49 protein-coding genes (2 of these 49 running past the window's edge) are annotated in these 56,673 nt (G+C 62.4%); 10 read left to right on the top strand and 39 right to left on the bottom strand.

The window, feature by feature from the left end:
* The 7 genes from AC07OJ_RS05050 to AC07OJ_RS05020 all read right to left on the bottom strand — a co-directional run.
* A protein-coding gene (locus tag AC07OJ_RS05050) for an SDR family NAD(P)-dependent oxidoreductase (RefSeq protein ID WP_065908077.1) crosses the window boundary here: on the bottom strand, positions 1 to 165 show its beginning. 555 nt of this gene lie to the left of the window's left edge; the window shows 165 of its 720 coding nt (coding positions 1–165); the start codon lies at positions 163 to 165; its stop codon lies beyond the left edge, outside the window.
* A 42-nt stretch (positions 166 to 207) separates the two neighbouring features.
* Positions 208 to 828: a LysE family translocator gene (locus AC07OJ_RS05045; RefSeq protein ID WP_065908079.1), complete on the bottom strand. Its 621-nt coding sequence runs from the start codon at positions 826 to 828 to the stop codon at positions 208 to 210.
* Positions 829 to 915: 87 nt separating this feature from the next.
* Positions 916 to 1,425, bottom strand: a complete 510-nt coding sequence (locus AC07OJ_RS05040; protein WP_106803690.1) for a flavin reductase family protein — start codon at positions 1,423 to 1,425, stop codon at positions 916 to 918.
* Between the two features lie 157 nt (positions 1,426 to 1,582).
* Entirely contained in the window at positions 1,583 to 2,614 is a 1,032-nt protein-coding gene (locus tag AC07OJ_RS05035; protein WP_495094113.1) for a methionine synthase, read from the bottom strand.
* A gap of 25 nt (positions 2,615 to 2,639) precedes the next feature.
* Positions 2,640 to 3,623 (bottom strand): DUF1852 domain-containing protein, encoded by a 984-nt coding sequence (locus AC07OJ_RS05030; RefSeq protein WP_262135226.1) that lies wholly within the window; start codon positions 3,621 to 3,623, stop codon positions 2,640 to 2,642.
* A gap of 521 nt (positions 3,624 to 4,144) precedes the next feature.
* Positions 4,145 to 5,482 carry an MFS transporter gene (locus AC07OJ_RS05025; RefSeq protein ID WP_065908086.1) on the bottom strand — a complete coding sequence of 446 codons (1,338 nt, stop codon included), beginning with the start codon at positions 5,480 to 5,482 and terminating at the stop codon, positions 4,145 to 4,147.
* A 247-nt stretch (positions 5,483 to 5,729) separates the two neighbouring features.
* Positions 5,730 to 6,683: an EamA family transporter gene (locus tag AC07OJ_RS05020; protein WP_495094112.1), complete on the bottom strand. Its 954-nt coding sequence runs from the start codon at positions 6,681 to 6,683 to the stop codon at positions 5,730 to 5,732.
* A 183-nt stretch (positions 6,684 to 6,866) separates the two neighbouring features.
* On the opposite strand from AC07OJ_RS05020, the gene AC07OJ_RS05015 reads away from it, so the two are divergent.
* Entirely contained in the window at positions 6,867 to 7,415 is a 549-nt protein-coding gene (locus tag AC07OJ_RS05015) for a P-loop NTPase family protein (RefSeq protein ID WP_495005060.1), read from the top strand.
* Positions 7,416 to 7,601: 186 nt separating this feature from the next.
* On the opposite strand, the gene AC07OJ_RS05010 is transcribed toward AC07OJ_RS05015, so the two are convergent.
* The 5 genes from AC07OJ_RS05010 to AC07OJ_RS04990 all read right to left on the bottom strand — a co-directional run bounded on the left by AC07OJ_RS05010 (position 7,602) and on the right by AC07OJ_RS04990 (position 13,117).
* The gene (locus AC07OJ_RS05010) at positions 7,602 to 8,060 is read right to left on the bottom strand and encodes a hypothetical protein (RefSeq protein WP_495094111.1); all 459 of its coding nucleotides are present in this window, start codon (positions 8,058 to 8,060) and stop codon (positions 7,602 to 7,604) included.
* 61 nt (positions 8,061 to 8,121) lie between these two features.
* Positions 8,122 to 8,478: a VOC family protein gene (locus AC07OJ_RS05005; protein WP_065908096.1), complete on the bottom strand. Its 357-nt coding sequence runs from the start codon at positions 8,476 to 8,478 to the stop codon at positions 8,122 to 8,124.
* A 106-nt stretch (positions 8,479 to 8,584) separates the two neighbouring features.
* Entirely contained in the window at positions 8,585 to 10,078 is a 1,494-nt protein-coding gene (locus tag AC07OJ_RS05000; protein WP_495094110.1) for a methyl-accepting chemotaxis protein, read from the bottom strand.
* Positions 10,079 to 10,281: 203 nt separating this feature from the next.
* Entirely contained in the window at positions 10,282 to 12,441 is a 2,160-nt protein-coding gene (locus tag AC07OJ_RS04995; protein WP_495094109.1) for a TonB-dependent siderophore receptor, read from the bottom strand.
* 184 nt (positions 12,442 to 12,625) lie between these two features.
* The gene (locus tag AC07OJ_RS04990) at positions 12,626 to 13,117 is read right to left on the bottom strand and encodes an Lrp/AsnC family transcriptional regulator (protein ID WP_495094108.1); all 492 of its coding nucleotides are present in this window, start codon (positions 13,115 to 13,117) and stop codon (positions 12,626 to 12,628) included.
* Between the two features lie 121 nt (positions 13,118 to 13,238).
* Here AC07OJ_RS04990 and AC07OJ_RS04985 point away from each other — a divergent pair, with 121 nt between their 5' ends.
* From AC07OJ_RS04985 to AC07OJ_RS04975, 3 genes are all read left to right on the top strand, one after another.
* The gene (locus tag AC07OJ_RS04985; RefSeq protein ID WP_495094107.1) at positions 13,239 to 14,273 is read left to right on the top strand and encodes a histone deacetylase family protein; all 1,035 of its coding nucleotides are present in this window, start codon (positions 13,239 to 13,241) and stop codon (positions 14,271 to 14,273) included.
* Between the two features lie 66 nt (positions 14,274 to 14,339).
* Entirely contained in the window at positions 14,340 to 15,755 is a 1,416-nt protein-coding gene (locus tag AC07OJ_RS04980; protein WP_495094106.1) for an amino acid permease, read from the top strand.
* Positions 15,756 to 15,828: 73 nt separating this feature from the next.
* Entirely contained in the window at positions 15,829 to 16,257 is a 429-nt protein-coding gene (locus AC07OJ_RS04975) for a TOBE domain-containing protein (protein ID WP_495094105.1), read from the top strand.
* A gap of 20 nt (positions 16,258 to 16,277) precedes the next feature.
* Here the strand turns inward: AC07OJ_RS04975 and AC07OJ_RS04970 are convergent, their stop codons facing one another.
* The 24 genes from AC07OJ_RS04970 to AC07OJ_RS04855 form a co-directional block, all read right to left on the bottom strand.
* Positions 16,278 to 16,784, bottom strand: coding sequence for an HPP family protein (locus AC07OJ_RS04970; protein WP_495094104.1), 507 nt, complete (start codon positions 16,782 to 16,784; stop codon positions 16,278 to 16,280).
* Positions 16,781 to 17,980 carry an NAD-dependent formate dehydrogenase gene (locus AC07OJ_RS04965; RefSeq protein ID WP_495094103.1) on the bottom strand — a complete coding sequence of 400 codons (1,200 nt, stop codon included), beginning with the start codon at positions 17,978 to 17,980 and terminating at the stop codon, positions 16,781 to 16,783. Before AC07OJ_RS04965 ends, AC07OJ_RS04970 begins: the two co-directional genes overlap by 4 nt.
* Positions 17,981 to 18,096: 116 nt before the next feature.
* Positions 18,097 to 19,008 carry a LysR family transcriptional regulator gene (locus AC07OJ_RS04960; RefSeq protein WP_213554433.1) on the bottom strand — a complete coding sequence of 304 codons (912 nt, stop codon included), beginning with the start codon at positions 19,006 to 19,008 and terminating at the stop codon, positions 18,097 to 18,099.
* An 86-nt stretch (positions 19,009 to 19,094) separates the two neighbouring features.
* Positions 19,095 to 20,132, bottom strand: coding sequence for an alpha/beta fold hydrolase (locus tag AC07OJ_RS04955; RefSeq protein WP_495094102.1), 1,038 nt, complete (start codon positions 20,130 to 20,132; stop codon positions 19,095 to 19,097).
* Between the two features lie 132 nt (positions 20,133 to 20,264).
* The gene (locus AC07OJ_RS04950) at positions 20,265 to 22,802 is read right to left on the bottom strand and encodes an autotransporter family protein (protein ID WP_495094101.1); all 2,538 of its coding nucleotides are present in this window, start codon (positions 22,800 to 22,802) and stop codon (positions 20,265 to 20,267) included.
* 238 nt (positions 22,803 to 23,040) lie between these two features.
* Positions 23,041 to 23,811, bottom strand: a complete 771-nt coding sequence (locus AC07OJ_RS04945; protein WP_120448745.1) for a PIG-L deacetylase family protein — start codon at positions 23,809 to 23,811, stop codon at positions 23,041 to 23,043.
* 179 nt (positions 23,812 to 23,990) lie between these two features.
* Complete coding sequence (locus tag AC07OJ_RS04940; RefSeq protein ID WP_495005065.1) at positions 23,991 to 24,650, bottom strand: glycosyltransferase family 2 protein; 660 nt, start codon at positions 24,648 to 24,650, stop codon at positions 23,991 to 23,993.
* The gene (locus AC07OJ_RS04935; protein WP_106803703.1) at positions 24,647 to 25,246 is read right to left on the bottom strand and encodes an SAM-dependent methyltransferase; all 600 of its coding nucleotides are present in this window, start codon (positions 25,244 to 25,246) and stop codon (positions 24,647 to 24,649) included. Before AC07OJ_RS04935 ends, AC07OJ_RS04940 begins: the two co-directional genes overlap by 4 nt.
* Complete coding sequence (locus AC07OJ_RS04930; RefSeq protein WP_065908115.1) at positions 25,243 to 26,001, bottom strand: PIG-L deacetylase family protein; 759 nt, start codon at positions 25,999 to 26,001, stop codon at positions 25,243 to 25,245. The genes AC07OJ_RS04935 and AC07OJ_RS04930 overlap by 4 nt, the downstream gene beginning before the upstream one ends.
* Positions 25,998 to 26,996 carry an acyl-CoA dehydrogenase family protein gene (locus tag AC07OJ_RS04925; protein ID WP_065908117.1) on the bottom strand — a complete coding sequence of 333 codons (999 nt, stop codon included), beginning with the start codon at positions 26,994 to 26,996 and terminating at the stop codon, positions 25,998 to 26,000. The genes AC07OJ_RS04930 and AC07OJ_RS04925 overlap by 4 nt, the downstream gene beginning before the upstream one ends.
* A gap of 1 nt (position 26,997) precedes the next feature.
* Entirely contained in the window at positions 26,998 to 29,157 is a 2,160-nt protein-coding gene (gene glgX / locus AC07OJ_RS04920) for a glycogen debranching protein GlgX (RefSeq protein WP_065908119.1), read from the bottom strand.
* A 119-nt stretch (positions 29,158 to 29,276) separates the two neighbouring features.
* A complete protein-coding gene (locus AC07OJ_RS04915; RefSeq protein WP_065908120.1) occupies positions 29,277 to 29,546 on the bottom strand; it encodes a DUF2934 domain-containing protein in 270 nt (89 codons plus the stop codon).
* A gap of 24 nt (positions 29,547 to 29,570) precedes the next feature.
* On the bottom strand, positions 29,571 to 32,321 hold the full coding sequence (locus AC07OJ_RS04910) for a malto-oligosyltrehalose synthase (RefSeq protein ID WP_495094100.1): 2,751 nt from the start codon (positions 32,319 to 32,321) through the stop codon (positions 29,571 to 29,573).
* On the bottom strand, positions 32,318 to 34,402 hold the full coding sequence (gene malQ / locus AC07OJ_RS04905; protein WP_495094099.1) for a 4-alpha-glucanotransferase: 2,085 nt from the start codon (positions 34,400 to 34,402) through the stop codon (positions 32,318 to 32,320). Before malQ ends, AC07OJ_RS04910 begins: the two co-directional genes overlap by 4 nt.
* Positions 34,399 to 36,144: a malto-oligosyltrehalose trehalohydrolase gene (gene treZ / locus AC07OJ_RS04900; RefSeq protein WP_495094098.1), complete on the bottom strand. Its 1,746-nt coding sequence runs from the start codon at positions 36,142 to 36,144 to the stop codon at positions 34,399 to 34,401. Before treZ ends, malQ begins: the two co-directional genes overlap by 4 nt.
* 19 nt (positions 36,145 to 36,163) lie before the next feature.
* Complete coding sequence (glgA, locus tag AC07OJ_RS04895; RefSeq protein WP_065908128.1) at positions 36,164 to 37,717, bottom strand: glycogen synthase GlgA; 1,554 nt, start codon at positions 37,715 to 37,717, stop codon at positions 36,164 to 36,166.
* A gap of 592 nt (positions 37,718 to 38,309) precedes the next feature.
* Complete coding sequence (locus tag AC07OJ_RS04890; protein ID WP_495094097.1) at positions 38,310 to 39,263, bottom strand: D-2-hydroxyacid dehydrogenase family protein; 954 nt, start codon at positions 39,261 to 39,263, stop codon at positions 38,310 to 38,312.
* Between the two features lie 26 nt (positions 39,264 to 39,289).
* Positions 39,290 to 40,303, bottom strand: coding sequence for an alpha/beta fold hydrolase (locus AC07OJ_RS04885; protein ID WP_106803709.1), 1,014 nt, complete (start codon positions 40,301 to 40,303; stop codon positions 39,290 to 39,292).
* A gap of 45 nt (positions 40,304 to 40,348) precedes the next feature.
* Positions 40,349 to 40,792: a YqaA family protein gene (locus AC07OJ_RS04880; RefSeq protein ID WP_106803710.1), complete on the bottom strand. Its 444-nt coding sequence runs from the start codon at positions 40,790 to 40,792 to the stop codon at positions 40,349 to 40,351.
* A 3-nt stretch (positions 40,793 to 40,795) separates the two neighbouring features.
* Entirely contained in the window at positions 40,796 to 41,242 is a 447-nt protein-coding gene (locus tag AC07OJ_RS04875; protein WP_213553761.1) for a DUF411 domain-containing protein, read from the bottom strand.
* A gap of 111 nt (positions 41,243 to 41,353) precedes the next feature.
* On the bottom strand, positions 41,354 to 41,812 hold the full coding sequence (locus AC07OJ_RS04870; RefSeq protein WP_106803711.1) for an SRPBCC family protein: 459 nt from the start codon (positions 41,810 to 41,812) through the stop codon (positions 41,354 to 41,356).
* Positions 41,813 to 41,890: 78 nt separating this feature from the next.
* Entirely contained in the window at positions 41,891 to 43,885 is a 1,995-nt protein-coding gene (locus AC07OJ_RS04865) for a methyl-accepting chemotaxis protein (RefSeq protein ID WP_106803712.1), read from the bottom strand.
* A 173-nt stretch (positions 43,886 to 44,058) separates the two neighbouring features.
* Positions 44,059 to 45,618, bottom strand: coding sequence for a M91 family zinc metallopeptidase (locus AC07OJ_RS04860; protein WP_495094096.1), 1,560 nt, complete (start codon positions 45,616 to 45,618; stop codon positions 44,059 to 44,061).
* A 162-nt stretch (positions 45,619 to 45,780) separates the two neighbouring features.
* Positions 45,781 to 46,776 carry an aldo/keto reductase gene (locus AC07OJ_RS04855; RefSeq protein ID WP_495094095.1) on the bottom strand — a complete coding sequence of 332 codons (996 nt, stop codon included), beginning with the start codon at positions 46,774 to 46,776 and terminating at the stop codon, positions 45,781 to 45,783.
* A gap of 116 nt (positions 46,777 to 46,892) precedes the next feature.
* Between AC07OJ_RS04855 and AC07OJ_RS04850 the strand changes: the two genes are divergently transcribed.
* Positions 46,893 to 47,816 (top strand): LysR family transcriptional regulator, encoded by a 924-nt coding sequence (locus tag AC07OJ_RS04850; protein WP_495094094.1) that lies wholly within the window; start codon positions 46,893 to 46,895, stop codon positions 47,814 to 47,816.
* Here AC07OJ_RS04850 and AC07OJ_RS04845 read toward each other — a convergent pair.
* On the bottom strand, positions 47,809 to 49,335 hold the full coding sequence (locus AC07OJ_RS04845) for a M91 family zinc metallopeptidase (RefSeq protein WP_495094093.1): 1,527 nt from the start codon (positions 49,333 to 49,335) through the stop codon (positions 47,809 to 47,811). The genes AC07OJ_RS04850 and AC07OJ_RS04845 overlap by 8 nt on opposite strands.
* A gap of 111 nt (positions 49,336 to 49,446) precedes the next feature.
* The gene (locus AC07OJ_RS04840; RefSeq protein ID WP_065908148.1) at positions 49,447 to 50,355 is read right to left on the bottom strand and encodes an AraC family transcriptional regulator; all 909 of its coding nucleotides are present in this window, start codon (positions 50,353 to 50,355) and stop codon (positions 49,447 to 49,449) included.
* A 102-nt stretch (positions 50,356 to 50,457) separates the two neighbouring features.
* Between AC07OJ_RS04840 and AC07OJ_RS04835 the strand changes: the two genes are divergently transcribed.
* The 5 genes from AC07OJ_RS04835 to AC07OJ_RS04815 are packed head-to-tail and all read left to right on the top strand — an operon-like array spanning position 50,458 to position 54,864.
* Positions 50,458 to 51,018: a carboxymuconolactone decarboxylase family protein gene (locus tag AC07OJ_RS04835; RefSeq protein WP_065908152.1), complete on the top strand. Its 561-nt coding sequence runs from the start codon at positions 50,458 to 50,460 to the stop codon at positions 51,016 to 51,018.
* Between the two features lie 40 nt (positions 51,019 to 51,058).
* On the top strand, positions 51,059 to 52,120 hold the full coding sequence (locus AC07OJ_RS04830; protein WP_106803717.1) for an acyl-CoA dehydrogenase family protein: 1,062 nt from the start codon (positions 51,059 to 51,061) through the stop codon (positions 52,118 to 52,120).
* Complete coding sequence (locus tag AC07OJ_RS04825) at positions 52,117 to 52,920, top strand: ABC transporter ATP-binding protein (RefSeq protein WP_495094092.1); 804 nt, start codon at positions 52,117 to 52,119, stop codon at positions 52,918 to 52,920. Before AC07OJ_RS04830 ends, AC07OJ_RS04825 begins: the two co-directional genes overlap by 4 nt.
* On the top strand, positions 52,907 to 54,106 hold the full coding sequence (locus AC07OJ_RS04820) for an ABC transporter substrate-binding protein (protein WP_213553755.1): 1,200 nt from the start codon (positions 52,907 to 52,909) through the stop codon (positions 54,104 to 54,106). Before AC07OJ_RS04825 ends, AC07OJ_RS04820 begins: the two co-directional genes overlap by 14 nt.
* On the top strand, positions 54,103 to 54,864 hold the full coding sequence (locus AC07OJ_RS04815; RefSeq protein WP_282396043.1) for an ABC transporter permease: 762 nt from the start codon (positions 54,103 to 54,105) through the stop codon (positions 54,862 to 54,864). The genes AC07OJ_RS04820 and AC07OJ_RS04815 overlap by 4 nt, the downstream gene beginning before the upstream one ends.
* A gap of 63 nt (positions 54,865 to 54,927) precedes the next feature.
* On the opposite strand, the gene AC07OJ_RS04810 is transcribed toward AC07OJ_RS04815, so the two are convergent.
* Positions 54,928 to 56,673 carry the 3' end of a membrane-targeted effector domain-containing toxin gene (locus AC07OJ_RS04810; RefSeq protein WP_495094091.1) on the bottom strand. 1,839 nt of this gene lie beyond the right edge of the window, so only the last 1,746 of its 3,585 coding nucleotides appear in the window; its start codon lies beyond the right edge, outside the window; its stop codon occupies positions 54,928 to 54,930.

The following is a 56,673-nucleotide window of genomic DNA, read 5'->3' as shown; positions in this document are numbered from 1 at the left end:
CTCCGCGAGGTTGGCCTCGACCCAGCGCACCTGCACGCCGGCCCGTTGCTCCAGGTGTCCGGGATGGGAGCGGGACACGCCGATCAGCGTGTCCCCAGGCTCACCAAGCCCCTCGATCAGGGCCTTGCCCAACCCTTTGCTTGCACCGACCACCATGGTTTTCATTGAGTGTCTCCTTGACTGGGAAATCCGCTGAGGCGAGCAAGCTTACGCCCGACGCGCCATCAACAACACCGTCGCCGCTGCCGACAACAGCCCCGCGCAGCAACGATTGAAGATCCGTTTGCCGCGTGGCTCGGCGAACCAGCGCCGCATATGCAGGCCCATATAGGCGTAGGCGCTGATAGCAATCCATTCGAGCATCAGGAACAACGCACCCAGCAGCGCAAATTGCGGCGTGATCGGCTGCCCCGGCACCACGAACTGCGGGAGGAACGCGGTGAAGATCAAAATTGCCTTCGGATTACCGGCCGCGACCAGAAACTCCTGGCGCGCCAACGCCCACAATCCCACCTTGGCCGCGGTCGATTGCGCCTCTGCCTCGGGATTCGCCCGCCACAGCTGAAACGCCAGGTAGAACAGATACGCCGCGCCCACGATCTTGATCGCGTAGAACAACAACTCTGAGGTTTGCAGCACCACCGCAAGGCCGGCGGAGGCGAGGGCGATCATGCCGGCGAAGGCCAGCAAGCGGCCGATCCCCGCGAGGCACGAGGTGCGGTAGCCGTAGCGGGTGGAGTTGCTCACGGACAGCAGGTTGTTCGGGCCAGGCGCCATGTTCAGGGCGAAGCAGGCAGGGAGGAAAAGGGCGAGGGTGGCGAGGTCCATGGCGGCTCCGGTTCTCGGGTCTGGGGAGAAGGAGGATAACGGCAGTCGGTGCGGTTGAGCCAGCGCAAGGGCGGCCGTCGTAGAGACTCACACCTCGGTGTGCGTGGCGAGGTTGCAATATTGTCCTTTGAAATACAGCAATGGCTGCGTGGCAGCGGTCTCTTGCAGGTTCAACGCTTTCACTTCACCGATCACGATCAGGTGGTCACCTGCGGCGTATTCGGCATGAATTTCGCAATCAAGCCAGTGCAGGCTGCCGCCAAGAAGCGGATTGCCCAGCGGCGATGCCTGCCATTCGACGCCGTGCCATTTGTCGGTGCCGCGGCGAGCGAACTGGTTGGAAATCGTGACTTGTTCACCGGACAGGATATTCACGGCGAACCGGCCCGCCTGGCGGATTCTGGGGTAGCTGGCCGAACTCGACATCACGCTGAAAGACACCAGCGGTGGGCTCACCGACACGCTGTAGAACGACTGGCAAGTGAAGCCAATGGGCTCGCCATCCACGTGTGACGTAATCACGGTGATACCGGATGCGTAGTGCCCGAGCGCTTCGCGAAAGCTCAATGGCTCGATAGCCATGTTGGCGAGTGACATGGTAGGTCCTGGATAAGGGCGGCAGCTTGATCGTGGTGAGAAAAGCCTGGGGGCGACTGGATGTTTGGCGGGCTGCAGGCTTCAGGGAGTCTTTTTCAGAATCTCCCTGAAACTTTCACCGGCCTGGATCACCCAGCCTATGGCTGGAGCCGTGAACTCACGTGTTCAAGAGTTCTCGTCGAACGATTTCTGCGCCTGCACTGAGCGCGTTCAGTTTGCCTCTCGCTACGCGACGCGGTAGGGGCGCCATGCCGCAGTTGGTGCACGGATAGAGCTTGTCGGCATCGACAAACTGCAGGGCTTTGCGCAGGGTGTTGGCGACTTCCTCGGGTGTCTCGATGGTGTCGGTTGCCACGTCGATGGCGCCAACCATCACCTTTTTACCCCGGATGAGTTCAATCAACTCCATCGGGACATGAGAGTTGTGACATTCCAGCGAGATGATGTCGATGCTGGATTTTTGCAGCTTGGGGAAGGCCTCTTCATATTGACGCCATTCCGAGCCCAGGGTCTTTTTCCAATCGGTATTGGCCTTGATGCCGTAGCCATAGCAAATATGCACAGCGGTTTCGCACTTGAGGCCTTCGATTGCCCTTTCCAGGGTTGCCACTCCCCAATCGTTGACTTCGTCAAAGAAAACGTTAAAAGCGGGCTCGTCGAATTGAATAATGTCGACGCCAGCCGCTTCCAGCTCCCTGGCTTCCTGATTGAGGATTTTGGCGAATTCCCACGCGAGTTTTTCGCGACTCTTGTAGTGGTTGTCATAAAGCGTATCGATCATGGTCATCGGGCCTGGCAACGCCCACTTGATCGGTTGCTGGGTCTGCTGACGCAGAAACTTGGCATCTTCAACAAACACCGGCTTTTGGCGGCTCACCGCGCCCACCACTGTCGGCACGCTCGCGTCATAACGATCACGAATCCTGACCGTCTCGCGTTTCTCGAAATCTACGCCGCTGAGGTGCTCGATGAACGTCGTGACGAAATGTTGGCGTGTTTGCTCACCGTCACTGACGATGTCAATGCCGGCGTGTTGTTGCTCTTGCAGCGCCAAACGCAACGCATCCTGCTTGCCCTCGATCAATGCCTCATCCTGCAGCTTCCAGGGTGACCACAGTGTCTCCGGTTGTGCGAGCCAGGAGGGTTTCGGCAAGCTGCCAGCCGTGGAGGTGGGTAACAATTTTTTCATTCGGGATAACCTTGTATTGGCTGAGTCAAAGCGCGCAGTTGGCGGACCATTGTTCAAGAATGGCGTGGTACGGTTTGATGAAGTTCTCTTCAACAAACTGGCCCTGCTCAATCGCCAGGCGGCTACGTTCCTCACGGTCATAAACAATGCGCGTCAAGGAGTAGTCCTGGTGCTTCAAGCTCGGTTGATAGGACTTTCCGGCAGCAGAGTTCGCGTTGTAGATCTCGGGCCGGTAAATCTTCTGGAACGTGTCCATCGTGCTGATAGTGCTGATAAGTTCAAGGTTGGTGTAATCACCCAGCAGGTCGCCGGAGAAATAAAACGCCAACGGCGCAACACTGTTTGATGGCATGAAATAACGGACTTTTAAACCCATCTTCCTGAAATAGTCATCGGTCAAGGAGTGTTCATCTTGCTGGTATTCAACCCCAAGTACCGGGTGCTGGTTTTCAGTTCGATGATAAGTCTTGGTGTTTGAAACGCTCAGGCATATCACCGGCGGCTTATTGAAGTTGTCCTGGTAGGTGCTGGAATTCACGAAATGCTTGAAGAGCTTGCCGTGCAAGTCTCCGAAATTCTCTGGCGTGCCAAAGGTGGGCTGATGCTTGTTGTGGTCCAGCAGCACCACGCTGAAATCATAGTCGCGCACGTAGGAGGAGAAGTTGTTGCCTACGATGCCGTCGATGCGCTCGTTGGTGTTCAGGTCGACGATGGTGGTTTTCAATACTTCAATCAGCGGAATGGCACGGCCACTGTGTTCGACATCAATGCCCATTTCAACCGAGATGATTTCAAGTTCAACGGTGTAACGATCGCCTTTGGGATTGTCCCAGTGCGCCAGGGCATTGAAGCGATTGTCAATCATCCTTAGTGTATTGCGCAGGTTCTCTTGACGACTCTGGCCCCGGGCCAAGTTGGCGAAATTAGTGGTGATGCGTGTATTTTCCGAGGGGTGATAGTGCTCGTCGAAGCGAAGGCGCTTAAGCGTAAATGTAAACTCGTTGTTCATTTTGATCTGACACCCTGATGCCTGAGATAAAACCCGACGACATGAAGTGCACTGATGAGTGCTATTCCGCCGGCCTGTTGGTTTTGGCTCAGTAGTCTTTATATGATCTGTCTTAGAGGTGTAGTTTAGGCCGGGGGTTAGAGTTAGAGATAATGAATTGATTTCACTGAAGCGTTAGCCCTCCTCATGATGGGGTGGGTGGGCTTAGAGTTGATATCTTCAGTGCCTGAGAGGGCCTCTTCGCAGCCTCGCTGGGGCTCGACAACTCCCACAGGGGATTGGGGTTGTTTGTGGGGTTGGGGTTGGCTTGATGGTGGGGCGGGGCCTGGGATTTTTCTCATTTGGCGGGATAGTCTGCTGATAAAACGCAAGCCCCCTGTGGGAGTTGTCGAGCCCCGGCGAGGCTGCGAAGGCGGACTCACAGTCGACATCTTCATCGGCTGACAGGGCCTCTTCGCAGCCTCGCTGGGGCTCGACAACTCCTACAGGGGATTGGGGTTGTCTGTGGGGTTGGGGTTGGCTTAGCGCGAGAGCAGCGGCGCGGGGGCTTTTTCCTGTGGGCCTACATCATGCAGGGAAATCCGCGAGGTCTCCGGCAGTGCCAGTCCGCCGGCCAGCGCGAGCAATGCCACGGCTATCAGGTAAAACGCCGGTGACAGGTTGCTGCCGGTGGTGCTGATCAGCCAGGTCGCCATCAACGGCGCGGTACCGCCGAAGATCGTGTACGCCATGTTGTAGGTGATCGCCGAAGCGGTGTAGCGCGTGCGGGTCGGGAAGGTCTCCGAGAGCAAGGCGGCGGTGACCACGCCGCACAGCACGGCGCCGACCGCGAGCAACATCACCCCGACCACCGAGGCTGCGAACGAGCCGGAGCTGGCCATCAGGAACGACGGATACACCACCACGATCAACAGCGCACAGGCGGTCATCACCGTGACCCGGCGTCCCACCCGGTCCGAGTACAGCCCGGCCAGCGGGCAAATCGCCGCGGCGAAAATCAGCGCAATCAGCGACACCAGCAACGCCATCGCCCGACTCAGTCCGCCGGCCACTTGCAGATACGTCGCGAAGTAGGTGGTGAACATATAAAACGACAGCGCCGTGAGTGACACAAAAGCGCCCAGGCAGCAGATAGCCGCACCATGGTTGCGCAAGGTTTCCTTGAGCGGGGAGTGGGCTACCGCATGCTCCTGCTTGACGGCCTGGAAGGCGGGCGTCTCATCCAGCTTCCAGCGCAGGTAAAGCCCGACCAGCCCCAGCGGCGCCGCGATCAGGAACGGCAGGCGCCAGCCCCAACTGCCCATCGCTTCGGCGGACAACGACGCCTCCAGGGCGTACGCCACCACGGCGGCGGCAGCGAACGCGGAAAACGTCGACACCGGCACGAAGCTGCCGTACCAGGCGCGCTTGTCACTGGGCGCGTGTTCCATCAGGTAGGCGCAGGCCCCGGCGTATTCGCCGCCAGCGGAGAAACCCTGGGCGCAGCGGATCAGCGACAGCAGAATCGGCGCTGCAACGCCGATGGCGGCGTAAGTCGGGAGCAGGCCGATCAAGGTGGTGGCACCGGCCATCAGCAGGATCGTCATGGCCAGCGTGCGTTTGCGCCCGATGCGGTCGCCGAGCATGCCGAAGAACACCCCGCCCAGGGGCCGGAAAGCGAACGCCACGGCGAATACCGCGAAGGTCTTGAGCAGCGCGGCGCTGGTGTCGCCGCTGGGGAAGAATTGTTGCGCGATGGTGGTGGCGAGGAAGCCGTAGACGGCGAAGTCGAACCACTCGACGAAGTTACCGATACCGGCGGCGATGATGACCTTTCGCAGGGTGTGAGGGCTGACCTGTTCGGTGGAGGGGCTCGTCATGGGGGAAGGCCTCGTGATGGGATCGGGGATGCTTGATTATCGGGGGAGGGGCTTGCGCGGCGGGGCTCAAAAGAGTCGTCCGCGTAGTCAACAGCGACGTGTCGGGGGAGGAGAACGCAGGAATTGGGCCAGGTGCAGCGAGGGGACTATCGATGGGCGAAGCTGGATGATGTTGACGCGCAGGCGTGACGAAAAATACGGCCTGTGTCGATCTGACAACACACGCCGTTCAGGCCTGCATCAAGCCTTACGCGGCCTTGGCGACAGGCTGCGCAGACTTGCGATACGTCAGCAGCACAATCCCGGTTACCACGATGACGCCACCGGCGATCTGCCCCGCGCTGAGCATTTGATCGAGCACGATCCAGCCCATCAGCAGCGTCGCCAGCGGCTCGATGTTCATCACCGGCGCGTTTCGCGGCATATCCAGGCGCGGCACCGAAATGAACAACACGATGAAGCCCGTGCCGTAGAGCACGACCAGTGTGGCGAGTGCCAGCCAGCCGGTGCTGGTTGCCGGAAGGTTCAGGCCGTCGGCGAGGGCACCACTGACGCCGGCAAGGTTGACGCTACTGAACACGATGAAGATCGTCAGCAGGCTGCGCACGGAACCGCGTACCTGCGACAACTTGTGGTCGGTGATCCACAGGGCGCAGGCGAACACAAAGGCGGCGCAGAACGCCAGGGTGACGCCGAGCAGCCATTGCGGGCCGATCTCTGCGCTGGCTGAGAGGCGCCCGGGCACGTCCAGCACGAACACCAGGCCCACCAGGATCAAACCCATCAGCAGTGCGGTGCGAGCAGTGGGGCGCGGGCCGCCGAATGCCCAGGTGAGCAGCGCGAGCAAAATCGGAAAGACATTCGCCACCAGTAACGCCAGCGCGACCGGCACGCGGGCTACGGCCGAGTACAGGCACAGGCTTTGAGTAGCGATGAGCAGGCCCAGCAGCACTTGCCAGCGCCATGCACCGGGCGGCAGGCGCAGGCTTTGGCGTTGCCATAGCACCAGCACGGCGAGTACCAACAAGGTACCGCCCGAGCGCATCAGAATCGCCAGCAGCACGCCGGCCCCATCATCAAACGCCACGCGAGCGGCAATGTGGTTGCCGGCAAAGGCGCAGCCCATACAGAGCAGAATCAACACGGCGATGTGCCGCGAGAACAGGGCAGGCGTGGTTTGAATGGGGGCAGGCGCAGTCATGATAGGGGCTCGAACAGTGGGCGCCGTCATCGGGGATGGCGATTTATTGTTAGGACGTCGTACAACTTGATGGGGCTTTGTAACGTGTTTGTCGCGAAGGTGCAAGGATGTCGTTTTATTCAATCAGGGTGGATTTAGGCTATCGTGCGGGCCTCGAAATCGATGTGTCTCCAGGGAGGAAAAATGCGCGTTTACATCACCGGTGCCTCGTGCGCGGGCGTGACCACGCTGGGCCAGAACCTCGCAGCGCGGCTGGGCGTGCTCCATGTCGATGTCGATGATTTTTACTGGATGCCCACGGACCCACCGTTCACCACCAAGCGTGCCGCGCCTGAGCGCGTGTCATTGATGCAGCAAAGACTCGGCGACGAAGACTGGGTGCTGACGGGCTCGTGTATGAACTGGGGCGACGAATTGATCACCCAGGTCGAGCTGATCGTCTTCGTGGACACTGCAACGCCAGTCCGCCTTCAACGCCTGGCCGCGCGTGAACAGCAACGCTTTGGCGACCGAATCGCACCCGGCGGCGACATGCACGCGATCCATGTGGCCTTTCGCGAATGGGCCTCGCAGTACGACGATCCGCACTTTGGCGGCCGCAATCGAGCCTGGCACGCGCGATGGCTGGCCAGTCAAAGCGCTGCGGTGCTGCAGGTTGACGGGACCCACAGCACCGACAGCCTGGTGGCGCAGGTCATTGAGGCGTTGTCGCTGCGCCTGGCTCCTGATTAACGCACGATTGAGTTTCCAGCGGCAGCCACCTCAGCCGTGCGGGCCTGGGAGCGCGTTGCTCGCAAGGCGATCACCAGCGCCACGCCGTGAGCACCCGGTGTGACGCATGGCGCTGCAGGCATGCGCGCTCGCTGATAACGTCCGAAATAGCCTGGCAATGCTCGATCCTTTCGGGGGCCTGGAGCCTTAGTGCATGCCCTTGCTCACCTCTTCCCCGGTCGCCGAATCCTCCAGCCAGATCTTCAGCCGATTCAGTCCAATGTACTGCGAGCGCGCGATGATCTTCTGCCCGGGTTTTCCCTCGAATTCCAAGTCCGCAAACATGAAGTACCGCGGCAGCCGGTACTCCAGTTGAATTGTGTAGCTGCCCGGTATCAGCACGGCGCGTTGCGGTGAGTCATTTTTGTAGTAGTAGGTCGAGAACGGAATATTGCCGACCTTTTTATCGTTGACCCGGATGATGTTCAGGTCCGGCTGCAGGTCCAGGAAGCTGCGGTTGGGCCTTCCCGCGTAGGTGTCGGTTTCGACGATGGTGTAGCGAGACTCATCGCGCGGTTCACTGGAATCCACATTCGAGTAGGCCGGCATTTCGGCGCAGCCTTGAAGGCACAGCAGGGTCAAAAACGGCAGGGCAATTTTGCGCATGAAAAAACCTGAATCCATGTCAGAAAGTACAGTCGATGATCGATGAAGGGACGCGGCAGGCTTACTCGTGTGCCGTCCATACGGCCAGTTCATAGCCGTCGGGGTCGGTGAAGTGGAACCTGCTGCCGCCGGGGAAGGCGAAGGTCTGGCGGGTGATGACCGCGCCGAGGGTGTGCAGCCGCTGTTGTGTCTCAGCGAGGTTGTCCGCATACAGGATGATCAAGGGACCACCCGGTCGAACCGGTTCGCCGGTGGTGAAGCCACCCGTGAGGCGGCCGTCGGTGAACTCGGTATAGGTGGGGCCGTAGTCGACGAATGTCCAGCCGAATGCGCCACCGTAAAAGGCTTTGCTGCGTGCAATGTCACCGACGTTGAACTCGATATTGTCGATTTGTCGGTCTTTACCGCGAACGCTCATGGTCGCCTCCCTGGCAGATATTTAGGGCGGCGAGTGTAACGTATCCGTTGATGCCTGGACCCTATCGATTACGCGGGCAACGCTGGGGTTCATGAGCGCTCGGGCCTCAAGCGTGAAATTTGCGCCCCAGCGCGTCCAGCCGCACCGCAATCGGTGGCAACTGCTCGCTGCTGCGCGCCAGGGTTTCCACGTCATTGGCGGTGCTCTGCGCAATGCTCTGCACGGCCTGCAATCGCCCGACTATCTCCAGGTTCGCCGAGGTCTGCTCGCGGGTGGTGCTGACGATGTGGCCGTTGAGCTGGTCGATCTGCGCGATGTCGAGGCCGACCGCCTGCAGCATTTGCACGGCGACCTGGCTGTCTTGTACGCAGCGCTCCACACCCTGCCGGCTGTCGTGCATGGCCTCGACGGCTTCGCGGCTGCCTTGTTGCAGGCTTTCGATGATGGTTTTGATCTCCTGGGTGGAGACGGCGGTGCGTTGCGCCAGGCTGCGGACTTCGTCGGCGACCACGGCAAAACCACGGCCTTGCTCGCCCGCGCGGGCTGCCTCGATGGCGGCGTTGAGGGCCAGGAGGTTGGTCTGGTTGGCGATGCTGTTGATCACCTCCAGCACCGTGCCGATCTGCTCGGCTTGCACCGCCAGGCCTTCCACGGTCTGGTTGGCACCGCTGAGGCGCGAGGCCAACTGGGTGATTTCCTGCTGGGCGCGGCCGACGCTTTCCTGGCCGCGAATGATCTGTTGGCTGGCCTTGCCGGCGTGTTCCACCGCGTGCTCGACGTGCACCGCGATGTGGCCCATGGCGTCTTCCATGCGTTGCATCGAGCCGGTCATCTGGCTGATTTCGGCCAGTTGGTGCCGCGCGCCTTTTTCCAGGGTGCCGCTGGTACTCGCGAGGGCCTGGCCGAGTTGGCCGAGGCCGTGGGAGTCGCGGGCGACGCCGTCGATCAGATGGGTGATCTGCTGCAGGAAGTGGTCGAAACGCTGGGTGAGGGACACGTGCACCTTGCCTTCACCCTGGGCGGTTGCCACGGTGAATTGGGAGGTGACGGCGAGCATTTTCTCGAGCATTTCCTGGCTTTCGACAGCTTCGGCCTGGCTGTGCACGGCCAGGTAGAGCAGGGCGATGGTTTCCATCACCACGTAGAAGGCGTGGACGAACACCATGCCCCAGCCGCCGTGATGCTCCATCACGAACACCGGGAAACCCTGATGCTGCAGCGCATGGAAGACCACGTGGTGCACTGCGATGGTCAGCGCCGCGATCAGGATCGGCAGCCAATCGCGGTAAAACGTCAGCACTGCCAACAGCGCGAAGATGCCGAAGTGGGATTCGATCACGCCCTGCGCCTGGTTGATGTGCAGCGCGGCCATCACCATCAGTCCGGCCCCGAGCGCGCAACGCATGGCGCGGCGGCCGCCAAAGGCGCGATACAGCGCAGTGAGCACCACGCTGGTGCCACCGCCCACGATCACCGCCTGCAGCAGGGTGTCGTGCCAGAACGCCAGGCCCAGCGAGAACAGGAACATCAGCCAGATCAACGCCAGCATGATGCGGTCGGCCTTGCGGTAGTGCTCCAGGAAACGCGTGCGGACGGGCATTCACTCTTACTCCATGTGGACTGGCCAGGAACAAAGCATGCGGCGTGCCACGTGGGCCCGCAGGTAGAGCAAAGCAGGTATCAGGATTTGTGCAGGATCAGGGATGCCAAGAGTTTATCGGCATCCCTGTGGGGGACTTTAAGCGCGGCGAGCAGCGTGATCCACAAGGCCTATTGGGGCACGCCGTGGGCGTCCAGCCTGGATCAGAAGCTGTACTTGGCCGTCATCATCATGTTGCGCGGGGTGCCGTAGGCGTCGCCGCCGTAGCTCACCGAGTTGGCGATGGACGAATAGTAGCGGCGGTCGAAGATGTTGTTGGCGTTGAGCTGCAGGTCCAAGTGCTCGTTGACCTTATAGCCGGCCATCAGGTCGGTGACCGCGTAGGCGCCCTGTTTGAGGCGGTAGTTGCCACCGTCATTGAGCGGCACGTCGTTGTACATGCGGCTCTGCCAGGAAATGTTGCCGCCGACCCGGAGTTTTTCCAGCGGGCCCTGGAAGTTGTAGCGGGTGGTCAGTTTGAACAGCTGCTCCGGGGTGTCGGTGTCGAACTGCTTGTTCACTTTCTGCGGGTTGGCGTCGTCCTTGATGGTGTGGGTCCGCGCGTAGGTGTAGCCCCCGCCGACCTGCCAGTTCTCGGTCAGGGCGCCTTGCAACTCGACGTCGATACCCTGGCTGCGAATCTCGCCCGAGGCTTCGTAGCACGTGGCCTGTGGGCAGGTTTGCGGGAAGATCTGGACGGCGCGGTTTTCCTGGTCGACGTTGAACAGCGCAAGGCTCGCATTCAGCGCACCGCCGAGGTATTCGCCCTTGATGCCGACTTCATAGTTCTTGCCGACGATCGGCTTGACCGGCGTGCCCGCGGTGTCTTTTTCGCTCTGCGGCGTGAAGATGTCGCTGTAGCTGACATAGACCGAGTGATGGTCGTCCAGCTCGTAGATCAAGCCGGCGTAGCGGGTCAGGTTGCGGGTGACATGGTAGTCGCCGTCGCCATCACGGTTGTTGTAGTCGTACCAGTCCAGGCGCGCGCCGAGGATCAGCTTCAGCGGGTCGGCCAGGCTCAGGCGGGTGGTCACGTAGACGCCGTCCTGGGTGGTGACTTCGTGGTCGTTGTTGGTGTGCACAAAGTCCGGCTTGCCGGCCGTGAGCGGCCAGTTGGTGTCGTACGGGCTGTAGTTGTGGGTGGTCAGGTCGTAGACCCGCTTGCTGGCCCCCACCACCAGTTCGTGGGTGCGTCCGAAGGCCTGGAAAGGCCCGCTGGCAAAGGCGTCGACGCCGGCCTGGTCCTCGTCGAAGGCGGCCTGGTAGACCGTCCGGGCCGGTGTGTTGTTGACCCAGCGCGACTGGTAGGAACCGGAGAACAATGCGTTCTGCTGGGCGTAGTTGGCGTTGACCTGCAGGTTCCAGTCATTGGCCAGGCGCTGGCGCAGTTCGGCGAAGACCGTGTTGATTTCCTGGTCCTTGTTTTCCCATTCGGTGCCGGGGTTGTAGGAGCGCGGCAGGTTCAGGTGGTGGCCGTCCTGGCCGATCATCGAGGAACCCCAGAAGTAGTTGGTCTTGTCCTTCTGGTTGGAGAAACCCAGGGTCAGGGTGGTGTCTTCGCTGAGGTCGGCTTCGGTGACGGCATAGAACAGGCCGTGATCTTCCTCGACCTTGTCGATGAAGCTGTTGGCGTCGCGGTAGGAGGTGACGACCCGGCCACGCAGGGTGCCGCTGTCATTCAGTGGGCTGGAGGCGTCAAGTTCGCCACGGTAGTCGTCCCAACTGCCGGCGGCACCGGTGAGGGTGACTTTCTGCTCATCCAGCGGGCGCTTGCGGATCAGGTTGATGGCGGCCGAAGGGTTGCCTGCGCCGGTCACCAGGCCGGTGGCACCGCGCACGACCTCGACGCGATCGAACATCGCCAGGTTCGGCTGGGCACCCACGCTAACGCCGTTGTAGCCACTCGGGATGCCGTCGTACATCAGGTTGTCGATGTCGAAACCGCGTGAGGTGTAGGACTGCCGGCCAGGGCCGCTGGAGTAATTGAGGAACAACCCCGGCGTGGCGTTGACCACGTCGTTGATGCTGGTCATGGCCTGGTCGTCCATGCGCTGGCGGGTGATGACGGTGACGGCCTGCGGCGTTTCACGCATGGTCAATGGCAGCTTGGTCGCGGTTTTCATCGCGCCGGTGGTGTAGGACTGCGTGCCTTCAGTGGTTTCGCCGAGCTGGCTGTCACCGGAGATTTGCGTGGCACCCAGCTCGAGCGTGGCCGCTGGCGCTTCGGTGTCGGCGGCAAAGACCGCTTGGGAGCTGGCCAGGCAGACCGCCAGGGCCATCAGGTTGAATGAAAAACCGTTACCGCCGTGTTGTTGCACAGACATGAAGCTGACTCTCCCCGAGCGCCCTCCATGGCGAATAATAAAGATGATGATAATTATTCGTATCAGTGTGCCAGAAGGTTCTGTCGCAAAAAAGCCATTGGGGAGAATTAGTTAACGAATTTTTCACATCTGCAGTGGATGGCATTTGGCTATGCACTGCAGCAGTGACCTTTGGGGCGAGGTGTCAATCGCGTCGCGTGATCGCCACTCGGCTGGTTGCCTTGACCTCCCTCAGCGCCAGGCTCGATTGGATCGACGCAATCCCCAATTGTCGGCGCAAAACGCTTTCGACGAACTCGCTGTAGCTGTCGAGATCCTCGGCGAGCACCTGCAACAGGTAATCGGCATCGCCGGTGATCTTGTGGCACGACAGCACTTGGGGCAGGTCTCTGACCACCGCCTCGAAGGCGTCCGGCGCATGGTCGGTATGGATCGCGAAGCGCACATGCACAAACGCCAGGATGTCGAGCCCGAGCATCTTGCGGTCGAGGTTGGCCTGGTAGTCCTTGATCACGCCTTCCTCTTCCAGGCGTTTGCGGCGCCGCCAGCAGGGCGTGAGGCTCAGCGACAGGCGTTCACTCAGTTGCGCGTTGGAAATACTCGCGTCCTCCTGCAAGAGGGCGAGGATGGCGAGATCAGTGTCGTCGAGAGCGACCTGTTTGGTTTTATTTTTCATGATGAGCAGCCGAAGAGGTAAAAATTCCCGATAAACCTAACAGCGGCGCAAGTAAAAGCAAAGAAAGCCCGGCTCTGCCAGAACAAAATAGAGCCTGTCTTTTACTGGCGGATACCGACAAATGTTGACTGTTTTTAGTGATGACCATCGTTTGCACCATGGCACCGAACTCAAGGACGGCGTGCTAAAGCCCTCATTCGAACAACCCAGCCGCGCCGACACCGTGCGTGACCGCGTCCGGCATGTCGGGCTGGGCGATATCATCGTGCCGCGCCATTTTGATCGGGCCTGCTACGTCAACGCGCACAGCGAACGCTATGTGGCGTTCCTTGAACATGCCTGGGCCGAATGGACCGCCATCGGCCGCAGCCACGACGCACTGCCATTGGTATGGCCGGTACGTGACCTGGCCAATCAAAAGGTGCCGGAATTCATTGATGGCAAGCTCGGCTTCTTTGCCATGGACGCCGGCTCGCCGATTACCCGTACCACCTGGAACGCGGTGAAAACCAGCGCTGACATCGCACTCACCGGCCTGGCCCTGATCGATGAAGGTCATCACAGCGCCTTCGCCTTGTGTCGTCCGCCGGGGCACCACGCCGCCCGCGAGTACATGGGCGGTTATTGCTACCTCAACAACGCCGCGATTGCCGCGCAACAGGCCATCACCCAGGGCGCCCAGCGCGTGGCGGTGCTGGATGTGGACTTCCACCACGGCAACGGCACGCAGAACATTTTCTACTCGCGGCCGGACGTGCTGTTCATCTCGCTGCACGGTGACCCGGCCGTCTCCTACCCGTACTTTTCCGGCGCCAGCAGTGAGCGCGGAGCCGGCGCGGGGGAGGGCTTAAACCTGAACTACCCATTGCCGAAAAACACCACGTGGGCCAACTACCGGGTCGCGTTGCTCGACGCCTGCCGCCAACTGCGCGCCTTCGCCCCCGAGGTGCTGGTGATCTCCCTCGGCGTCGACACGTTCAAGGACGACCCGATCAGCCACTTCCTGCTCGACAGCCAGGACTTCGTCGGCATGGGCGAGATCATCGCCAGCGTAGGCGTGCCGACGCTGTTCGTGATGGAGGGTGGCTACATGGTCGATGAGATCGGCATCAACGCCGTCAACGTGCTGCACGGGTTCGAAAGCGCGACCGCCTGATTCCAACAACCCTCGCTGCTCGACTTTTTTCTGCCAAAACTCAAAAACATAACAAGAGGTTTTGTGATGAAAACAACCACGCCCGGGCTGGACGAAAAGCCTGCGTTGCAACGCACCCTGAACAACCGCCATATCCAGCTGATGGCGATGGGCGGTGCGATCGGCACCGGCCTGTTCATGGGCTCCGGCAAGATCATCGCGCTGTCCGGCACCTCGATCATCCTGATCTACATGATCATCGGGCTGTTCGTGTATTTCGTGATGCGCGCCATGGGTGAGCTGCTGCTGTCGAACCTCAACTTCAAGAGCTTCGCCGACTTTGCCGGCGCGTACCTGGGCCCGCGTTCGGCGTTCTTCCTGGGCTGGTCGTACTGGCTGAGCTGGAGCGTGGCGGTGGTCGGGGATGCGGTGGTGGTCGGCGGATTTTTCCAGTACTGGTTCCCGGACGTGCCCGCCTGGATGCCGGCCGTGGGCATGCTGCTGACGCTGTTCGCGCTGAACGTGCTGACGGTCAAGCTGTTTGGCGAAGTGGAGTTCTGGTTCGCGATCATCAAGATCATCGCCGTGGTCACGCTGATCAGTGTCAGCGTGGTGATGATTGCCAGTGCGTTTGTCTCGCCCACCGGTGTGACAGCCTCCCTGGGCCACTTGCTGGATCGACAGGCAGCGTTTCCGAATGGGCTGTTCGGCTTTTTCGCCGGCTTCCAGATGGCGATCTTTTCCTTTGCCGGCACCGAGTTGATCGGCACCGCAGCCGCCGAAACCCGTGCGCCGGAGAAGACCTTGCCGAAGGCGATCAACTCGATTCCGTTGCGCATCATCCTGTTCTACGTGCTGGCTTTGGCGTGCATCATTGCGGTGACGTCCTGGCAGCAGGTATCGCCGAGCAAAAGCCCGTTTGTGGAACTGTTCCTGGTGGCGGGTTTTCCCGCGGCCGCAGGCATCGTGAATTTCGTGGTGCTGACTTCAGCGGCGTCGTCGGCCAACAGCGGGGTGTTTTCCGCCAGTCGCATGCTCTTCGGCCTGGCCGACCTGGGCGATGCCCCGGGCATCTTTCGGCGACTGTCGACGCACAGCGTGCCGTTTATCAGCCTGGCGTTCAGCACCGTGTTGATGCTGCTCGGCCTGGTGCTGCTGTTTGTGGTGCCGGAGGTGATGACGGCCTTCACGATTGTGTCGACGGTGTCGGCGATCCTGGTGATTTTTACCTGGTCGACTATCCTCGCGTCCTACATCGCTTACCGCAAAAAGCGCCCGGACCTGCATGCCAAATCCACTTACAAGATGCCCGGTGGTGTGCCGATGGCATGGTTTTCCCTGGGGTTCCTGGGGTTCGTGCTTTGCTTGTTGGCGCTGCGCCCGGACACGCGCCTGGCGCTGTGCGTGATGCCCGCGTGGTTTATCTGGCTGGGGATTGCCTATCAACTGTCGCGTTTTCGTCAGCGCTTCAAGGCACAGGTGAACCGGACTGCGGCGCTATAGTTGTTATTACACAACGCTACGTTTGATCATGCGCGGCAATTCCTAACTCATAAGTCAACAAAGGATTCTCCTCATGAAAGTCAGTGCCCGTAACGTGTTCAAAGGTCAGGTCAGCCAGGTGCAGGACGGTGCGGTGAATGCCGAAGTGGTGCTGACCTTGGCGGGTGGCGAGCAACTGGTGGCAGTGGTGACCCTGGAAAGCGTACGTAACCTGGGCATTGCGGTGGGTAAGGAAGCCATCGCGCTGATCAAGGCGCCGTGGGTGATGCTGATGACCGAGTCCAGCGACATTCGCCTGTCGGCGCGCAACTGCCTGCAAGGCAAGGTGCTGAGCGTCAACGATGGCGCGGTCAACGCCGAAGTGGTGATCGAGTTGGCGGGCGGCTCCAAGGTCTACTCGATTGTCACCCGCGATGCGGTGGCCGAGCTGGGCCTGGCGCCGGGTGTGAGTGCCACGGCGGTGATCAAGGCGTCGCACATCATCCTCGGCGTGCCCGCCTGATCAATGCCACGGGGGGCCGGTTATTCCCGGTCCCCCGTGGTCGGTTTGAAGCGCTGCTCAAGCCAGTGAATTCCCTTCCAATAGAGCCACGCGCTGAGCATCAACACGCACGCCCCGCCCAAGGTGGGCACCAGCAGGAATGACCAGCCCGGTTGTGTCATGAACACAATCACCGGGTTGCCTCCAGCCGGTGGGTGAACCGTACGCGTGACCACCATCAGCACCGTCGCCAGCCCGGCGGCGAACGCCATGGGCACAATGCCCGGTCCCAACACCTGCAAGCAGCACAGCCCTACCAGCGAGGTCAGCAGGTGCCCGCCAATCACGTTGCGCACCTGTGAAAACGGCCCCTCCGGGTAGGCGAACAGCAACACCCCGCTGGCGCCGAAAGAGCCGATCACCCAGGGTTGCCCGGTGCGGGTGGCAAGGGTGCCCAAGGCCGCGAGGCCAAGGAAAGCACCGAGCCCGATCCACATCAGGGACAGGGCGCGCAGCCGCCGAACCGGGCTCGTCGGGTGGGCCTTCATTGCTTGAAACGTGCCGCTTCTTCCGAACCCTGGGTGGCATTGCCCGCGCTGTAGGAATGCGCGCCCACGCCGGCCAGCGCGCCACCTTGCACAATCAGGTATTCATCGCGAATCGGCCGATTGTCGAAGTAGCACTCGAGGATCTCCCGCGTGCCCGCCGCATAACGCGCCTGGGCCGACAGGCTGGTGCCGGAGATGTGCGGGGTCATGCCGTGGTGCGGCATGCTGCGCCAAGGGTGATCCGCGGGCGCGGGCTGCGGGAACCAGACATCGCCGGCATACCCGGCCAGTTGGCCGCTTTCCAGCGCAGCGGCAATCGCGTCGCGGTCGCAGAGCTTGCCGCGTGCGGTGTTGATCAAGTAAGCGCCGCGCTTGAAGTGCTTGAGCGAGTCGGCGTTGATCATGTGCTCGGTTTCCGGGTGCAGCGGGCAGTTCAGAGTCACTACATCGCAGGCCTTGGCCAGGCTTTCCAAAGTGTCGTGATAGGTCAGGTTGAGCTCTTTTTCCACGGCTTCCGGCAGGCGGTGACGGTCCATGTAGTGCAGGTGCATGTCAAACGGCTTGAGCAGGCGCAGCACACGCAGGCCGATGCGCCCGGCAGCGACGGTACCCACATGCATGCCTTCCACGTCGTAGGAACGTGCCACGCAATCGGCGATGTTCCAGCCTCCCTTGAGCACCCACTGGTGTGATGGCAGGTAGTTGCGCACCAGCGCCAGTACGCTCATCACCACATGCTCGGCGACGCTGTTGCTGTTGCAGTAGGTAACCTCGGCCACGGTAATCCCGCGGTCCATGGCGCCTTGCAGGTCGGTGTGGTCAGAGCCGATGCCGGCGGTGACGATCATCTTCAACTTGGGCGCCTTGTCCATGCGTTCGGCAGTCATGTAGGCCGGCCAGAACGGCTGTGAGATGACGATTTCGGCATCCTGCAGCTCGCGCTCGAGCACGCTGTCGGCGCCGTCTTTGCTGGAGGTGACGACGAGTTGATGGCCGTTGGATTCAAGGTATTTGCGCAGGCCCAGTTCGCCGGAAACACTGCCCAGCAACGTGCCGGGCTGGAAGTCTATGGCCTTGGGCGTCGGCAGGGTCTGGCCGTCGGGGTAGCGCTCCAGGTGCGGCAGATCATCTCGCGCGTAAGTGTCGGGTTGTCCAGTGATGGGGTCGTCGTAGAGCACACATACAATCTTCGCCATGGGACCTTCCTTCTTGTTTTGGATTGAGGCAGATCTGTACTGCCTGATCCGCATATTCCAGCGTCAGCGAAGGTCCGGCCAATCGCTTGGGCTGATCTATACATCAGCCTCGGTTATCAGCAGTGCAGGAAGGCGTCGACCCGCGCCTGCAGGTCCAGGGTGCGAAAAATCGCCAGCGCGCTGGCAAGCAGCAACGGCTGCGGATCGCGCTTGAGCATCACCAGGCCGATTTCCCGTTGCAGCTCAGGCACGATCGGCACGGCAGTGATTTCCTGGCGCATCTCGATCAACGACAACGCGCTGTGCGGCACCACGCTGCACAGCCCCGAGCAGCGCACCTGGGCATACAGCACGGTCATCGAGTCGGTTTCGACCCTGGGCTGTATGCGCACGCCGGCCTCGGCAAACGCCGCGTCGATGCCTTGGCGGCACTGCATGTTCGCGGTGAGCAGGCACAGGGGCAGGGCGGCCACGTCCTCCCAGCTCAATTGCGTGGCGCCTTGCAACAGGCTGTCGTCACGGGTGATCAGCACGTAGCGTTCCTTGAACAGCGGCAGTGTCTGGAACGCTTGCAGACGCCCGTCGGACAGGTAGGTCATGCCCACGTCCAGCTCGAAGTTGGAGATCTTCTGCAGCATCTGCGAGGTGGCCAGGGTGTAGACCTCGTGGCGCATGTCCGGGTAAGGCTGCAGGCAATAGTCGGTGAGCAGCGGCACCATCGACAGAGTGGTCGGGATGGCACCGAAGCGCAGCACACCGCTGGGGTGATAGTCGCCAACCCCGACTTCCTGGCGCATCGAGTCGCAGTCGGAGAGGATCCGCCGCGCCCATGCCAGCACCCGCTCACCCTCGGCGGTGAAACCTTCGAAACGCCGGCTGCGCTGCACCACGCACACCCCCAGGTCCTGTTCCAGGCTGCGGATCGCGCCAGACAGCGCCGGCTGCGAGATATTGCAGCGTTCGGCGGCACGGCCGAAATGCTGCTCCTGGGCCAGGGTCACAAGGTAGTGCAATTGGCGCAGGAGCATGGTCGTCGGACTCTATCGGCAGGGAGACCTGTGGAAGCTACGCAATTGTTCGCTATGTAGTAAAGGGTATAGCGAAAGGTTGCGCCTCACAGGTGGTCCGCATCGATCACCGCCCTGGCAAATGCCTCCGGGGCTTCCTGCGGCAGATTGTGGCCGATCCCACCCTTGAGCAGGCGGAACTCATACTTGCCGGTAAAGCGCTTGGCGTAGTCTTCGGGCGCCGGGTGCGGGGCGCCGTTGGCGTCGCCTTCGAGGGTGATGGTCGGCACGCCAATGGCGGGGGCCTGGGCGAGTTGCTGCTCCAGCCCGGCATATTGCGTTTCGCCCTGCACCAGGCCCAGGCGCCAGCGGTAGTTGAACACGGTGATGGCGACGTGATCGGGGTTGTCCAGGCCTTTGGCGCTGCGTGCGAACGTGGCGTCGTCAAACGCCCATTTCGGCGAGGCCAGTTGCCAGATCAGCTTGGCGAAATCGTGCGTGTTTTTCTGGTAGCCGGCGGCGCCGCGCTCGGTGGCGAAGTAGAACTGGTACCACCACTGCAGCTCGGCCTTGGGCGGCAGTGGGGTCTGGCCGGCGGCCTGATTGCCGATCAGGTAGCCGCTCACCGAGACCAGCGCCTTGACCCGCTCTGGCCACAAGGCCGAGACGATATCCGCCGAGCGCGCGCCCCAGTCATAGCCACCGAGCACGGCTTGCTGGATGTGCAGGGCGTCCATGAAGTCGATCACATCGCGGGCCAAGGCCGCCGGTTCGCCGTTGCGCAGGGTCGTGTCCGAGAGGAAGCGTGTGCCGCCATAACCTCGCGCATAAGGGATCAACACCCGATAGCCCTTGGCGGCGAGCAGCGGGGCAACCTGTGCGTAGCTGTCGATATCGTAGGGCCAGCCGTGCAGCAGGATCACCGCCGGGCCAGTGGCCGGGCCGACTTCGGCGTAGGCCACCTCCAGTTGCCCGGCCTTGATGTGCTTGAGCGCACCCAAGCCAGCCTGAGGGCTCGCAACCGGCGCGCGCGCGGGCGGCTCGGGCATTTCGGCCTGCGCCAGGCCACTGGCACCGAAGGACAACAGGGCCAGGGCCAGGAACAGCGGGTGACGTGTGGGGCGACGGTTCAACTGAGCGTGCATGGCGAGCCTCCTACGGCTTGATGTGTGCCTGATGCTCAGTTGAACGCTGCGCTGTATCTGGGTTGTTTCAGGAAACCCGTCGAATCAAACGCTGTGTATCACCGCCGGTCCCGTACACAGTGCGATACATACCTAGAAGGCCACCTTCACGCCCAACGTGCCTTGGCGCCCGTTGAACAGGTTGCTGTCGAGGTTGCGGTCATAGCCGACTTCGCCATACAGGTTCACGCCATTGGCCACCTCCAGCGTGGCGCCGGCACTCAGGTCGAGGGTGGTGGACTTCTGCTCGGTGTCGATATCCGTGACGTCATTGAAGGTAACGGTGTCAGTCCCGGCGCGTGAGTGCCAGACGTTCGCGCGCACATAGGGCTGCAGTGGCAGGCCGCTGACCGTGTACTGGCCGCGCAACCGCACGCCCAGGCGCGTGGTGATGCGGGTGTCAGCATCGTACGAAACATCCGCGATGCCGTCGTTTTGCTTGTCCAGCCAGGTCTTGCCGACGATCACCTGGGCCTGGGGCTCGACCACCCAGTTGTTGACCAGCGCGAACGGCCAGCCGACTTCGGCGGATGCGCTTACGTTGTGGCCCTGGGTGTCCATTTTCACCCCGCGATCCGACGCGTTGTTGCCGTCGAAGCGGGTGCCCATCAGGACCAGGTCGAGGTAAGCCTGGTTGGCGCCGATCAGCGTCCAATAGACCCCCAGGCTGTCACCGCGCAAGGTGGTCTTGCCGGCGTCGCGGTCTTCCCAGCCGCCATTGAAGCCTTTGACGTTGCCCCTGAGGGTGCTGTGGCCGACAAAAAAACCGGCGCGCTGGGTTTGGCCGCTGTCGCTGCTGCTGGCGTAGACGTCGCTGCCGACCTGGAAAGCCGTGACCGAACTGTCCAGCGTTGGGCTGACGGTCCCGGCGGAATGCTGGCGACTGCTGCTGCCGTACACCCGCCCCCAACCCGCCGGGAACGTACCGACCGGTTGTGGCTGGTCCTGGTCCCCCATGCGCTGGTGGTAGGTGCCCAGCATGCCCCGCACGATCTGATCGGCAGCCGGAAACAGCGCAGCATAGATCGGCACTTCCTGGCGGTAGATCGGGATCGGGGTTAGCCCGGGGTTGGATGGCAGTGGCGGCTCACCGGGGCCCGGCACGGGCACGAGGACGGGATCGGCCGGCGCCACGGGGACGGTAGAGCGCAAGTAGTAGTTTTCTGCCGTGCCGGCCGATACGCCGCCCTTGAACAGGCGATAGTCGAACGCCCCGGCGGACACCGGCCCTGCGAGGCTGAACGCGGTGCCGCTGCCGCTGGCGCCGTTGATGGCCTGGACGACCTGGATGCCGTCCTGCAGCGTAGCGCCCCCAACCCCACCCAGGTTGCTGACGCTGATCGCGGTAGTGCCGCCGAGGGTGCCCTGGCTGACCACCAGTTTATCGCTGGGGGAACCGTCAGCGCCGAGCACGCTTTGCAGCGCGAGCCCGCCGCCGTTGCCGTTGTAGTTGCCATTCACGGTCAGCGTGTCGCTGGCGATGGCGCTGCCGCTGGTCATGTCGATCAGGCCACGGTTGTTCACGGTCACCAGCTGGCCAGCGGTGAACGCAGTGATAACCCCGGTATTGACCAGCAGCGTGCTGCTGCCGTTGACCGACATCGTGCCGGTGCCGGTGTCGGCATCGCCCAGCACGAAAGTGCCGCCCAGTGTGAAGCGGGCATTGTTGTCCAGAATCACCTGTTCCCAGTTGGCATAGCGCCCGGGCGTGCTGGCCTGGGTATTGTCGAACGTCAGCGTGTCGGTGCCCGTGCCGCCATCGATCAACGCGGTGGATGACAGCTGGGTTTCAGTCAGGTTTTGCAGCAGGGCGGTGTCGTTATCATTGCCCATCAGGATGGGCCCGCGGATTTGCCCGCCGCCGATCCAACTGAACAGGTCATTGCCGGCACTGGCCAGGATCTGTCCGTTGATGGTGCCGCCGGTCACCGTGATGATATCCGCGCCGCCACTGGTGCTGATGTTGCCGCCGATCAGGCTGGTGCCCGAGACCAGGATGGTGTCTTGGCCAAAGGCGGTCACCAGGTTGCCGATGATCGTGCCGCCGCGCATATCGAAAATGTTGTTATCGAGCTTCATGTCCACCCGGCCGATGGTGCCGCCGCTCATCAGTGCCTGGTCGCCGTCCTCGAACGCGCCGGTGATCGTGCCACCGCTCATGAAGAACTGATCGCGCCCGTCGCCCTGGGCCAATGAGGCAATGGTGCCGCCGCTCATGGAGAAACTGTCGATGCCTGCACCCTGGATGATCGCGCCGGCCAGCCCGCCGGTGACCTGCGCCACATCATTCCCCGAGCCTTGGGTCACCGAGCCGGTTATGCTGCCCAGGTTGAGGCGGAAGATATTGCTGCCGTCGCCTTGGTTCAAGTTGCCGTCGATCCCGGCGCTCGGGCCTTCCACATCCACCAAGTCATTGCCGGCGCCATAGGTCACCGCCCCGGTGATGCGGCCGGTGGCAGTGAGATTCAGGGTGTTGTTGCCGCCAGTGTCGGTAAAGCCCGGCGCGGTGCCGCTGTCACAGGCAGAGGTGTCGTCGCCGGCGGTGTTATTGATGACGCATGCTCCGTAAGAGCTCAGTGGCGTCGCTGCCAGGGCGACCAGGTACAGCCAGGCAAAGGTCCGTGTGCGCATGATCCGTCCTCGATTGAGGGGATAATTGCCCCGGCACCTGCAACGGCAGGCGCGGGCCAGACCATGACAACGAAATGCACGATACAGATCAGGAAATACCGGTCACCTGTTCGAAAACACCGGCCAATGCAACAGGTTGGCATGGCTTTCTCGACTGCGCTTCAAGCGGCACAGTCCTGTTGCAGCATAGCCGTGCATGGACAGGGCGCCACTGTTAGAAATAACAGGTATAGACGAGTCAGAAGGATGGCGGCAGCACGATTTCGTAGGGTTCGCGCATTCGCTCCAACAACACCTGGGCGAGGATCGGCGCCAGGCCGATCTGTGGGTCGCCGGCCAATTGGCTGGCATACGCGTGGGCGGCGTGGAGTTTGCGCGCCACGCTCCACGTATCCAGGCGTACCTTGCGCGCGCGCTGCCAGGGGATCACCGCTCCTTCGCGGGCGGGCCAGTGCCAGGCCCAGATCGGCACTTCATACAGGTGCGCGCCTACCAGGCTGCAAGCCTTGGCGCTGGCACGGCCGACGGCGTCATGGTCGTCATTGCCGTCGTTGCGCCAGGTGGAAAACACCACGTCACCGGGGTGCAGGTAGCGGGCGATGAACTGGCTCAATTGCGGTTCGCGGGCGGCGAGGGCGTTATCGCAAAAGCCACCGCGAATCCACTTGAGGCTGTGCAGCGGCATGCCCAGGCGGCGCAGTGCTTCGGCGCTTTCCTGGGGCCTGACCACGCTCAGGCGGCTGGCCGGCCACACATTCGAGCCGGGGTGGCTGGCGCTGCCATCGGTGATGGAGATCAGTTGCAGCGGGTGTTCCAGGGTGCTGAGCAGTTGCAGCAAGCCGCCGCAGGCCAGCACTTCATCGCCGGGATGGGGGGCGATAATGACCACGCGTGCGCCAGGAGGCACCAGTGAATGAGGGGCGATCGGCGGGATTTGCGCCAGCTGCGGTGCGCTGTTCCAGATTTGGGCGGGGCCACGGCGGCCGTCGCCTAATGAGGCAAGCTTCATGGGTGACAGATCCTTGTCAATTGATGCTGGGTCGTGCTCCGTTGACGGGACGACGCTCTTTTTACCCACCACAGGCTCCGTCGTGGTGGTTGCATGGCAATCCAATCCTGGATTGCCAGCAAGGCGTCCTCAGCATAGCCAAGGTTTGGTTGCTTTTACATTCAGTAATGGCGTTTTTTTCAAGAGGCCAGCATCAGGCTCTTCAAATAATCGCCAAAGCCGCCCTGGGCCCGCGCTTCCAAGCGTGCACTGGTGATCACCTGCGGCGAGTGGCTCCAGGCGATCGAGGCGCCGCAGCGCTCCAGGTTGCGCACCAGTTGCACATCTTCATGACACGCCAGCGGTTCGAAACCGCCGGCCCGCACATAGGCCCCAGCGCTGATGCCCAGGTTGGCGCCGTGGATGTGCCGGTGGCCGTCGCGGGGCTGGTACGCCTGGTTGTAGCGGATCTGCGCGGCCGGGTCGAATCCTTCGCTCCAGGCGTCTACCGTGACCGTGCCGCACACGGCGTCGGCACCCAGGGCCAACTGTGCGACCAGCCAATCCGGAGCCACGCGGCTGTCGGCATCGGTGCACGAGATCCAGCGCGCACCCTGGTTGAGCAGATGCCGCGCGCCCACCCCGCGTACGTGGCCGACATTGCGTGCCTGCACTTCCAGACGCTGCACCTGGAAGGCTTCGGCAATCGCGGCGCTGCTATCGGTGCAACTGTCGAGCACCACCAGCACCTGCACCGCTTCGCCTGCCAGGCCTGGATGGCTGGCCGCGATCAGCGCCGCGTCCAGGCACTCGCCGAGCAATGCTTCTTCATTGTGTACCGGGATCAGGATACCGATCATCGCAGGCCCTCCAGCGTGGCGACCGAGGTCGCGTCGCGGCTCCACAGGTCGAGGAGAAAGTCGTGTTCGTGATGCCGGGCAACCAGCGGCATCGCCAGCCGTTCGTGCAGCAACGCATGCACCTGCTCGGCGGTCTGCGGGCAGCCGTCGATGGGCGGGCGCCAATGGCAGGCGAGCACTTGCCCGTTGGGGGCGAGGCTGGTGAGGGCGCGGTCGATCAGGCCGCCGAGGTCATCGGCGTCGAGGTAGTAGCACAGCTCGCTGAGCACGATGAGTTCGAACTGGCCCTGCGGCCATTGCTCGGGCAGGCGGCTCTGTTGCACCTGGGCATGGGCAAAGCCCAGCAGGCGACCACGGGCCAGGGCCACGGCGGCCGAAGCGGTGTCGCAACACAACAGGCGATCGCAGCGCGGTGCCAGTTCGGCGCTGAGTTCACCGTTGGCGCAACCGGGCTCGAAGATCGAGGCATACCGTGGGCGCGTCAGCATCGCCAGGGTCAGCGCGCGCTTGCGGCGCTCATACCAGCGTTGGCGAAAAGCCCAGGGGTCATCGTTATCAGCGAACAGTTGATCGAAATACGGCGTGGCCACGCTCATACAAACACCACTTCAAAAGGTTGCAACAGCCGCTCGACCACGTACGGCGCCAGTACCGGCGGCAAGCCGATCTGCGGATCGCCTTCCAACTGGCTGGCGAATGCATGGATGGCGTGGCGCTTGCGGGCCACGGCTTCGCAGGTCAGCGGAATCTTGTGGGCGCGGTGCCACGGCACTTGGCTGTCTTCGGGAGACGCCCAGTGCCAGGTCCAGACCGGCAGCTCATACAGCGTGGCGCCCACGGCCTGGGCCGCCTGGGCGCTCGCGCGGCCAACGGCTTCATGGTCGCAATGGCCGTCTTCGCGCCAGGTGGTGAACACCACGTCGGTCGGCTTGAGGTAGCGTTGGATAAACGCAGTCAGCTCGTCTTCGCGTGCTGCCACTTGGCTGTCGCTGAAGCCGGCGCGCAGCCATTTCAGGCTGTGCAGCGGTAACCCCAGGCGGTGCAGGGCCTGCGCCGATTCCTGCGGGCGCACCACGCTCAAGCGTTCTACCGGCCAGCGCCGGGATCCAGGGTGACTGGCACTGCCATCGGTAACGGAAATCAGCTGCATGGGCCGGCCCAGCGCCGCCAGGCCTTGCAGCAGGCCGCCACAGCCGAGCACTTCATCATCCGGGTGCGGAGCGATGATCACGGCGCGATGGCCCTCGGGCACCAGCTCTTCGACACTGATGTGCGGCAGCTCCGCCATCAGGCTAGAGGCCTGCCAATGTTGCAGCGGCGTGCCCTGGCCGACGATCGGGTTGGGTCTCATAACTGCCACCTCCCTGTGGGTTCGCCGGCAACCAATTCGCCCAGGCCCGCCAGGTCGCGCTCGGCATGGCTCTGGCGCACATACACCGGCAGGTCCGTCATCAATTGGGCAAAGTGTGGATCCTTGCAGTAAGGCCCCGCGCCCACGGCCCGGCCAACATGGCGCATGACCTGCTCGACAGCCTCCTCGATACACGCGCGGGTCTGCTGGGCCAGTTGCTGGGCGTCAGCCTTGGGGTCGCGGTCGATCTGTTCGGCGCTGGCGCGCAGTACGCAGGCGGCCCCGTTCAAGGCACTGTCGACGGCGCCGAGGTGGGCGAGGGCATGCGGTTCCGGACGTTTGCTGCAGTGTTCGCGCAGGGCCTCGGCCAGGCGTTGCGCGGCGCCGTACCAGCACGCGGCGATGCCCACGCCGCCCTGCCAGAAACCCGGACGGGCGAGGTAATCGCCGGGACCACCCACGGCGATCCCGAGGGCCCCGTCAAACAGCACCTCGACACTGCCGGTGGCCGCCATGCCCACGGCATTCCAGCCTTCGTTGGTGACGGTGATGCCCGGTTGATCCATCTGCACCGCCACCAACTGCTGACGGCCCTGTTCATCCCAGGCCGTCAACAAGCCATGGCTGACCACTGCCGCGCCTGAGCACCAGGCCTTGCGCCCGTCCAGGCGCAAGCGATGCCCGTCCTGGCGCACCTGGACCCTGGCGGTCGGCGGTTCCGCCGCCCACATGCCCCATGTGCTGCCCAATGGCGGCAGTGGACTGTCGAGTTCGGCAATGATCGCCAATGCATCGGTATGACCTTCGAACAACTTGCACAAGCGCAGGTCGTGGCCTGCCACCTGTGCCAGGCGACTGAATCGCGCCAGGGTCTCGCCGCTGCCAGGCAGCGGCAGTTGGTCGAGGCCTTCTTCCTGAAGTGCCTTCAGCGCCTTGCCCAGGTCTTGCGTGTCCGCGTAGCCCTGGAAGCTCTGAAGGAATCCATGCAGTGCCATGTCACACCTCTTCGTCACGCTGCAGTTCGAACAGTAGCAGCGAGCGGCCGGTCACCGCGTACTCGTGATCAAAATCAAACCGTTCCTGGCCGCGTACCGCCGGCTGGTTGGTGTCGAGCATGCAGGTCCAGAACTCACCTTCAGGCACCGACGGCAGGCGGAAATTGACCATGTCGTGATGCGCGTTCACCACCAGCAACAAGGTGGCGTCGGCACCGGCACGTCGAATCCCGGTTTCCTGCGCGCGACCATCCATCAACATGCCGAGGCAGCGGCCATGGCTGTCTTCCCACTGTTCGGTGGTCATCTCGTTGCCATCCGGCGACAGCCAGGTCACATCCTTGACGCCGATGTCTTCGTTATAGTCGCCCACCAGGAAGCGGCCACGACGCAGGATCGGATAGGCCAGGCGCAGCTTGATCAGACGTTTGACAAACTTGAGCAGCGCCTTGCCGTCATCGTCCAGCTCCCAGTTGACCCAGCCGATCTCGCTGTCCTGGCAGTAGGCGTTGTTGTTGCCGTGCTGGGTGCGGGCGAACTCATCACCGGCGACGATCATCGGCGTGCCCTGGGCCAGCAGCAACGTGGCGAAGAAGTTGCGCATCTGGCGCAGGCGCAGCGCGTTGATTTCCGGGTCTTCGGTCGGGCCTTCGACGCCGTGGTTCCACGACAGGTTGTTGTTGCTGCCGTCCTGGTTGTTCTCGTCGTTGGCTTCGTTGTGCTTGTCGTTGTACGACACCAGGTCATGCAGGGTGAAACCGTCATGCGCGGTGATGAAGTTCACCGAGCTGTAGGGACGGCGACCCCGATGGTTAAACATCTCGCCCGAAGCGGTCATGCGCCCGGCGAAGTCCGCCAACTGGCCGTCATCGCCTTTCCAGAAGGCACGTACGGTGTCGCGGAAACGGTCGTTCCATTCGACCCAGCCCGGCGGGAAGTTGCCCACCTGATAACCGCCGGGGCCGCAGTCCCAGGGTTCGGCGATCATTTTCAACTGGCGCAGTACCGGGTCCTGGCGGCACGCCACGAGGAAGCTGTGGCGCTCGTCAAACCCGTCGCGGTAACGGCCCAGGATGGTCGCCAGGTCGAAACGGAAGCCGTCGACGTGCATCTCGGTGGCCCAGTAGCGCAGGGAGTCGGTGACCATCTGCAGCACGCACGGGTGGCTCAGGTCGAGGGTGTTGCCGGTGCCGGAGTCGTTGATATAGAAGCGCTTGTCATCGGGCATCAGCCGGTAGTAAGAGGCGTTGTCGATGCCGCGCATGGACAGGGTCGGGCCGCGCTCGTTGCCTTCGGCGGTGTGGTTGTAGACCACGTCGAGGATCACTTCCAGCTTTTGCTCGTGCAGGTGCGCGACCATCTCCTTGAACTCGGCGATCTTGCCGCTGGCCAGGTAGCGCGGGTCGGGGGCGAAAAACGCGATGCTGTTGTAGCCCCAATAGTTGGTCATGCCTTTTTCCAGCAGGTGCTGGTCGTTGACAAAGGCGTGTACCGGCAACAGTTCGACCGACGAGATGCCCAACTGGCGGATGTGCTTGAGCACGTCATCTTCCATCAGGCCGGCGCAGGTGCCGCGCACCGATTCGCCGACCGAAGGGTGGCGCATGCTGATGCCGCGCAAATGGGTTTCGTAGATGATCGTGCGGTCCCACGGCACGCGTACCGGCTGGTCGTTGCCCCAGGTGTGCGCGGGGTCGATGACCTTGCACTTGGGCACGAAAGGCGCGCTGTCGCGTTCGTCGAAGCTGAGGTCGTCGTCCGGGTGGCCGATGGTGTAGCCGAACAGTGCCTCGGACCATTTGAGTTCGCCCACCAGCTGTTTGGCATAGGGGTCGATCAGCAATTTGTGGTGGTTGAAGCGATGACCGTTGGCCGGGTCATAAGCACCGTACACGCGGTAGCCGTAAATCAGCCCTGGGTGGGCGTCGGGCAAGTAACCGTGGAAGATTTCGTCGGTGTATTCGGGCAGTTCGATGCGTTCCAGCTCAACTTCGCCGGCGTCGTCGAACAGGCACAGCTCCACTTTGGTGGCGTTGGCCGAGAACAGCGCAAAGTTGACGCCCAGTCCATCCCAGGTGGCGCCGAGGGGGAAGGGCAAACCTTCACGAATCCGCGACGGCTCGTTGCCCGGCGTCGAAGGGGTTTTATGGGGTTTGCTCATGGTGTTGCTCCTGCAAGGGTCTTTTTTCGGGCCGAACGCGGCCGTGCTGACGAATATTCAGCTGACAATCGGGGTGGAAAAATCACCGCTTGCCGGCAGGGCCGGCAAGCGGTGCGGGGTCAAGGCTTGGGCTTTTTCGGCGCCGCTGGCTTCTTCGCCGCCGGGGCTGCCGGCTTGCTCGCGGCCGGTGGCGCAGGCTTGGCCTTGGCCGGCGGTTTGGGCGCGGTCTTGGGTTTGGCCGAGGCCTTGGGCTTGCTCGGCGTCAGGGCTTCGGCTTCGGCAAGCTTGCGCGCCATCTCCCAATGACGTGCGTCCTCCCCATGGGGTTTGCCTTCAGATTCCCAGATCTGATGCGCCAGCTCGCGTATGCGTTTGTCTTCAGTACTCATCACAATGCTCCTCACAGAAAATTTTCAGCTTTCTTGATCATCAGGATTGATAAAGACATTGACCGGGAAATCCCCCAGGGCAGCGCTGATCAACAGCTCCTTGTCTGGTGTGACTGCGCCTGTATGAAAAAGTCCCTTCCAGTTTTGAGTTGGCGCGGCGAACGGTAATTTCACCCGTGTATCGCCCCAAACCTGCGCATTGATCTGGGGATGCACACCGTTTTCAAGCAGGTCAAACGGCCAGCGCGGCACCACCACCAACAGATGGCGGCCCTGGTGTTCGCGGTGGAACGCGACCACCCGCCCGGCGTGTTGGCCGAGCACTTCCAGCGGCGTATAGCTGCCTGCGCGGAACAGTTCAGGATCGGCCTTGCGCAAGGCCAGCGCCTGGGCAATCACGGCCTGCTTGATGCGCCCGTCTCGCCAGTTGAACAGCAGTTCGCCGGGATCCGGTGGGGTATCCAGCGCGCGTTGCCGTGCGTTGAAATCCACCGGGCGACGGTTGTCCGGGTCCACCAGGCTGAAGTCCCAGAACTCGTCGCCCTGGTACAAATCCGGCACACCCGGCACGGTGATGCGAAGCAAGGATTGCGCCAGGCCATTCACCGCGCCGGCGGGGGCGATCACCTGGGCCGCGTTGCCGATTGCCGTGCGCAACGGACGGCCTTCCTCGCTCAGCAGCAGGCGTGACAGGAAAGCTTCGACGCCCTGTTCATAGGCTTCGTTGGGCGCGCTCCAGGCGCTCTGCAGCTTGGCCTCGCGTAGGGCTTTCTGTTGCCATTGCCACAGGCGCTGATGGTAGTCCTCGAAGTCGTCGGCCTGGTCCAGCGGCCAGCTGCCGAGCAGCACTTGGTAAAGAATCAACTCATCGCCGGCCGACGGCGCACTGGCGTCAGCGCGCAGCGGCGCGGCGAGCCTGCGCCACTGCTCGACCTGCTCGACGTACCACGCTGCGCACTCGCTGAGCACCGCGAGGCGCGCGCGGGTGTCTTCGCCGCGTTTGTGGTCGTGGGTCGCAGTGGCCAACAGGTTATCGGGGAAGGTCTGCAGGCGTTGCTGGTTGACCGCATGGAACTCGGCCAGCGGCGCGCTGAACTGCTCGGTGCTGAAACCCACGTCATTGCGCGACAGCAGCACGCCCGAGCGATAGAACGCAGTGTCTTCCACGGCCTTGGCGGCCGCCGGCGACGTCAGTTGCTGGAAGCGCACGCAGGCATGCTTGAGCATCTTGCGCTCGCGGCCCACCGGGCGATGGCGCCAAGGCTGGCCGCCGAGCCATTTTTCCAGGTGTTCGAGCACCGGCCAGTCGCCTTCGCCGAGGGTGCTGCGGGCACCGTCCATGGCGTGCTGGAAGACTTTGTCGTCAGCCGCGCTGCGGCCCAGCGCGCTGATGTAGGTGCGGTACACCGGGAAGTGCACGATCAGCTCCTGCAAGGCACGGCGAATTGCACCGAGGGTCAGGTCGCGGGTCATCACATCGTCGCGCGCGACTTGCAGCAGGGCCCGCGCCACGCTTTCGAAATCGCCGCCGAGGGAGCCATTGAGGATCTGCTGACGTGCCAGCCGCGCTTCTTCGATAAACGCCGAGGGCCGTTCGCTGTGCTGCGTCCACAACGCGGCCAGCGGCGCAAAGCCTTCCGGGTGGTGTTGCAGCAGCGACAGTTGGTTCATGAATTCGTAGCCGGTGGTGCCGTCCACGCGCCAGTCTTCACGCAGGGTTTCGCCTTCGCCGAGAATCTTTTCGACAAAGATCGGCAGGTGCCGCTCCGGCGATAGCGAATCCACGCGCCGGCGCAGCTTGCGGCAGTAGCCGCGAGGATCGGCGAGGCCGTCGATGTGGTCGATGCGCAAACCGTCCACCAGGCCTTCACTGATCAGCTCGAAGATCTTGCCGTGGGTGGCTTCGAACACGGCGCTGCGCTCGACGCGCAGGCCGCCGAGTTCGTTGACGTCGAAGAAGCGCCGCCAGTTGATGTCGTCCGCCGCGGTGCGCCAGCTGGCCAGGCGATAGGTCTGTTGCTCGAGCAACTGGTGCAGGCGCTTGAAGCCTTCAGGCTGGCGCCCGTCGAACTCGGCCAGCCGGCTTTCGATGGCGGGCATCACCTCGGTAGCGCGCTCGGCCAGCGCCTGCTTGAGCCAGGCGGCTTCGGCGTAGGCGTCGTCCTGGTAGGCGAGGGCGCTGAAGCGGTCGGCCAGCGGCTTGAGCAATGGGTCGTTGCCGAGGATCAACGCGTAGTCGCGTGGGCAGATCGGAAAGCGGTGTTGGTAATGCTCGACGTAGAACGCGCCATGGGCTGCATCGAAATGCAGGGTCAGGGTGCCGGTCTGCAAGGCTTCGCCGTAGTCGCTGCCGAGGAACGGCATCAACAATTGGCCCTTGAGCAGCGGGTCGGGGGAGTGCCATTGGATGTCGAAGAACTCGCTGTAGGGGCTCAGGCGCCCCCATTCCAGCAGGTCCAGCCACCAGGGGTTGTCGGCGCCGCCCACGGCCATGTGGTTGGAGACGATATCGAGGATCAGCCCCATACCGTGCTCACGCAAGGCCACGACCAGACGGCGCAGCGCCGCTTCACCGCCAAGCTCGGGGTTGACGCTGGTCGGGTCGACCACGTCATAGCCATGCATGGAACCGGCACGCGCGCTGAGCAGCGGCGAGGCATACAGGTGGCTGATGCCCAGTTGGGCGAAATACGGCACCAGCGGCACCGCGTCATCGAGGGTGAAACCTTTATGGAATTGCAGGCGCTGGGTAGCGCGCAGGGGCAGTGCTTTCATCGGTCACGCTCATAGGCTTGGTTGCGCGCGACGGCCAGCAGTTCGAGGCGGCGGGCGGCGCCTGCATTGTCGAGCAGGCTGGAAGCCTCGCCCGCCAGGCGGCGGCGCCAATTGGGATGGGTATCGGTGGTGCCGGGCAGGTTGGCTTGTTCTTCAATGCCCAGCGCGTCCTCGAGCGGCAGCAGCACCAGCGGCGCACGGGTGTGGCCAAGGTAGCGCACGCTGGCGTCGATCATGTGGTCGGTTTCATTGCGAATTTCTTCGACGAAATTCTGCGGGTCCTGGCTCAAGGCCTGGCGCAGTGCCTGGCGTTCGCGCAGGCGGTGTTCGCTCCATTGCTCCACGGTGGGCGCATCGATGAGGCCCAGCTGGATGTTCCAGTCGATATCACGGCTGTGCCACCAGCCGTTGAGGGTCGGCAGGTCATGGGTGCTGGTGGTGGCCAGGGCGTTGTCCGGCCAGTCGAGGATCGGGTTGAACTGGCCATCGTGGCCTTGTTCGAACAGCAGCACGCGCATGCCCAGGATCGAGCGGCCGCTGAGTTTTTCGCGCAGGCCGTCGGGCACGGTGCCGAGGTCTTCGCCGAGGACGATAGCCTTGTGGCGGTGTGACTCCAGGGCCAGCAGCCGCAACAGGTCATCCACCGGGTAATACAGGTAGGCGCCTTCGCGCGGCGAGGCGTCCATGGGAATCACCCACAGGCGCTGCAGGCCCATCACATGGTCGATGCGCAAGCCGCCGGCGTGGGCGAAGTTGGCGCGCAGCATTTCGATGAATGCACGAAAACCGTTGCGCTTGAGGCCTTCGGGTGAGAACGCGGAAATCCCCCAGCCTTGGCCCGAGCGGTTGAGAATATCCGGCGGCGCGCCCACGGTCAGGTCGGCCAGCAGTTCATCCTGGCGGCTCCAGGCCTGGCTGCCGCCGCCATCAGCGCCTACCGCCAGGTCGGCGATCAGGCCGATGCCCATGCCGCTCCCTCGGGCGGCTTGCTGGGCACGCTCCAGGCAGCGCGCGATCAGCCATTGGGCGAAGGCGTAGTAGCCGATTTCCTCGCGATTGGCTTCAGCGAACTGTACCAGTGCCGGGCTTTGCGGGTTGCGCCATTCCTGCGGCCAGTGACGCCAGTCGAGGTCCTCGCCGGCGGCGGCACGTTGCGCCTGCACGGCTTCAAAGCGGCAGTGGTTCTCCAGCGCTTCGCCACCGGCCTGGCGGAAGCTGAGGAAGTCGGCCTGCTGAGGGTGCTGGCCGTGGCGGAAATCTTCATACAGCGCGCGCAGCAGGCGTTGCTTTGCGTTGGCGGCGGCGGGCCAGTCGATCAGCGTGTGTTGCTCCAGCGTATGCAATTCATCTTCCAGGCCAAGGGCCTCGATGGCGCTGCGCACTTCGCGTTCGCCGAGGATGCAGGCCGGGGAGGCATACAAGCTGTTGAGGAACAGGCGACTGGATGGCGAGTAAGGGCTGTAGCGGCCGGTGTCGGCACTGAACATCGCGTGCATCGGGCTGATCGCCAGGGCGTCCGCGCCACGTTCTGCAGCGGAGCGCGCCAGGTGCTCCAGGGCCAGGGTGTCGCCGAAACCGCCATCCCCCAGGCGGCGCAGTGCGTACAGCTGGGCACTCAGGCCCCAGGCGCGCGCGGGCTGGGTGTCCACCGCTTCGGCCACGCTGTAGCAGTGCGTGGGCGCGACGGCCAGGGTAAAACTCTGGTCGTTGATATGCACCTGGTGATACCCCAGGGCAATCACGCCAGGCAGAACCGCGTTGCCGTCGAGGCGCAGTTCCAGGCTTTCGCCGCCTTCGAGGTTGACCCGGCACAGGGTATCGGGCTCGAAGTAACGTGCCAGGTCGAGGCCTTCGCCGGTGTCGATGGTCATCAAGGGGGGCAGGTGTTTGTCGTGTTGCACCTGCTCCAGTTCAAGCAGGCTGGCGTCGATCTCGGCATCGGTGTCGGCCGGGTGGCCCAGGCCTTTGAGAACGGCGCGCAGGGCGTCGGGTTTCACTCGTTGCGGACGGCCGTTTGCGTCGATCCAATCGACGGCCAGGCCCGCGCGGCTGGCGAGGATTTCCAGGTTCGCTTCGCTCAAGGGTGCTCTCCAACAGGGGATAGGGTCACGCGTGCGCTGTACGGCGGCAGTTGTGCGCCGTGCTCGGCAGGCGTTTGGAACAGAACGGGGGCGGCCGCCGGGTGATCCACGGCGGTGGTGCCCAGGTTCAGGTCGATCTGCAACAGGCTGCTGTTGCCCAGGCGCCAGCGCGCACTGACGGCGCCGTCGGCCAATACCTGCGCACCCAAGGCCACGGTGCCGGGCAGGTGCGGCACGATATGCGTGTGGCGCAGGTTCAACAGGTGCCGGTAGAGCTCGGCGTGGGGGTGATCGGCCAGCGCCGGGGAGGATTGCTTGAAAGTGGCCAGGGCGTTCGGGTCCGGGATGCGGTCACGACGCTCCGGGTCCTGGAAGGCGGCAAAGTCGGCAAATTCGCCGCGCCGGCCCTCACGCACCGCTTCGGCCAGTTCGCCGTGGTGATCGGTGAAAAACAGGAACGGCTCGCTGGCATTCACTTCGTCGCCCATGAACATCAGCGGGATCATCGGTGACAGCAGCAGCAGGGCGGTCGCCGCCTTGAGCGCCTGGGGCGGGCACAACTGGTGCAGGCGCTCGCCCATCGCGCGGTTGCCGATCTGGTCGTGGTTCTGCAGGAAGGCTACAAAGGCGGTGGGCGGCAGATCGCCGCTGGGTTCGCCGCGCTCATGGCCGTGGCGGGTAGTGTGGCCCTGGTAGACAAAACCCTCGCCCAGGCAACGCGCCAGTTGGGCGGTAGGTTCCTTGGCAAAGTCGCTGTAGTACGCGTCGGTTTCGCCGGTCAGCAGTACGTGCAACACGTTATGAAAGTCATCATTCCATTGCGCGTCGAAATCCTGCTTGAGCAGGCTGGCCTGGTTGAGTTCGTTCTCCAGCACCAGCCACACATGGCGGCCGGTGTCGACCTGCTGGCGCACCCGCTGCGCGAGCTCCTGCAGGAAGCCTGGGTTGTCGATGGCGTGCACGGCATCCAGGCGCAGGCCGTCGAAGCGGTATTCCAGCAACCACATCAGCGCGTTGTCGAGGAAGAAATTGCGCACTTCACGGCGGTCGAAATCGATACCGGCGCCCCACGGCGTGTGCACGTCTTCCTGAAAGAAGCCGGCCGCGTACTGGCCCAGGTAATTGCCATCGGGACCGAAGTGGTTGTAGACGACATCCAGGATCACCGCGAGGCCATGCTCGTGGGCGCAATCGACCAAGTGCTTGAGCTGCTCGGGAGTGCCGTAGGAGGACTGGGGCGCATACGGCAGCACGCCGTCATAACCCCAGTTGCGTTCGCCGGGAAATTGCGCCAATGGCATCAACTCAATGGCGGTGACGCCCAGCTCGGCCAGGCGTGGCAGGTGTTTTTCGACCTCGGCGTAGCCCCCCATCGCACCCACGTGCAGCTCGTAGATCACCGCTTCGTGCCAGGGGCGGCCTTGCCAGTGGCTGTGACGCCACGGGTAGGCGAGTGGGTCGACGACTACGCTCCAACCATGCACGTCCGCAGCCTGGGCCCTGGACGCGGGGTCGGGTACATCCATTTCTCCATCGATGTTGAAGCGGTAGCGGGTGCCGGCGGGGCACTTCACTTCTGTCTCGAACCATCCCTCTGCCTGCGGCAGCATGGCGATGGATTTACCGTCTTCCAATTCAACGCTGACATAAAACGCGTCTGGCGCCCACAAGGCAAAACGCGTGTGTTGCGCGTCCAGCATGATTGCGCCGTGGGGCCAGGTTTCCAAAGTCCGTAACGGCATCTATGAAGACCTCCCTTGATTATTTAGTCGATTTCCCCAAGGCCTTGGCCACCAGTTGTTCATACAGTTCGGCGTAGGGTTCTACCGCCTGGCACCAGTTGAAGGGCTGGGTCATGGCGCGGCTGCGCATGGCATTGAGCAGGCCCTTGTTGGCGAACACGCGGAACGCGCGGCTCAGCGCCTCTTCGTAGCTTTCTACCGTGGACTCATTGAACAGGAACCCGGTGACGCCATTCTCGATGGTGTCCGCCAGCCCGCCGGTGTTGCGTGCCACCGGCAGCGAGCCGAAGCGCTGGGCGTACATCTGGCTCAGGCCGCAGGGTTCGTAGCGTGAAGGCATCAGCAGGAAGTCGCTGCCGGCGAACATGCGGCGGGCGTCGGTTTCGTTGAAGCCGATGCGCACGCCGACCTGCCCAGGGAAGCGCAGCGCCAATTCACGCATGGCTTGCTCTTCTTCGGGCTCGCCGCGACCGATGATCGCGATCTGGCCACCGTTTTCGACGATAAAGCTCGACACGGCCTCGGTCAGGTCCAGGCCTTTCTGGTAGACCAGGCGCGAGACCACGGCGAACAGCGGGCCGGTGGAGTCATGCAGGCCGAACAATTCGCGCACGTGGCCGGCGTTGATCGCCTTGCCTTCCCAGTCGCCAATGTTGAAGTTGTGGGTCAGGTGCGTGTCGGTGGAGGTTTCCCAACTTTCATCAATGCCGTTGGGAATGCCACTGAGCAGGCCTTGCTGGGTCTTTGCGGCAAGGAAACCGTCGAGGCCGCAGCCGAATTCGGGGGTGGTGATTTCCTGGGCGTACGTCGCGCTCACGGTGGTGATATGGCTCGAGTAGGCCATGCCGGCCTTGAGGAACGACATCTTGCCGTAGAACTCCATGCCTTCCTGCTGCAGCGCGTGGGGCGGAATGCCCAGCTCCGGCGTCGAGGCCAGGCTGACCACACCCTGGTAGGCCAGGTTATGGATGGTGAACAGGGTCGGGGTGCGTGACCCACGCCAGTGCATATAGGCCGGGGCCAGGCCAGCGGGCCAGTCATGGGCGTGCACCAGGTCCGGGCACCAGTGGATCTGTGCGAGGTTGGCGGCCATGTCGGCGGCGGCCAGGCCCAGGCGGGCGAAGCGAATATGGTTGTCGGGCCAGTCACGGCCGTTATTGGCGCCGTAGGGCGTGCCTTCGCGCTCATAGAGCTCAGGGCAGATCAGTACATAGATAACCAGGCCGTCCTTGAGGTCCATGCGCCCGATCTTGCACGGTGGCAGCGCGGCATGGCCGCCCAGTTCACCAATGATATGGATCGGGTTATCACTCTCCATCACCTGCGGGTAGCCGGGGATCAGCACGCGCACATCGTGCAGGTGCGCCATGGCACGGGGCAAGGCGGCAGACACGTCGCCCAGGCCGCCGGTCTTGACCAGGTCGGCGAATTCGGAAGTGACGAACAGGACTTTCTTGCGATTGGGATTATGACTCGGGACCGGCCGCACCGTGTTGAGGTCGACTAAAGCTGTCGACCCGCCAACTGGCTGACTAACACGCTCTCCTTGAATACTTGCAGCGGCACTGATCATAGTTCTCTCCACGTGTTGGTCGGCTAGTGGCCCGCTGCCACTAGCTCCGTTGACCGCATCCTGCGGCCAGGCGCACAAGCGCAATGACAAACTGGCAAGGCGTATGCCAGTTGCACGGTTAGCTCAAAAAGAATGGATAGACGGCATCTGGTGTGAACCGCTTGTGCGCGCCTTACCCTAAACCTGACCTATGGCAGAGTTGGAAAGTTTCGATTTTTTCGCGGGGTTTTTGTTTTGAAACGGACCCATCGGTCATCAGTCTAGGACAGATCCTAGAGCCTGTAGGGTTTGTGGGGGATTTTTGTAGGACAAAATACTTGTAACGATATGCAAAGCTGGGAAAACGGGGGTGGGTTTGGTGGGCGGGGTAGGCGGAGGTAGGGTTGCAGGGGGTATGACGGGGAAGTGCTCCGATGTGGTGCGTGGGGTGCATCAGGTTGGGCGGGGGGCAGGTTTTGGGGCTGCTGCGCAGCCCAACGCAGGGCAAGCCTGCTCGCCACAGGGGGAGCGGCTTGCTGGGGGGAGCGGCTTGCTTAGGGGGAGGGGTTCCCTCATCAAGTGTGTTTGCTATGGGAGAACTGCTGCTCCCCTGTCAGTTGAGCAGTCGGAGGGGGGCCTGATTGGCCCAGGCCTGGATGTCCTCGATCATCTGCTGGTAGAACTGCCGGTAGTTCTGCTCGCTGACATACCCCACGTGCGGTGTGGCCAGGACATTGTCCAGTTGGCGAAACGGATGGTCGGCGGGCAGCGGTTCTTCGCTGAACACATCCAGCGCGGCGCCGGCCAGTTGGCCGTTTTGCAGGGCCCGTACCAGTGCCTGCTCATCCACAATCGGACCGCGCGCGGTGTTCACCAGGCGTGCGCTGGGTTTCATCCAGCCCAGCGCCTCGGCATCCACCAGGCCGCGGCTGCGGTCGCTGAGCACCAGGTGGATAGTGAGAATGTCGGCCTGTTCAAACAACTCGCGTTTGCTGACCCACGTCACGCCCGAGGCGGCTGCGCGTTCCGGCGTGAGATTTTCACTCCAGGCAATCACGCGCATGCCGAACACCTGGGCGAACTGCGCGACTTTCTGGCCGATGCTGCCCAGCCCCAGGATCCCCAGGGTCTTGCCATACAGGTCGCCGCCCAGTCCCACCTGCCAGCCGCCCGCTCTCAGCGAGTTGGCTTCGGCCACCAGGTTGCGCGTGGAGGCCATGATCAGTGCCCAGGTCAGTTCCGGCGCGGCCTGTTTGTAGCTGTCGGTGCCACACACCTGGATGCCCAGCGCCTTGGCCGCCGGGATGTCGATGGCCGCGTTGCGCATGCCGCCGGTCACCAGCAGCTTGAGCTGGGGCAAGCCCTGCAGCAGGGCCTTGTCGAAAGTGGTGCGCTCGCGCATCACGCAAATCACCTCAAACCCCTGCAGCCGCTCGATCAGAGTGGCGGTGTCCGCCGGGTAGTCGTGCAGGAAATGCACCTGGCCTACCGACTCCAGCACCGACCAGTCCACCACGCCACTGGCTACCTTCTGCCAATCATCAATGACTGCGATCTGTACCGACATTCACGCGTGCCTCGAAAAAGGTTGGATTAAAGGGCGTTCAAGCCCTGCAACAATGCTTTATTGAACTGTGCCGGTTCTTCCATTTGCGGTGCATGGCCCAGGCCCGGGAATTCCACCAGGGTGGAATGCGGGATCAGCTTGGCCACCTGCTTGCCGAGTACCGCGTAGTTGCCGAGCTTGGCCTTGACCTCCGGTGGCGCCAGATCCTTGCCGATCGCGGTGTTGTCCGCGGTGCCGATCCACAGCAGGGTCGGCATCTGCAGGTCCTTAAACTCGTAGTACACCGGCTGGGTGAAGATCATGTCGTAAATCAAGGCCGAGTTCCATGCCACCTGGGTATGGCCCGGGCCTTTGTTGAGGCCGGCGAGCATATCCACCCAGCGGTCGTATTCGGGCTTCCAGCGCCCTACATAGTAGGTGTTGAGTTCGTACTTGCGAATGCCTTCGGCGCTGAGTTTAAGCTCGCGCTGGTACCACTGGTCGACGCTGCTGTAGGGCACGCCGAGGGCTTTCCAGTCTTCCAGGCCAATCGGGTTCACCAGCCCAAGCTGCTCGGTCTGGGCCGGATAGAGCAGGGCGTAGCGGGTGGCGAGCATGCCACCGGTGGAGTGGCCGATAATGGTCGCCTGGTGAATGCCGAGCTTTTCCAGGAGTTGATGGGTGTTTTGCGCCAGTTGCTGGAAGCTGTACTGATAGTGATCAGGCTTGCTGGAAGTGCAGAAGCCGATCTGGTCGGGCGCGATCACCCGGTAACCGGCCTCGCTCAAGGCCTTGATCGAGCCTTCCCAGGTAGCGCCGCAGAAGTTCTTGCCGTGCATCAGCACCACGCTGCGCCCGTTGGCCTTGCCGGTGGCGGGGATGTCCATGTAGCCCATCTGCAGGGACTTGCCCTGGGATTGGAAGTTGAAGTGCTCAAGTGGATAGGGGTACGCAAAGCCTTGCAGTTCTGGCCCGTAGGCAGGGCCTTCAGTGGCTGCGAACACCGGGGTGACACTGGCGGTGAGCAGGCCGGCAAGGCAAAAGGTGCGGATCAGAGGCATGGGCGGGGCTCCAGACAAGATGTCTCGGATGCTGTTGGGAGACGATTAAGTGGGGATTAACACCCACTGCAAGGTCAGGGCTGCCAGCACCCCGTAACGCACGCCCTTGGCCAGGGTCACCAGCAGCAGGAAACGCCACAACGGCTCGCGCATCACCCCGGCCACCAGCGTCAGCGGGTCACCGATGATCGGTACCCAACTGAGCAGCAGCGTCCAGTGCCCCCAACGCTGGTAATGGTGCCGGGCTTTGGCCAGTTGCGGGTCGCTGACCGGAAACCAGCGCCGGTGCTTGAAGCGCTCCACCCCGCGCCCGAGCAGCCAGTTCAGCACTGACCCCAGCACATTGCCCAGCGTCGCGACCACCAGCAGCCACCACAGGCTGTAATGCCCGCTGAGCAGCAGGCCAACCAGCACGGCTTCGGATTGCAGGGGCAGCAGGGTCGCGGCGCCAAACGCAGCGAGAAACAGCCCCAGGTAACCGGCAAGCATCGGTCAGTGTGCCGGGTACTCGGCCACCACCACATCCTGGCCGTCGCGGGTCAGGCCGATGACCTGATACGCCTCGCTGCGCCCTTCGACTTCCATGCCCGGCGAACCCATGGGCATGCCCGGTGCGGCGATTCCCAGCAGGTCGTCGCGCTTGCGCAGCGCCAGGACCTGCTCGGCGGGCACATGGCCCTCGACAAACTTGCCGTCGATCACGGCGGTGTGGCACGAGCCCAGGCGCGGCGCCACGCCGAGGCGTTGCTTGACGTCACTCATATTGGCTTCGACATGGTCATTGACCTTGAAGCCGTTGCTTTCCAGGTGGCTGATCCATTTCTTGCAGCAACCGCAGTTGGCGTCGCGGTGTACGTCGATGGGGATCAGGTCGGCGGCCTGGGCCAGTGTGGTGGTGAACAGGGCCGACAGCAGGGCCAGGCGCAGGGTGGTTTTCATCAAAAGGCTCGCAAGCAGGAAGTGGCGATTGGGATGGCGGCGATCATGACGACGTCATCGCAGGCAAGCCAGCGCCCACCGGCGAGCAACCTTCGCGGTAATGTTTCAAAATTATACGAAGGGCGGATTTTCCAGCCGATGCTTGAGTTGGTCCAGGGCAATCGCGGACAACTCGATCATGCGCTCATGCAAGGTGGCCAGCTGCAATTCGGTCTCATAGGTCAGCACGCGCTTGAACAGCGTGCCGCCGCGAAACGGCTGCAGGAAGTAGTGAATGGAGCCATCGACGGCGAGGGAGGTAAACACGGTCTTGAACTCGCCGGGGCGGCGGGCGACCTGTACGCGGTAACTCATGGGCACGCGCACGCCCAAGAGGTCGATCATTTCGGTAAAGCGCGTGCCGACGGGGAGTGAACCGGTGGTGCCGGTGTCGGCACTCAGGGATGTGGGGTGCCATTCGTGCCAGCGATCCGGCTGGGTCACATAGTCGTAGACGGCATCGATGGGGGCCTGGATAAAGCGTTCCTGACTGATCCGCTCCAAGCGGACTGACTGCTCTGCAGCGCGCATGGCACACCTCCTGTGTGGCTGTGAACTGTCAGAATAGTCCGACTCCCGCGCATTGCACGGGAGTATCCAGGCCATTTATCAGCTCACCTTGAAACGCCCCATCAAGGCAATCACGCGTCCATTGGCGTCCAGCAGGGTCTGCGTATTGGTTTGCGTGGCATGGCCGCTCTGCACCAGTTCCTCGACCATATGTCGGATCTGCACCATGCTGCGGTTGATCTCCTCGGTCACCGCGCTTTGCTGCTCGGCGGCCGTGGCGATCTGCGTACTGAGGTTGTTGATATGGCTGACCGAGCCTGCCATCTCGTCCAGGCCGGTGTTGACCCGCGCGGTGGCATCCGCCGCCGATTGGCAACTGGCCTGGGTGTTTTCCATGGCCGCCACCGAGGAACTCACCCCGGTAGTCAGGCGCGCGAGCATCTCGTTGATCTGCGAGGTGCTGGCCTGGGTGCGCGCGGCCAGTGCTCGGACTTCGTCGGCGACCACGGCAAACCCCCGGCCTTGTTCGCCGGCCCGTGCCGCTTCGATTGCGGCGTTGAGCGCCAGCAGGTTGGTCTGGCCCGCAATCGCGCCGATCACGCCCAGGGTTTCGGTGATGCGCGCGGCGTCCTGGCGCATGTTCTCCACGGTGTGGGTGGCGCTGGCCACTTCGCCGATCAGGGCGCTGACACTGCTGGAAGCTTCGCCGACCACCACGCGGGAACGGTCGGCGTGTTCGTTGGCGCGTTGAGTGAACGAGGCGGTTTCTGCGGCGTTCTGCGCAACGGTGTCGGCGGTGGAACTCATCTCGGTGATGGCGGTGACGGTCTGGTCGGTCTCCGAGGCGTGGCGCACCAGGATCTGGTTGGTGTGCGCCGAGGTTTTCTGCAGTTGCTCAAGGCCCGACGACATGGCGCCGGTGGCCTGCGTGACCTCGCCGATCATGTTTTGCAGGTACACGATAAAGCGGTTGACCGAGTGGCCGATGGCGCCGAGTTCGTCTTCAGCGCGGATGGTGATGCGTCGCGTCAGGTCGGCGTCACCGGCGGACAACGCGTCAATATTGGCTTTCAGCGTGTTCATGCGTTGCACCAGTTGGCGGATCGCATAGGCCGCCAGCAGCACCAACAGCAGCACCATGGGGATTTGCACCAGGGCCAGGCTGCCGAGCACGTCGTCGCGCTGGGCGGTGATCAACGAGGTGGGCAGGGCGGTCGCCAGGAACCACGGCGTGCCTTCTATGGGGCGCATATAGAACGTGCTGGCCACGCCCTGGTTGTCGAACTCGCTGCGCTGCAAGGCCTGGTCACGGTGGGCCAGGGCTTTGCTGACCTGGGCGGCAAATGCCGAAGTGCCGGTGAGTTCGCTGATGTTCTTCAACACCACCGGGCCACTGAGGCGCGTGCTGTTGCTGATGATCTTGCCGTCGCCTTCGACGATCAGCATCTGCCCGCCGATGTCTTTTTCCTTGCTGGCCACCAGCGCGTTGAAAAAGCCCAGGGTCACATCAATGGTGGCGACGCCATACGCCGCACCGTCCCGCTGGATCGCCATGGCGCAGTTGGTGCGCGGCTCCTGGCTGGCGTCGTCCTTGTAGGCGGCAGCCCAGGCACATTGGCCACGCGGCGCGGCGAGGCCGCCCTTGTACCAGCTCTGGTCGTAGTAATTGGGGGCAGGGTCGCTGTTCCAGAACGTGTTCACTACGAGCTTGCCCGACGCATCGCGGTGCCAGAACGTGCTGTGCTTGTTGCGCCCCGGGGTGCGCTGGTTGGGCAGCGGCCAGATGCCGCCGCCGAAGACTTTCAGCTCGCCGTACTGGTCCACCAGGCCGGGCAGGACCTTGTCGATGGCATCACTGTCGAGCAGCACAATGGTCTGGGTGATGCTGCGTTGCTGGGCCTGGACCTTGTTCAGTTCGCCCTGGATTTGCTCGGCCACTTCACTGATGCGGTTGAGCACCACCTGTTCCTCGGTGTACTGCAGCTTCGGCGCAACCAACTGGCCGATACCCACGACCGTCAAGACCAATAACACCAGGACGAACAGCACCAGAAACAGGGTGTAGCGAGTTTGGATGGAGCGCAGTGGGGGCATGGGATTCGTCCTTACGAAGCGTTTATTGTCGACGCGGCTTTTTGGAGCTTCGTAGGGCTATCGGCGTGGATGGGCGGAGCTTTAGGTACGATGGTGCTAAATAGCTGGGGCTGACCAGAGCGAGGCCGACTACCCGCCACGCTCCGTGTAGGAACCGATATTGAGGCGCCGCTCTACGTCCCACGACCTTGATCGCTAGGTGACCATAAGACGGTCTTCCTCAAGGGTTTGCCCATCTCTTCATTCAGGGCGTTTTCGGTAAACGGTCTCGGATTGACAGTGCTCGGCGGTGTCGAGGGGTCATTGTCGAAATCAAAAGGTTCGGCATCGCTGGGCAGGCCAATGGCTTGACGTACTTCATTCCTGGCGAGACCCGATTCTCCCGGCGCTTCGCGGGTTTCCCCCGGCAGAAATGTTCCGGTTGCGCCATTGTAGGCGGAGGCCACCTGACCGAAGAGAGCGGTGGCGGGTACCCGTGTGTTGGTGCGGTCGGCGTTTTCGAGCGTAGCCGGCGAGTCAAAGTGAATGATGCCGCGATCGGCGCGGGCACCGGGCACGCCATTGGTGATCGTCCCGAAGGCCCCTTCGCCTGCGCTTTCGGACTCCTCAGGTGTCATGTTTTCCAGTCCAGTGCTGCCAAACAGGTATTCGTTACCGCCGTGGTTGATCGGCCGTATGCTGACCTTGGCGCCGTTTATTGCCGCAAGTTCATCCATTCGCTTGAGTGCCTGTTGCCCCGTGGGTGAACTGCGCAGAAATTCAAAGTCGTCGGCGACGCTCTGCTTGAATTCCTGTGCCTGGTCCTCGTTGGCTTCTGGTGGGACGTCCACGCTGAAGCCGCGGTTGCCGGCATTGCTGGGTTTGACCTCGGTGAAAGCCGATCCTTGAGTACGGTCGAAACTATCCCCGGCCTTGGCGTAGATGCGGTCATTGGGCTGGTTGTTCCAAATGCTGTCTTTGCCTTTGCCGGTGTAGAACGTCGTGCGTGCGTTCCCGACCAAGTTGTCATCGCCATTGCCACCATGTGCAACGGTGTGCCCGCTGCCGGAGAAAAGCACATCGTCGCCGTCGCCACCATCCATGTAGGTTTGCTTGGTGGCGGGGCCAGAGCCCGCAATGAGCAGGTCATTGCCCTTGTTGCCGTACATCACGCCGTTGCCGCTGCCGCCGATGATCGTGTCGTCGCCCTCGCCGCCGGCGGCATAACCCAAACCACTGCCCAACACCAGGGCATCGTTGCCACGCCCTCCGAACAGCCTGCTGCGACCGCCGCCAGCCTGGATGCGATCGTCACCATCACCGCCTTCCACTCTTGTACGAAGCTTGACGTCATCGTCGATGATGACCGTGTCGTCGCCGCCGTGGGTATCGATCGCCAGCTCCTGCTCGCGGTCTTCCTTGCTTTTGACGTCGAATACATGCGGTTTATCGTTGATTGTGATCTGCATCTTGTCATTCGGTAAATTGCGCACATGGACACGGTCAGCGCGATCACCGGTTTCTACGTGCAGGAAATTGTTCAGGATCTGCGGCTTTTTCGGGTCACTGGGGTCCCAGTCGATTGACCGGCTGATTTTGGTGCCACCTTCGTCGAACAGCACCTGTGTCCGGCGGTTAACCATGTCTGGCTTGAGGTCGGTCGGTGGGGTGTAGGGCGAGGTGGCTGTCTCGGGAGGCTTGGGTAGCTGGGCGTAAGGCTGGGTGGCCGAGGGGTTGGATGGCGTGGATATCATGACAGGTCCTTTTTATCGACTCTTGAGGCGCCCCTGATGACGCATCAGGGCTGCTCTTACGTGGCATCGCGCCTGCAAACGTTCCTCTCGCCCGGGGCCGTTTGAGTGCCAAACGTTTCGTCGTGGGGGCGCCTCCCTCCAGGCGCCCCTTGAGTTTGGCGGTCAGATATCCAGCATCGCCATTACCGCCTCGGGATAACGCAGGCCGGCGGTGGCATCGGCCGGGAAGATCGCCTCCAGCGCGGCCAGCTCGCGGGTGCTGAGGGTCAGCGAGACGGCGGCGACGTTTTCTTCCAGGTACTTGCGCTGCTTGGTGCCGGGGATCGGCAGAATGAATTCGCCCTGTGCCAACACCCACGCCAGTGCCAGTTGCCCGGCCGTTACGCCTTTTTCGGCTGCGAGTGCCTGGACCTGTTGGACCAGCAGCAGGTTTTTCGCAAAGTTGTCGCCCTGGAAGCGCGGGCTGAAACGGCGGTAATCATCGGCAGCGAAATCATCCGGGCTTTTCAGCGCGCCGGTGAGAAACCCCCGGCCTAATGGACTGTACGGCACAAAGGCGATGCCCAGGCGTTGGCAAGCAGCCAGGCAGCCGTTGAGTTCCTGGTCGCGGCTCCACAATGAATACTCGCTTTGCAGGGCGCTGATGGGGTGCACGCGATGGGCGCGCTCCAGTGTGGCGGCGGACGCTTCGCTCAGCCCCAGGTAACGCACCTTGCCCTGTGTGACCAGATCGGCCATGGCGCCGACGGTTTCTTCGATGGCCACGTCGGGGTCGATACGGTGCTGGTAGTACAAATCCAGGGTGTCGATGCCCAGCCGTTGCAGGGTGCCATCGATGGCATTGCGAATGTATTCGGGCCGGCCATTGACCCCGCGCACTGCCGGATTCGCCGGGTCACGCACGATGCCGAACTTGCTCGCCAGGAACACCTGGTCGCGCTTGCCGGCGATGGCTTTGCCGATCAGTGCCTCATTGGTGTGCGGGCCGTAGATGTCGGCGGTATCGAGGAAGTTGACCCCCAGTTCCAGCGCGCGATGCAACGTGGCCACGGCCTCCTGGGTATCACTGCCGGTGGTGTAGAAATCCGTCATGCCCATGCAGCCGAGGCCGATGGCAGAGACGTGCGGGCCGTTTTTACCGAGTTGACGAGTGTGCATGGGTAAAGCTCCTGGTGGGGAAGGGCTCCATTGTCATCCTCGACAAAACCTTGATAAACCGGCTAAAAGCACTATCACTATTCGTAATTTCTAAATAATCAGCCAGGAGCCGGCCCGTGGACCGTTTTAATGCGATGCGTGTGTTCACCCGGATCGTCGAATTGGGCGGGTTCGCCAAGGCGGCCGACAGCCTGCAATTGCCACGCGCCTCAGTGACCATCCTGATCAAGCAACTGGAAGCGCACCTCGGCGTCCAATTGCTGCAACGCACCACGCGCCAGGTCAGCCCGACCCTGGACGGTGCGGCGTACTACCAGCGCTGCGTGCAATTGCTTGCCGACCTTGAAGAAACCGAGGCGGTGTTTTCCACGCGCCGGCAGAACCCGCGCGGCACCTTGAGCGTTGATATGCCCTCGGGTATCGGCCGCTTTCTGGTCATTCCCGCCTTGCCGACATTTACTGCTCGATACCCGCACATTGATTTGGAAATCGGCCTCAACGACCGCCCGGTGGACCTGATCCGCGAGGGCGTGGATTGCGTGTTGCGCGGTGGCCTCGCCTTGGACGAATCGCTGGTGGCGAGGCCGTTGGCAATGATGGATCAAATCACCTTGGCGAGCCCCGGTTATCTGGCGCGCAAGGGCGTGCCGGCAAGTCTTGATGACCTGGCCGGGCACCACATGGTCGAGTACGTTTCCAGTGCCAGCGGCAAACGCTTTGGCCTGGAGTTTCAATTCGGCGCTGAACTGCGTGCGGTCAACCTGCCCAAGGTGGTTGCGGTCAACAGTGCCGACGGCTACTTCTGTGCCTGTGAAGCGGGCTACGGGTTGATCCAGGCGCCGTACTACCACGCGATGCAGCGCCTGGCGCAGGGCAGCCTGGTGGAAGTGCTGGGGCAGCTTGCAGTGCCGAAAATGGCGCTCACGGCACTGTACCCGCCACACCGGCAGCTGTCGCAGCGGGTGCGGGTATTTGTCGATTGGCTGGTGGAGTTATGCGCCCAACCCGGCACCGGGCTGCAACGTCAGCGTCTCAGGTGAGGTAGGTTTTGCGCTCTGGAAGACCCATTTCGCGCCTCATGCCATTCTCCGTGAAATGCTCGGGGTTGATGCGGGTGGGCGGGGTGGATGGATCGTTATCGAAATCGAAAGGCGACGCGCTGCTCGGCAAACCGACGACCTGGAACTCAGTGTTCCTGATAGGAATTGAAATGTCAGGGCGTGCTGGCGGGTGCTCTATGGTTGTGCCTGGCAGGTTTGTTCCCGTCGCACCGTTGTAGGAATGCCCCACTTCATGAACCAGCCCGATGAGTGGAAATCCAAAGGTGCGTCCATCCGGTGCGACCGTAGTGCTTGTGTCGTAAGCGATCACCCCCTTATTGGCGCGCGAGCCAGGTTTATTGTCGGTGATCTTGCCCCTTTTAGGGTCATCACCGTCTATACGGCGACCGTTTTCCCAAGCCTTATCCAGTTCCAAACTCCCGAAATTGTAAGCGTTGCCTCTGTCTGTTTGTTCCTCGATAGTGACTTTTCCCCCTGCCACGGCGGCTTCCCTGTCCATATCCGTGAGCATCTTTTGCCCAGTGGGAGAGCCGCGCAGAAACTCGAGATCATCCTCTACGCGTTGTTTGAATTGTGGCGTGCCTACGACCCCAAATCCCGCACCGCCAGCAGTGCTGGGTTGCACCGGGGTCAATGTTGAGCCTTGCGACCGGTCGTACACATCGCCGGTCTTGGCATATATATGATCGCCTTGCTGGTTGTTCCAGACTCGATCCTGACCTTTACCGGTGTAGAACGTCGTTCGATCGTGCCCGACCAAATCGTCGTCACCTTTGCCACCATGGAGTACCGTATGCCCATTACCGGCGTACAGCCGGTCGTTGCCTGCTCCCCCATCCAGATAGCTCTGTTTTGTGGCGGGGCCGGCGCCCGCATACAGCCGATCATCCCCGTTGTTTCCGTACATGGCTGAATTGCCGGGGCCGCCGATGATTGTATCGTCGCCGTCGTTGCCTTCGGCATAGCCTGCATGCGAGCGCAGCTTAAGCGTGTCGTTGCCCGGCCCGCCCAGAAGCCGAGTGATGCCACCGCCGCCAGTGAGCGTGTCATCCCCTTTGCCCCCTTCAATCGTCAGCGGGTTTTTCACGTCTTCACTGACGGTTACCTGGTCGTTTCCGCCGTGGGTTTTGATCAGCAAATGCAGGGGCTTCCCGTCTCGGTCCTTGTCATCGAGCGCGTATGACTTTCCATTGATCTGGACCTTGAGACGGCCATCAGGGTTTTTGCCGACATGGACCGCGTCGGCAGCATTGCCCGTTTCCATCACCAGTGTGAGTTGCTTTAACTCCGGCGGTCTGCTCAGGAAGTCCCACTTGGCCTGCCGTGAAATCTTTGAGTAGTCGTCGTTGTGCAAAACCTCGGTCTTGGTTTGCATCGGGCCCTTGCTCGGGTCCAAACGCGGCTGGACGTAGATGGAATCCTCGGGCGCTGAATGTTTTGCATCGCGCAGCGGATCATGATTTTGGCGGCTTGTCGGAGGTGCTGCGGGGCTGATCATGGGTGAGAAGTTCCACTGTTTGCCGAAGATGTACTCCTTGTGTGAGAGCGCCGGAAAAACAGTTCCATATTTTCTTACAGCTTGATTGGCGTAAAACTACACACTTGCATTTTATTTCGACGCCAAACCCTTGCGGTAAGCGCCGGGCTGCTGCCCGGTGACCTTATGAAACGCGCGCGTAAACGCCGCCACTGATTGATACCCCACCGCCAGCGCTACATCGGCCACGGTCTGGTCCTGCTTGAACAGTTGGCAGGCATGGCGCACGCGCATCATCAGCAGCACTTGCCCCGGCGATTGCCCGCACAGCTCATTGAACCGCTTGAAAAACGCCGAGCGCGACAGCCCCGTGCAGGCGGCCATGCTTTCCAGGCTCCAGGGTTGCTCGGGGTGGGCGATCAATTGCTCGAGCAAATGCGCAAATGTCGGCTGCCGGGCCAGCGCGGCAAGGCCGCCAAGTTCGGTGTTATCCAACACCTGTTGGCGCAGCACATACAGGAACAGCAGATGGCAGAGGCGTTCCAGCAAGGCGGAAGAGGGCGGTGTGCGTGCGCATTCTTGCAGGATCAGGTCGAACAGGTTGCGCGCAGCCGTGAGTGACGGATCGCCGGCTCGCAGCACGATCCAGGCGGGCAGGGTGTCGACAATCATCGCCGACAGGCCGGACTGGAAATGGAAGAACCCGCAGACCAAGCCCACGCCGTCGGTGGCGCTGCTGTCCAGCGGCTCCATTGGGCGACGCGGGCATTCCTGCGCACCTGCCGCCGTGGCTTCACCCGACAGTCGATACTCAAGGTCACGCAGCAGGAACACCGCGTCGCCGTTGTCCAGCGCCACCGGGGTGGGCTCGCCATCGATGTGCAACCAGCACTGACCCTGCACGATCAGGTGGAAACTGGCCCGGGCCAGGCCGTGGGTACTGGCGTGCCAGTCGCCGCAATAACGCCCGACGTGGAACAGGCTGGTGTTGAGTTCGAGGCTGTCTAATAACCAATCGACAAGTGCACTGGACGAATTCATCTAATGGAAAGACTCAAGAGCAAGTAATCGCTACTTTAGCCTATTGAGGGGTTTTTTTATAACCAACAGACTGGTTACACCAACCCCCAAGGAGACCACTCCATGTCCCGTGTACCGCTGCTCACCCCCGAAACCGCCCCGGATGCGGCCAAACCCTTCCTCGAAAACGCGCTTAAAGGCTCGGGTTTTATCCCTAATCTGCTGGCAGTGCTGGCCAATGCTCCGGCGGCGCTGGAAACCTACATCACCGTGTCCGGCCTGAACGCCAAGGCCGAACTGAGCCTGGCTGATCGCGAAGTGGTGCAACTGATTGCCGCGACGACCCATGGCTGCGACTTCTGCGTTGCCGGTCACACCGCCGTGGCGCGCAACAAAGCCAAGCTGCCGGAGGCGGTGATCGAGGCCCTGCGCCAGCGTGGCGAATTACCCAATGCGCGGTATGAGACACTCGCCGCCTTCACCCGTGAAGTGATCGCCACCCGCGGCGATGTCAGCGATGCCGGTTATGACGCGTTCCGTGCGGCAGGCTACTCCGAAGGCCAGGCCCTGGAAGTTATTTTGGGCGTCAGCCTGGCAACCCTGTGCAACTTCGCTAACGTGTTTGCCCGTACCCCGCTGAACCCGGAGCTGGCGCAATACCGTTGGGAAAAACCGGCCAGCTGAAGTGGCGATGGTCCCTCTGCGTTAACAAGGAGAAACATGAATGCTTGACCCTATCTTGAGCCGTTGGCTCGATGTTCAAGCGCAGGCCCTGGATGTGGGCAGTTGCGATCCACAGGAAGTGCTGCCACGGCTGGCAGAAGCCAATGTATTGCGTATCGGTGTGCCCACGGCACTCGGCGGGCTGGGCGGTGATGTGGCCGGCGCCGTGGAGGCCATCGCCAACGTCGCCAGCCATTCGCTGGCGGCGGCTTTCGTGTGCTGGGGCCAGCGTTCGTTTATCGAGTATTTGCTGCAAAGCCCGAATGCGCGGCTGCGCGAGCAACTGCTGCCGGACCTGCTCAGCGGCAAGCTGGCGGGGGCGACCGGATTGTCGAATGCGATGAAGTTTTTGTCGGGCATCGAGACGTTGCAGATCAGCGCCGAGCCCAACGACCACGGCTGGACCCTCAACGGTCGCCTGCACTGGGTGACCAACCTGCGCAAGAACGGCTTTGTTGCCGCTGCGGCGATTGAACATGCCGGCGGTGGCGCACCGTTTATCCTGGCGATTCCGGATTCGGTGGCCGGCTTGCAGCGCTCGCGCGACCTGGAGTTGCTCGGCCTGCAATCGAGCAACACCGCGGCGTTGGGCCTGGAAGGCGTGGAGCTGAGCCGCGACTGGTTGCTGCATGACGATGCGCGCAAGTTTTTGCCAGCGGTACGCCCGGCGTTCCTTGGCCTGCAGTGCGGCATGTCGATCGGCCTGGCGCGGCGCTCACTGGCTGAAGTGGCCAACCATCTGGGGGCCAGCCGTACGGTGTTGCGTGAAGAACTCGAGACATTGCGCGTGACCCTCGATCATTTAGTCAGCGAGCTGAAGAGCGGCCTGTTGGCCGGGCGCTTTGCCGCCGAGCCGGTGCCGTTGTTCAAGCTGCGCATCGCCCTGGCCGAAACCGCCGCCAGCGCTGTGCAGCTGGAGTTGCAGGCCAGCGGCGGCAAGGCCTATCTCACCGCGCATGGCAGTGGGTTTGCGCGACGCTGGCGTGAGTCGGCTTTCGTGCCGATCGTCACGCCAAGCCTGGTGCAATTGCGCACCGAGTTGCAGCGTCAGGCCAACCTATGAGCCCGGCGGTATTGACGGCCCAGGGGATTTGCCTGGGGTACGCGAGTGGCCCGGTATTGCAGGGATTCGACCTGCAGTTGCAGCCCGGCGAAGTGGTGTCGATCCTGGGTCCCAGTGGTGTTGGCAAGTCCAGCCTGTTGCGTGTGCTGGCCGGTTTGCAGGTGCCTCAGGGCGGCAGCGTACGTGTGCTCGGTGAGCCTTTGAACGGCCCGCATCCACGCGTCGCGGTGGCGTTCCAGGACCCCAGCCTGTTGCCTTGGCTGAGCCTGGAAAAGAACGTCGCCTTCGGCCTGGATTTCGCCCGCCAGCCGCACCTCAGCCCTGAAGAACGCCGCCACCGCGTCGACCACGCCATCGCGGCGGTAGGTCTTGAGCACGCGCGTCAGCAGTTTCCGGCGCAGTTGTCCGGTGGCATGGCGCAGCGCACGGCGTTGGCGCGCTGCCTGGCTCGCCAGCCGCAGGTATTGCTGCTGGATGAGCCATTCGGCGCCCTCGACGAAGTGACCCGCGCGGACATGCAGCACCTGTTGCTCAAGGTCAATCGCGAGCAAGGCGCGGCGGCGGTGCTGATCACCCATGACATTGATGAAGCGCTGTTGCTGTCCGACCGCATCCTGCTACTGGGCAACCGCCCGGCGCGGACGCTGGGCGAATGGCTGATCGACCTGCCGCAGCCGCGTGAAGAACAGGTGGAAGCCATCGGCACGCTGCGCATCGAGATTCTCAAAACCCTACGGCAGGCGAGCCGCCCCCAACCCAACCCCCTTGACCTGCCGGAGCCCTGCCATGTGCCTGGATGACCTGACTCACTCGCGCCGTGATTTTCTCAAACTGTCCGCCGTACTCAGCGCCGCCGGCGCGTTGCCACTATTGAGCAGCCTGCAGGCGCGCGCCGCCAGCGAGCCGGATGCGCCGGTACGCATCGGCTACTTGCCGATCACCGACGCCACGCCGTTGCTGGTGGCCCACAACAATGGCCTGTTCGAAGCCGAAGGCATCAAGGCCGAACGCCCGGTGCTGCTGCGCAGTTGGGCGCAGGTGATCGAGGCGTTTATCTCGGGCCAGGTCAACGTGATCCACCTGTTGTCCCCCATGACCGTGTGGGCGCGCTATGGCAGCAAGGTGCCGGCCAAGGTGGTGGCGTGGAACCACGTCGGTGGTTCCGGCCTGACCGTGTCACCGGGCATTACTGAGGTGAAGCAACTGGGTGGCAAGTCGGTAGCGATTCCGTTCTGGTATTCGATCCATAACGTGGTGGTGCAGCAGCTGTTTCGCGACAACGGCCTGACCCCGGTCGCCCGTGCGGCCGGCAGTGCGATTGCCGCGAACGAGGTCAACCTGATCGTGCTGCCGCCCTCGGACATGCCGCCGGCCCTGGCCAGCAAGCGCATCGATGGCTACATCGTCGCCGAGCCGTTCAACGCCTTGGCGGAGAACCTCAAGGTCGGCCGCGTGCAGCGCTTTACCGGTGACGTGTGGCGCAACCATGCATGCTGCGTGGTGTTCATGCATGAACATGATCTGACCAACCGCCCGGAATGGTCGCAGAAGGTGGTGAACGCTATCGTCAAGGCCCAGGTCTGGACCCGCGACAACCGCGAGGAGGCGGTGAAACTGCTGTCCAAGGACGGCCCGAACCGCTACACGCCGCATGCCGAACCGGTGCTCAGCAAGGTGCTCGCCCCGGCGGCCGGCGACCGCGCGGCCTACCTGGCCGATGGCGCTATCCAGCACGCCAATTGGGATGAGCACCGCATCGACTTCCAGCCCTATCCGTTCCCCAGCTACACCGAGGAACTGGTGCGGCGCTTGAAAGACACGCTGATCGAGGGCGACAAGAAATTCCTCGCTGACCTCGACCCGGCCTTCGTGGCCAAGGATCTGGTGGACGACCGCTTCGTGCGCAACGCCATCGAGGCGGTGGGCGGCATGAAGACCTTTGGCTTGCCGGACGGCTTTGAGCGGACCGAGGAGATTGGCGTTTGAACAACCGCAGAGTCCCGGGCTGGTTGCTCGGGTTAAGTGGCCTGGCGGGTTTGCTGGTGCTCTGGTGGCTGGGGGTGAAGGTACTGGGCGACGCGGACGGCCTGTCCGCGCGCTTTTCGCTGGCGGCGACGTTCAGCAGCCTGTGGGAATTGCTCGGGCGGGGTGAGCTGTATCTGCACATCGCCGTCAGCCTCAAGCGCATTTTTGTCGGGCTGTTCCTGGCCTTGCTGGTGGGGGTGCCACTCGGGCTCCTGGTGGGCAGTTCACGCAACCTGGAGGCGGCGACCACGCCCGCGTTCCAGTTCCTGCGGATGATCTCGCCGTTGTCCTGGATGCCCATCGTGGTGATGCTGATGGGGGTAGGGGACCCGCCGATCTACTTCCTGCTGGCCTTTGCCGCTGTGTGGCCGATCATGCTCAATACCGCAGCCGGCGTGCGTCAGTTGGATCCGCGCTGGTTGCAATTGAGCCAGAGCCTGAGCGCCACGCGCTGGGAAACCTTGCGCCGCGTGGTCATCCCCGGGGTGGTCGGGCATGTGCTGACCGGCGTGCGCCTGGCCATCGGGATCCTGTGGATCGTGCTGGTGCCGTGCGAAATGCTCGGGGTCAGTGCGGGGCTGGGGTATTACATCCTGGATACGCGTGATCGGTTGGCTTATTCGGAACTGATGGCGATGGTGCTGTTGATCGGGGTGCTGGGGTTTGCGCTGGACGCGCTTGCACGCGGGTTGCATCAGCGATGGGTGCATGCGGGCTGACAGGCCCTGAAACAAAAGCCCGGCATTTCGCCGGGCTTTCGTGGGTCGGCTCATCGACCCGGCTTACGCCGCCACTGAATTCCTGGGTGACGCTTTTTCCTGTTTGAAAATGTGCAGGTCACCAGGCAGATCATCGGGTTTCAAACGCTGGGCCGGATCAGGCACGTGATTGGTTTTCCTGAGCCCGAGGCTTGGCCCCGGATCGGTCCTTTTAAACACCCCGACACCGATGCTGCCCGTCAACTCTGCCACGCCCGGAATACCTTGGCTGGTTTTCATGTGGGCGTTGCCCACCAAGGCAATCCATTTTTCGCCGGCGGAGTTTTGCCGGATGGTCTGCGCGGCGTAGTAGTTGAATTCCTTTAGCCTTGGCACAAAGTCCTCGGCCTTCATCGCTTGCTTGTACAGCTCGCGTTCATCCTTGTGCCGGGTCAAGTAACAATGGTCCAGCGGCACGACTTCTATACCTGCATCGGAAAACTTTTTAACCAGTTGATTGAAAGAGGGAAACCGTGGGGTTATGCCATCCCCAAGGTAGCCGATGCCGTCGTCGACGAGCTTCATCTGTGCGTCATAAAACGTGGCTTCCATATACAGCTTCTTCACGCCTTTTTGCTTGAAGGTGTCCACGTTGTCGAACAGTGTCTGGAAGCTCGCCAGGTCTTTGTGAACGTCACCAAAGACAACCCCATCTGCCGCGTCCAGCGCTTTTTCGATCAGTTGTGAAGGTGTGACACTTTTGGGGATCTCGGGAATGGTCGGGCGCGCTGGCAGTTCGCCAGAGGCCATGCGTTGGTAGAAGGCGTCCATTTCCCGACCAAACTTTTCGCGGGTTGCGGCTTTTCTGCTGGGGGTGAAATGGGCGTCATTGCGCGCACCGTTGATGCTCGTTACGTACTCTGCGTCAGGCAAGTGGTCGGTTTTGGGCGCGGTGGGGACGTGACGGCCCTGCCGGTCGATGGGGTTATACCGGGCGTTACCTGGCCGTCCTATGGCGCCCTCCATCCTCGGCGAGGGCGGCATCATTGCATCCAGAGGGTTGAAGTCGTCCAACGGGGTGCCGTAAGGCCTCATCTGGACCGGATCGTAGGCATAGCGTTGGCCATTCGCCAGGATGGTGTCGGCCTCGTAGGTCTGGCCTCCGTACTTGAACGAACCGTACGTCAGGGGCCCATGTTCGCGGCTCATCGCATTGGCCAGGTTCAAGGAGTCTGTCGCGCCCTTGATCTTGTCCACACCCTTGCCGATCAGCTTGGCGCCACCTTCCACCAGGTCGCCGAGCCCACCCAGCGGGTTGAGTTCACTGATGACGGTGGTACCGAGGATTTTCGCGACCTTCAAGGCCTTGCTCGCCGCGCCGGCAGCTTTAGCGCCGACCTTGGCAACCTTCCCCGCGCCGGCGGTGACAAACCCGAAGATATCCATGCCCAGGTCGATTGCGCCGTCCAGGTGGTTACCGTTTTGAAAGTTGACGATCGCCGACCTGAGCGGAATCAGGTCGAGAAAAAAATCCGCCAGTTTCCCCTCGGTTTCCATTTGCTTGTCGAACGTCGTGGTGCCCTTGGCCTGCTTGACCACATCGTTGTTATCAATATCCAGGTGTTCGACAAAAGCATCGGCAATGGCCTGGGTTCGCGTGCTTGCAAAGCTGTTGGGGGTGGCGCGTGGCTCGCTCGCTTGACCGCCTGAAGCCAGGGCTGCGGCAACGGTATCGGAGGGTTTGAACGACTCTATCGGAAAGACACGGTTGGCTTCGCGCTCGCGCTCTTGAGTCAGGACGGTGTTCGGCACCGCGGTGATGGAACCCCG

The sequence above is a fragment of the Pseudomonas sp. GW821-FHT09C08 genome, assembly GCF_059418125.1.
Note: the sequence above shows the minus strand (reverse complement) of the source record. Positions and strands in the feature narration are given on the sequence as shown.

What these genes read in the sequence shown, in the direction of transcription:
- AC07OJ_RS04975 (WP_495094105.1), top strand. Translation starts at nt 15,829, where the DNA reads ATGAAAGTCAGTGCCCGTAACGTGTTCAAAGGTCAGGTCAGCCAGGTG.
- AC07OJ_RS04910 (WP_495094100.1), bottom strand. Translation starts at nt 32,321, where the DNA reads ATGAAAGCACTGCCCCTGCGCGCTACCCAGCGCCTGCAATTCCATAAA.
- AC07OJ_RS04855 (WP_495094095.1), bottom strand. Translation starts at nt 46,776, where the DNA reads ATGCACACTCGTCAACTCGGTAAAAACGGCCCGCACGTCTCTGCCATC.
- AC07OJ_RS04845 (WP_495094093.1), bottom strand. Translation starts at nt 49,335, where the DNA reads ATGATCAGCCCCGCAGCACCTCCGACAAGCCGCCAAAATCATGATCCG.
- AC07OJ_RS05045 (WP_065908079.1), bottom strand. Translation starts at nt 828, where the DNA reads ATGGACCTCGCCACCCTCGCCCTTTTCCTCCCTGCCTGCTTCGCCCTG.
- AC07OJ_RS05040 (WP_106803690.1), bottom strand. Translation starts at nt 1,425, where the DNA reads ATGTCACTCGCCAACATGGCTATCGAGCCATTGAGCTTTCGCGAAGCG.
- AC07OJ_RS05025 (WP_065908086.1), bottom strand. Translation starts at nt 5,482, where the DNA reads ATGACGAGCCCCTCCACCGAACAGGTCAGCCCTCACACCCTGCGAAAG.
- AC07OJ_RS04880 (WP_106803710.1), bottom strand. Translation starts at nt 40,792, where the DNA reads ATGCTTGCCGGTTACCTGGGGCTGTTTCTCGCTGCGTTTGGCGCCGCG.
- AC07OJ_RS05035 (WP_495094113.1), bottom strand. Translation starts at nt 2,614, where the DNA reads ATGAAAAAATTGTTACCCACCTCCACGGCTGGCAGCTTGCCGAAACCC.
- AC07OJ_RS04980 (WP_495094106.1), top strand. Translation starts at nt 14,340, where the DNA reads ATGAAAACAACCACGCCCGGGCTGGACGAAAAGCCTGCGTTGCAACGC.
- AC07OJ_RS04945 (WP_120448745.1), bottom strand. Translation starts at nt 23,811, where the DNA reads ATGAAGCTTGCCTCATTAGGCGACGGCCGCCGTGGCCCCGCCCAAATC.
- AC07OJ_RS04835 (WP_065908152.1), top strand. Translation starts at nt 50,458, where the DNA reads ATGTCCCGTGTACCGCTGCTCACCCCCGAAACCGCCCCGGATGCGGCC.
- AC07OJ_RS04965 (WP_495094103.1), bottom strand. Translation starts at nt 17,980, where the DNA reads ATGGCGAAGATTGTATGTGTGCTCTACGACGACCCCATCACTGGACAA.
- AC07OJ_RS04925 (WP_065908117.1), bottom strand. Translation starts at nt 26,996, where the DNA reads ATGGCACTGCATGGATTCCTTCAGAGCTTCCAGGGCTACGCGGACACG.
- AC07OJ_RS04950 (WP_495094101.1), bottom strand. Translation starts at nt 22,802, where the DNA reads ATGCGCACACGGACCTTTGCCTGGCTGTACCTGGTCGCCCTGGCAGCG.
- AC07OJ_RS04940 (WP_495005065.1), bottom strand. Translation starts at nt 24,650, where the DNA reads ATGATCGGTATCCTGATCCCGGTACACAATGAAGAAGCATTGCTCGGC.
- AC07OJ_RS04890 (WP_495094097.1), bottom strand. Translation starts at nt 39,263, where the DNA reads ATGTCGGTACAGATCGCAGTCATTGATGATTGGCAGAAGGTAGCCAGT.
- glgX (WP_065908119.1), bottom strand. Translation starts at nt 29,157, where the DNA reads ATGAGCAAACCCCATAAAACCCCTTCGACGCCGGGCAACGAGCCGTCG.
- AC07OJ_RS04960 (WP_213554433.1), bottom strand. Translation starts at nt 19,008, where the DNA reads ATGCTCCTGCGCCAATTGCACTACCTTGTGACCCTGGCCCAGGAGCAG.
- AC07OJ_RS04985 (WP_495094107.1), top strand. Translation starts at nt 13,239, where the DNA reads ATGTTGACTGTTTTTAGTGATGACCATCGTTTGCACCATGGCACCGAA.
- AC07OJ_RS05005 (WP_065908096.1), bottom strand. Translation starts at nt 8,478, where the DNA reads ATGAGCGTTCGCGGTAAAGACCGACAAATCGACAATATCGAGTTCAAC.
- AC07OJ_RS05015 (WP_495005060.1), top strand. Translation starts at nt 6,867, where the DNA reads ATGCGCGTTTACATCACCGGTGCCTCGTGCGCGGGCGTGACCACGCTG.
- AC07OJ_RS04875 (WP_213553761.1), bottom strand. Translation starts at nt 41,242, where the DNA reads ATGAAAACCACCCTGCGCCTGGCCCTGCTGTCGGCCCTGTTCACCACC.
- AC07OJ_RS04820 (WP_213553755.1), top strand. Translation starts at nt 52,907, where the DNA reads ATGTGCCTGGATGACCTGACTCACTCGCGCCGTGATTTTCTCAAACTG.
- treZ (WP_495094098.1), bottom strand. Translation starts at nt 36,144, where the DNA reads ATGCCGTTACGGACTTTGGAAACCTGGCCCCACGGCGCAATCATGCTG.
- AC07OJ_RS04865 (WP_106803712.1), bottom strand. Translation starts at nt 43,885, where the DNA reads ATGCCCCCACTGCGCTCCATCCAAACTCGCTACACCCTGTTTCTGGTG.
- AC07OJ_RS04970 (WP_495094104.1), bottom strand. Translation starts at nt 16,784, where the DNA reads ATGAAGGCCCACCCGACGAGCCCGGTTCGGCGGCTGCGCGCCCTGTCC.
- AC07OJ_RS05030 (WP_262135226.1), bottom strand. Translation starts at nt 3,623, where the DNA reads ATGAACAACGAGTTTACATTTACGCTTAAGCGCCTTCGCTTCGACGAG.
- AC07OJ_RS04915 (WP_065908120.1), bottom strand. Translation starts at nt 29,546, where the DNA reads ATGAGTACTGAAGACAAACGCATACGCGAGCTGGCGCATCAGATCTGG.
- AC07OJ_RS04860 (WP_495094096.1), bottom strand. Translation starts at nt 45,618, where the DNA reads ATGATATCCACGCCATCCAACCCCTCGGCCACCCAGCCTTACGCCCAG.
- AC07OJ_RS05000 (WP_495094110.1), bottom strand. Translation starts at nt 10,078, where the DNA reads ATGCCCGTCCGCACGCGTTTCCTGGAGCACTACCGCAAGGCCGACCGC.
- AC07OJ_RS04870 (WP_106803711.1), bottom strand. Translation starts at nt 41,812, where the DNA reads ATGCGCGCTGCAGAGCAGTCAGTCCGCTTGGAGCGGATCAGTCAGGAA.
- AC07OJ_RS04825 (WP_495094092.1), top strand. Translation starts at nt 52,117, where the DNA reads ATGAGCCCGGCGGTATTGACGGCCCAGGGGATTTGCCTGGGGTACGCG.
- AC07OJ_RS04955 (WP_495094102.1), bottom strand. Translation starts at nt 20,132, where the DNA reads ATGCACGCTCAGTTGAACCGTCGCCCCACACGTCACCCGCTGTTCCTG.
- AC07OJ_RS05010 (WP_495094111.1), bottom strand. Translation starts at nt 8,060, where the DNA reads ATGCGCAAAATTGCCCTGCCGTTTTTGACCCTGCTGTGCCTTCAAGGC.
- AC07OJ_RS04885 (WP_106803709.1), bottom strand. Translation starts at nt 40,303, where the DNA reads ATGCCTCTGATCCGCACCTTTTGCCTTGCCGGCCTGCTCACCGCCAGT.
- AC07OJ_RS04990 (WP_495094108.1), bottom strand. Translation starts at nt 13,117, where the DNA reads ATGAAAAATAAAACCAAACAGGTCGCTCTCGACGACACTGATCTCGCC.
- glgA (WP_065908128.1), bottom strand. Translation starts at nt 37,717, where the DNA reads ATGATCAGTGCCGCTGCAAGTATTCAAGGAGAGCGTGTTAGTCAGCCA.
- AC07OJ_RS04995 (WP_495094109.1), bottom strand. Translation starts at nt 12,441, where the DNA reads ATGTCTGTGCAACAACACGGCGGTAACGGTTTTTCATTCAACCTGATG.
- AC07OJ_RS04935 (WP_106803703.1), bottom strand. Translation starts at nt 25,246, where the DNA reads ATGAGCGTGGCCACGCCGTATTTCGATCAACTGTTCGCTGATAACGAT.
- AC07OJ_RS05020 (WP_495094112.1), bottom strand. Translation starts at nt 6,683, where the DNA reads ATGACTGCGCCTGCCCCCATTCAAACCACGCCTGCCCTGTTCTCGCGG.
- AC07OJ_RS04840 (WP_065908148.1), bottom strand. Translation starts at nt 50,355, where the DNA reads ATGAATTCGTCCAGTGCACTTGTCGATTGGTTATTAGACAGCCTCGAA.
- AC07OJ_RS04830 (WP_106803717.1), top strand. Translation starts at nt 51,059, where the DNA reads ATGCTTGACCCTATCTTGAGCCGTTGGCTCGATGTTCAAGCGCAGGCC.
- AC07OJ_RS04930 (WP_065908115.1), bottom strand. Translation starts at nt 26,001, where the DNA reads ATGAGACCCAACCCGATCGTCGGCCAGGGCACGCCGCTGCAACATTGG.